46 protein-coding genes and 1 pseudogene (1 of these 47 running past the window's edge) are annotated in these 57,530 nt (G+C 65.7%); 19 read left to right on the forward strand and 28 right to left on the reverse strand.

Annotated features, from left to right (window positions below):
• From boxB to ACVMDN_RS34250, 4 genes are all read right to left on the reverse strand, one after another.
• Window positions 1-1,204 carry the 5' portion of a benzoyl-CoA 2,3-epoxidase subunit BoxB gene (boxB, locus tag ACVMDN_RS34235; protein WP_200844636.1) on the reverse strand. The gene continues 233 nt to the left of window position 1, outside the view, so the window shows 1,204 of its 1,437 coding nt (coding positions 1-1,204); it begins with the start codon at window positions 1,202-1,204; its stop codon lies beyond the left edge, outside the window.
• Between the two features lie 21 nt (window positions 1,205-1,225).
• Entirely contained in the window at window positions 1,226-2,914 is a 1,689-nt protein-coding gene (gene boxC, locus ACVMDN_RS34240; protein ID WP_141339772.1) for a 2,3-epoxybenzoyl-CoA dihydrolase, read from the reverse strand.
• A 176-nt stretch (window positions 2,915-3,090) separates the two neighbouring features.
• On the reverse strand, window positions 3,091-3,900 hold the full coding sequence (locus ACVMDN_RS34245) for an alpha/beta fold hydrolase (protein WP_057019462.1): 810 nt from the start codon (window positions 3,898-3,900) through the stop codon (window positions 3,091-3,093).
• A 164-nt stretch (window positions 3,901-4,064) separates the two neighbouring features.
• On the reverse strand, window positions 4,065-5,597 hold the full coding sequence (locus tag ACVMDN_RS34250; protein WP_057019463.1) for a benzoate-CoA ligase family protein: 1,533 nt from the start codon (window positions 5,595-5,597) through the stop codon (window positions 4,065-4,067).
• A gap of 80 nt (window positions 5,598-5,677) precedes the next feature.
• On the opposite strand from ACVMDN_RS34250, the gene ACVMDN_RS34255 reads away from it, so the two are divergent.
• Window positions 5,678-6,670 (forward strand): helix-turn-helix transcriptional regulator, encoded by a 993-nt coding sequence (locus ACVMDN_RS34255; protein ID WP_256521265.1) that lies wholly within the window; start codon window positions 5,678-5,680, stop codon window positions 6,668-6,670.
• A gap of 142 nt (window positions 6,671-6,812) precedes the next feature.
• On the opposite strand, the gene ACVMDN_RS34260 is transcribed toward ACVMDN_RS34255, so the two are convergent.
• The gene (locus ACVMDN_RS34260) at window positions 6,813-7,598 is read right to left on the reverse strand and encodes an IclR family transcriptional regulator domain-containing protein (RefSeq protein ID WP_141339773.1); all 786 of its coding nucleotides are present in this window, start codon (window positions 7,596-7,598) and stop codon (window positions 6,813-6,815) included.
• A gap of 125 nt (window positions 7,599-7,723) precedes the next feature.
• Here ACVMDN_RS34260 and ACVMDN_RS34265 point away from each other — a divergent pair.
• Window positions 7,724-9,083 (forward strand): annotated as a pseudogene (locus tag ACVMDN_RS34265) (aromatic ring-hydroxylating dioxygenase subunit alpha).
• A 187-nt stretch (window positions 9,084-9,270) separates the two neighbouring features.
• Entirely contained in the window at window positions 9,271-10,707 is a 1,437-nt protein-coding gene (locus ACVMDN_RS34270; RefSeq protein ID WP_141339775.1) for a glutamine synthetase family protein, read from the forward strand.
• Window positions 10,708-10,838: 131 nt separating this feature from the next.
• On the opposite strand, the gene ACVMDN_RS34275 is transcribed toward ACVMDN_RS34270, so the two are convergent.
• Entirely contained in the window at window positions 10,839-11,936 is a 1,098-nt protein-coding gene (locus tag ACVMDN_RS34275; RefSeq protein WP_057019466.1) for an enolase C-terminal domain-like protein, read from the reverse strand.
• Between the two features lie 121 nt (window positions 11,937-12,057).
• On the opposite strand from ACVMDN_RS34275, the gene ACVMDN_RS34280 reads away from it, so the two are divergent.
• Window positions 12,058-12,633, forward strand: a complete 576-nt coding sequence (locus ACVMDN_RS34280; RefSeq protein ID WP_057019467.1) for a TetR/AcrR family transcriptional regulator — start codon at window positions 12,058-12,060, stop codon at window positions 12,631-12,633.
• Between the two features lie 149 nt (window positions 12,634-12,782).
• Here ACVMDN_RS34280 and ACVMDN_RS34285 read toward each other — a convergent pair whose 3' ends face one another.
• The 5 genes from ACVMDN_RS34285 to ACVMDN_RS34305 all read right to left on the reverse strand — a co-directional run bounded on the left by ACVMDN_RS34285 (window position 12,783) and on the right by ACVMDN_RS34305 (window position 17,549).
• Window positions 12,783-13,511, reverse strand: coding sequence for an ABC transporter ATP-binding protein (locus ACVMDN_RS34285; RefSeq protein WP_076831018.1), 729 nt, complete (start codon window positions 13,509-13,511; stop codon window positions 12,783-12,785).
• Window positions 13,504-14,271 carry an ABC transporter ATP-binding protein gene (locus ACVMDN_RS34290; RefSeq protein ID WP_456835850.1) on the reverse strand — a complete coding sequence of 256 codons (768 nt, stop codon included), beginning with the start codon at window positions 14,269-14,271 and terminating at the stop codon, window positions 13,504-13,506. The genes ACVMDN_RS34285 and ACVMDN_RS34290 overlap by 8 nt, the downstream gene beginning before the upstream one ends.
• Window positions 14,272-14,275: 4 nt before the next feature.
• A complete protein-coding gene (locus ACVMDN_RS34295) occupies window positions 14,276-15,223 on the reverse strand; it encodes a branched-chain amino acid ABC transporter permease (protein ID WP_375166544.1) in 948 nt (315 codons plus the stop codon).
• Window positions 15,220-16,137 carry a branched-chain amino acid ABC transporter permease gene (locus ACVMDN_RS34300; protein ID WP_018269575.1) on the reverse strand — a complete coding sequence of 306 codons (918 nt, stop codon included), beginning with the start codon at window positions 16,135-16,137 and terminating at the stop codon, window positions 15,220-15,222. Before ACVMDN_RS34300 ends, ACVMDN_RS34295 begins: the two co-directional genes overlap by 4 nt.
• Window positions 16,138-16,376: 239 nt before the next feature.
• Entirely contained in the window at window positions 16,377-17,549 is a 1,173-nt protein-coding gene (locus ACVMDN_RS34305; RefSeq protein WP_076831021.1) for an ABC transporter substrate-binding protein, read from the reverse strand.
• Between the two features lie 393 nt (window positions 17,550-17,942).
• Between ACVMDN_RS34305 and ACVMDN_RS34310 the strand changes: the two genes are divergently transcribed.
• Window positions 17,943-18,491 carry a hypothetical protein gene (locus ACVMDN_RS34310; protein ID WP_076831024.1) on the forward strand — a complete coding sequence of 183 codons (549 nt, stop codon included), beginning with the start codon at window positions 17,943-17,945 and terminating at the stop codon, window positions 18,489-18,491.
• A gap of 252 nt (window positions 18,492-18,743) precedes the next feature.
• Here the strand turns inward: ACVMDN_RS34310 and ACVMDN_RS34315 are convergent, their stop codons facing one another.
• Both ACVMDN_RS34315 and ACVMDN_RS34320 read right to left on the reverse strand, forming a co-directional pair.
• Window positions 18,744-19,640: a sigma-70 family RNA polymerase sigma factor gene (locus ACVMDN_RS34315; protein ID WP_371852167.1), complete on the reverse strand. Its 897-nt coding sequence runs from the start codon at window positions 19,638-19,640 to the stop codon at window positions 18,744-18,746.
• Between the two features lie 35 nt (window positions 19,641-19,675).
• Window positions 19,676-19,984, reverse strand: a complete 309-nt coding sequence (locus ACVMDN_RS34320) for a hypothetical protein (protein ID WP_076831026.1) — start codon at window positions 19,982-19,984, stop codon at window positions 19,676-19,678.
• Window positions 19,985-20,177: 193 nt separating this feature from the next.
• Here ACVMDN_RS34320 and ACVMDN_RS34325 point away from each other — a divergent pair, with 193 nt between their 5' ends.
• Both ACVMDN_RS34325 and ACVMDN_RS34330 read left to right on the forward strand, forming a co-directional pair.
• Entirely contained in the window at window positions 20,178-21,584 is a 1,407-nt protein-coding gene (locus tag ACVMDN_RS34325) for an MFS transporter (RefSeq protein WP_076831029.1), read from the forward strand.
• A gap of 115 nt (window positions 21,585-21,699) precedes the next feature.
• Window positions 21,700-22,974: an NAD(P)/FAD-dependent oxidoreductase gene (locus tag ACVMDN_RS34330; RefSeq protein ID WP_076831032.1), complete on the forward strand. Its 1,275-nt coding sequence runs from the start codon at window positions 21,700-21,702 to the stop codon at window positions 22,972-22,974.
• A 219-nt stretch (window positions 22,975-23,193) separates the two neighbouring features.
• On the opposite strand, the gene ACVMDN_RS34335 is transcribed toward ACVMDN_RS34330, so the two are convergent.
• A complete protein-coding gene (locus ACVMDN_RS34335) occupies window positions 23,194-24,144 on the reverse strand; it encodes an AraC-like ligand-binding domain-containing protein (RefSeq protein ID WP_141339776.1) in 951 nt (316 codons plus the stop codon).
• Window positions 24,145-24,292: 148 nt separating this feature from the next.
• Here ACVMDN_RS34335 and ACVMDN_RS34340 point away from each other — a divergent pair, with 148 nt between their 5' ends.
• Complete coding sequence (locus tag ACVMDN_RS34340; RefSeq protein ID WP_141339777.1) at window positions 24,293-24,952, forward strand: isochorismatase family protein; 660 nt, start codon at window positions 24,293-24,295, stop codon at window positions 24,950-24,952.
• Window positions 24,953-25,151: 199 nt separating this feature from the next.
• Here ACVMDN_RS34340 and ACVMDN_RS34345 read toward each other — a convergent pair whose 3' ends face one another.
• Together ACVMDN_RS34345 and ACVMDN_RS34350 are read right to left on the reverse strand one after the other, a co-directional pair.
• On the reverse strand, window positions 25,152-26,378 hold the full coding sequence (locus tag ACVMDN_RS34345; protein WP_141339778.1) for an ABC transporter substrate-binding protein: 1,227 nt from the start codon (window positions 26,376-26,378) through the stop codon (window positions 25,152-25,154).
• A gap of 53 nt (window positions 26,379-26,431) precedes the next feature.
• Complete coding sequence (locus tag ACVMDN_RS34350; protein ID WP_141339779.1) at window positions 26,432-27,634, reverse strand: cytochrome P450; 1,203 nt, start codon at window positions 27,632-27,634, stop codon at window positions 26,432-26,434.
• An 82-nt stretch (window positions 27,635-27,716) separates the two neighbouring features.
• Here ACVMDN_RS34350 and ACVMDN_RS34355 point away from each other — a divergent pair, with 82 nt between their 5' ends.
• Window positions 27,717-28,241, forward strand: coding sequence for a MarR family winged helix-turn-helix transcriptional regulator (locus ACVMDN_RS34355; protein ID WP_076831045.1), 525 nt, complete (start codon window positions 27,717-27,719; stop codon window positions 28,239-28,241).
• 438 nt (window positions 28,242-28,679) lie between these two features.
• On the opposite strand, the gene ACVMDN_RS34360 is transcribed toward ACVMDN_RS34355, so the two are convergent.
• A complete protein-coding gene (locus tag ACVMDN_RS34360; protein ID WP_375166543.1) occupies window positions 28,680-30,545 on the reverse strand; it encodes a feruloyl-CoA synthase in 1,866 nt (621 codons plus the stop codon).
• Between the two features lie 170 nt (window positions 30,546-30,715).
• Here ACVMDN_RS34360 and ACVMDN_RS34365 point away from each other — a divergent pair, with 170 nt between their 5' ends.
• Together ACVMDN_RS34365 and atzF are read left to right on the forward strand one after the other, a co-directional pair.
• Window positions 30,716-31,246 carry a MarR family winged helix-turn-helix transcriptional regulator gene (locus tag ACVMDN_RS34365; RefSeq protein ID WP_141339780.1) on the forward strand — a complete coding sequence of 177 codons (531 nt, stop codon included), beginning with the start codon at window positions 30,716-30,718 and terminating at the stop codon, window positions 31,244-31,246.
• Between the two features lie 195 nt (window positions 31,247-31,441).
• A complete protein-coding gene (gene atzF / locus ACVMDN_RS34370; RefSeq protein WP_076831050.1) occupies window positions 31,442-33,271 on the forward strand; it encodes an allophanate hydrolase in 1,830 nt (609 codons plus the stop codon).
• Window positions 33,272-33,436: 165 nt separating this feature from the next.
• Here the strand turns inward: atzF and ACVMDN_RS34375 are convergent, their stop codons facing one another.
• From ACVMDN_RS34375 to ugpB, 10 genes are all read right to left on the reverse strand, one after another.
• A complete protein-coding gene (locus tag ACVMDN_RS34375; RefSeq protein WP_057019483.1) occupies window positions 33,437-34,156 on the reverse strand; it encodes a GntR family transcriptional regulator in 720 nt (239 codons plus the stop codon).
• Between the two features lie 13 nt (window positions 34,157-34,169).
• Complete coding sequence (hpxZ, locus tag ACVMDN_RS34380; RefSeq protein WP_076831053.1) at window positions 34,170-34,562, reverse strand: oxalurate catabolism protein HpxZ; 393 nt, start codon at window positions 34,560-34,562, stop codon at window positions 34,170-34,172.
• 1 nt (window position 34,563) lies between these two features.
• On the reverse strand, window positions 34,564-35,961 hold the full coding sequence (locus tag ACVMDN_RS34385; RefSeq protein WP_076831056.1) for an AtzE family amidohydrolase: 1,398 nt from the start codon (window positions 35,959-35,961) through the stop codon (window positions 34,564-34,566).
• A 7-nt stretch (window positions 35,962-35,968) separates the two neighbouring features.
• Window positions 35,969-36,148, reverse strand: coding sequence for a DUF4089 domain-containing protein (locus ACVMDN_RS34390; RefSeq protein ID WP_018269566.1), 180 nt, complete (start codon window positions 36,146-36,148; stop codon window positions 35,969-35,971).
• 95 nt (window positions 36,149-36,243) lie between these two features.
• Window positions 36,244-38,070 (reverse strand): dipeptide ABC transporter ATP-binding protein, encoded by a 1,827-nt coding sequence (locus tag ACVMDN_RS34395; protein ID WP_076831059.1) that lies wholly within the window; start codon window positions 38,068-38,070, stop codon window positions 36,244-36,246.
• Between the two features lie 300 nt (window positions 38,071-38,370).
• The gene (locus tag ACVMDN_RS34400) at window positions 38,371-39,270 is read right to left on the reverse strand and encodes an ABC transporter permease (protein ID WP_057019486.1); all 900 of its coding nucleotides are present in this window, start codon (window positions 39,268-39,270) and stop codon (window positions 38,371-38,373) included.
• A gap of 3 nt (window positions 39,271-39,273) precedes the next feature.
• The gene (locus ACVMDN_RS34405) at window positions 39,274-40,287 is read right to left on the reverse strand and encodes an ABC transporter permease (protein ID WP_057019487.1); all 1,014 of its coding nucleotides are present in this window, start codon (window positions 40,285-40,287) and stop codon (window positions 39,274-39,276) included.
• A gap of 7 nt (window positions 40,288-40,294) precedes the next feature.
• On the reverse strand, window positions 40,295-41,917 hold the full coding sequence (locus ACVMDN_RS34410; protein ID WP_057019531.1) for an ABC transporter substrate-binding protein: 1,623 nt from the start codon (window positions 41,915-41,917) through the stop codon (window positions 40,295-40,297).
• A 247-nt stretch (window positions 41,918-42,164) separates the two neighbouring features.
• On the reverse strand, window positions 42,165-43,133 hold the full coding sequence (locus tag ACVMDN_RS34415) for an aminoglycoside phosphotransferase family protein (RefSeq protein ID WP_244558913.1): 969 nt from the start codon (window positions 43,131-43,133) through the stop codon (window positions 42,165-42,167).
• 361 nt (window positions 43,134-43,494) lie between these two features.
• The gene (gene ugpB, locus ACVMDN_RS34420; RefSeq protein ID WP_083715136.1) at window positions 43,495-44,814 is read right to left on the reverse strand and encodes a sn-glycerol-3-phosphate ABC transporter substrate-binding protein UgpB; all 1,320 of its coding nucleotides are present in this window, start codon (window positions 44,812-44,814) and stop codon (window positions 43,495-43,497) included.
• Between the two features lie 228 nt (window positions 44,815-45,042).
• Here ugpB and ACVMDN_RS34425 point away from each other — a divergent pair, with 228 nt between their 5' ends.
• The 6 genes from ACVMDN_RS34425 to ACVMDN_RS34450 all read left to right on the forward strand — a co-directional run bounded on the left by ACVMDN_RS34425 (window position 45,043) and on the right by ACVMDN_RS34450 (window position 54,787).
• Window positions 45,043-45,999 (forward strand): TRAP transporter substrate-binding protein, encoded by a 957-nt coding sequence (locus tag ACVMDN_RS34425; RefSeq protein ID WP_076831094.1) that lies wholly within the window; start codon window positions 45,043-45,045, stop codon window positions 45,997-45,999.
• 103 nt (window positions 46,000-46,102) lie between these two features.
• Window positions 46,103-48,100: a sensor histidine kinase gene (locus ACVMDN_RS34430; RefSeq protein WP_168859052.1), complete on the forward strand. Its 1,998-nt coding sequence runs from the start codon at window positions 46,103-46,105 to the stop codon at window positions 48,098-48,100.
• A complete protein-coding gene (locus ACVMDN_RS34435) occupies window positions 48,070-49,818 on the forward strand; it encodes an ATP-binding response regulator (protein WP_057019490.1) in 1,749 nt (582 codons plus the stop codon). The genes ACVMDN_RS34430 and ACVMDN_RS34435 overlap by 31 nt, the downstream gene beginning before the upstream one ends.
• Window positions 49,815-50,552: a response regulator gene (locus ACVMDN_RS34440; protein WP_076831064.1), complete on the forward strand. Its 738-nt coding sequence runs from the start codon at window positions 49,815-49,817 to the stop codon at window positions 50,550-50,552. Before ACVMDN_RS34435 ends, ACVMDN_RS34440 begins: the two co-directional genes overlap by 4 nt.
• A 256-nt stretch (window positions 50,553-50,808) precedes the next feature.
• A complete protein-coding gene (gene polA / locus ACVMDN_RS34445) occupies window positions 50,809-53,847 on the forward strand; it encodes a DNA polymerase I (protein WP_076831067.1) in 3,039 nt (1,012 codons plus the stop codon).
• 304 nt (window positions 53,848-54,151) lie between these two features.
• Complete coding sequence (locus ACVMDN_RS34450; RefSeq protein ID WP_076831097.1) at window positions 54,152-54,787, forward strand: LysE family translocator; 636 nt, start codon at window positions 54,152-54,154, stop codon at window positions 54,785-54,787.
• A 147-nt stretch (window positions 54,788-54,934) separates the two neighbouring features.
• Here ACVMDN_RS34450 and ACVMDN_RS34455 read toward each other — a convergent pair whose 3' ends face one another.
• A complete protein-coding gene (locus ACVMDN_RS34455) occupies window positions 54,935-55,561 on the reverse strand; it encodes a glutathione S-transferase family protein (RefSeq protein ID WP_076831100.1) in 627 nt (208 codons plus the stop codon).
• A 214-nt stretch (window positions 55,562-55,775) separates the two neighbouring features.
• Here ACVMDN_RS34455 and pyrE point away from each other — a divergent pair, with 214 nt between their 5' ends.
• Together pyrE and ACVMDN_RS34465 are read left to right on the forward strand one after the other, a co-directional pair.
• Window positions 55,776-56,339: an orotate phosphoribosyltransferase gene (pyrE, locus tag ACVMDN_RS34460; RefSeq protein ID WP_076831103.1), complete on the forward strand. Its 564-nt coding sequence runs from the start codon at window positions 55,776-55,778 to the stop codon at window positions 56,337-56,339.
• Window positions 56,340-56,728: 389 nt separating this feature from the next.
• Window positions 56,729-57,526, forward strand: a complete 798-nt coding sequence (locus tag ACVMDN_RS34465; protein WP_076831105.1) for a DUF2865 domain-containing protein — start codon at window positions 56,729-56,731, stop codon at window positions 57,524-57,526.
• Window positions 57,527-57,530 lie beyond the last annotated feature (4 nt).

A 57,530-nucleotide genomic window follows, 5' to 3' on the forward strand; every position in this document is an offset into this window, starting at 1 on the left:
GGCGGTGGAAGGCAGTGTTCGGCACCGCGAGCTTGTAGTCGATGCCGGCGGTCGAGATCACCTTGTTCCAGCGCAGCATGCCCTTGACGCAATCCTGCGTGTAGTCGTCGCGCAGCCGCATGTTGAGCGCGGTCAGCGCCGGCTCGTCGACCATCTTAATCTGGCCGTCCACCATCTTCATGACCGGATAGGTCGAGCTCTTGAGCTGGTGGTCGTCGTCGATCGTGGTCTCCTTGTAGCGGCCTTTGATGCCGGCGTTGAAGGCATTGGCCGCGTTGGTCGACACTTCCGAGCCGAACAAATCGAGCGACAGCGAATAATGCAGGTTCAGCTTCTTCTGGATGGTCGGCAGGTCGATCACGCCAAGCGCGCGGATCTTGGCGATGTCGTTCGGATCGATGATGCCGGCTTCCTTCATCGCATCGCAGGTGCGCTGCACGACGCGGGTGATGCCGGTCTCGCCGACGAACATGTGGTGGGCTTCCTCGGTCAGCATGAAGCGGCAGGTGCGCGACAGCGGATCGAAGCCCGACTGCGCCAGCGAGTGCAGCTGCATCTTGCCGTCGCGGTCGGTGAAGTAGGTGAACATGAAGAACGACAGCCAGTCCGGCGTCGCCTCGTTGAAGGCCCCTAGCATGCGCGGAGAATCCGCGTCGCCCGAGCGGCGGCGCAACAAATCATCGGCCTCCTCGCGGCCGTCGCGGCCGAAATACTTCTGCAGCAGATAAACCATCGCCCAGAGATGGCGGCCTTCCTCGACATTGACCTGGAACAGGTTGCGCATGTCGTAGAGCGAGGGCGCGGTCTTGCCGAGATGGCGCTGCTGCTCGACCGAGGCCGGCTCGGTGTCGCCCTGGATCACGATCAGGCGGCGCAGCATGGCGCGGTGCTCACCGGGGACTTCCTGCCAGGCCGGCTTGCCATAGTCCTCGCCGAACGGAATGACGCGGTTCTCTTCCTGCGGCGCGAGCAAGATGCCCCAGCGATATTCGGGCATCCGCACGTAGTCGAACTTGGCCCAGCCGCGCGGATCGACCGAATAGGCGGTGCGCAGATAGACCAGCGATTCCTGGAAGCCGTCCGGACCCATGTCGCTCCACCAGTCCATGTAGCCGGGGTGCCAGCCTTCCAGCGCCTTGAGCACCTGGCGGTCCTCGGCGAGATTCACATTGTTCGGAATCTTGGTCGAGTAATCGACGTTCATGATGTTCATGGCCGTGCTCCCTTAAACTCGCGTCATGTCGAATTGCGCCTTCTGGCCGGTGCCGTAGCGGCGCAGTGCGCCGTCCTCACCGACCGCGTTCGGCCGCTGGAATATCCAGTTCTGCCACGCCGTGAGGCGGGAGAAGATCTTCGATTCCATGGTCTCCGGGCCGACGAAGCGCAGATTGGCTTCCATGCCGGTGAGACCGTCGGGCGAGAACGAGGTGCGCTCCTCGAAGAACACGCGGACCTCGTCGTCCCAGTCGATGTCGTCGAGCGCGAAGGTGACGAGACCGACCTCCTCGGCCTCCTCCGCGTCGAGCGCCTTGCCGATCGAGCCTTGCGCGCGCTCCAGATCCGACGGATCGGCCTGGAAGCGCGATTGCAGCCGGGTCAGGCCGTGGCTCATCGGATAGGGCCCGAAATTCATCGCCGTCAGCTCGATCGCCGGCGGCGGACGGTTGTCGCCCTGCTTCTGGCCGATCAGCATGTAGGAGCGGTCGGCGGCGAACACGAGCTCGGCCAGCGTGCCGACGAAGCAGGAGCCGGGCTCGACCAGCGTCACCAGCGTGCGCGAGGTGACGTCGATGCGCTTGAGCACGCGCTTCCAGTAATGCCTGACCTCGTTGACCAGCCAGTGCGCCTTGTTGGCCTCCAGGAACGCATCATAGGACACGACATTGGCGCGGTCGCCATGGCTCTTGAACACCAGCATCGCGATCTCGAGCTCGTTGATGCGCAGATGCAGGATCGCGTCATCGAGCTCGCGGGCGACCTGCAGCGGCCAGAACGCAGCGCCCTGCGCGATCATGCCGTCGATGTCGGCGGGCGCCGTGGTTTCCGGCGCCTTGATCGAGATGGTGGCGATGCGCGCCGCGCGATCGATGTCGACGCTGACGAAGCCATAGCGGATGGCGCTGTCGTCGATGGTGCGCGTCAGCGGCGCCAGCGCGATGCCTTTGCCGGCGCCGTTGCGCTTCGACTTCGCGGCGAATTCCTTGACGCGCTCGGCCAGCTTGCCCTCGAGCTTGGAGTTCGGCGCGATCTCGTCGACCAGGCGCCAGGAAACGGCGCGCTTGCCCTTGATGCCTTCCTCGATGGTGCAGAAGAAATCGGCATGGTCGCGGCGCACCTTGCGCTTGTCGACGACGCGCGTGAGCCCGCCGGTGCCCGGCAGCACCGCGAGCAGCGGCACTTCCGGCAGCGCGACGGCGGCAGCGCCGTCGTCGGCCATCATGATGTGGTCGGTCGCGAGCGCCAGTTCATAGCCGCCGCCGGCCGCGGTACCGTTGACGACGGTGATGAAGCTCTGCCCGGAATTCTCGCTGGAGTCTTCCAGGCCGTTGCGGGTCTCGTTGGTGAATTTGCAGAAGTTGACCTTGTGGGCATGGGTCGAGCCCGCCAGCATGCGGATGTTGGCGCCGGCGCAGAACACCCGGTTCTTGCCCGAGCGCATCACCACCACCTTGACCTCGGGATGCTCGAAGCGCAGCCGCTGCACGGCGTCGGCAAGCTCGATGTCGACGCCGAGGTCATAGGAATTGAGCTTGAGCTGGTAGCCTTCGAACAGGCCGGCGTTCTCGTCGACGTCCATGGTCAGCGTCGCGACGTCGCCCGCAGCGTCGAGCTTCCAGTGTCGGTAGCGCGACGGGTCGGTCTGGAAGTCGATGTACTTCGCCCCGCCTGCAAGGACGCGCTCGTCACCAGCCATGGGCCACCCTTATCTGTTGTCTTGCTGTTGTTCGTTTGAAGGTTCGTCGTCGAGGTCTTCATGCACAATAATGCATGTTTTTGATCTGGTCTAGTTCAAAACGCAAAAACATGCATTTTGTTTCATGTTCACGAAATTCACTCGCTCGGCCAATGACCTGGCATCGGCACCAAAGGTCAGGCCGCCAGTGCCGGGTCGTCGCGCAGCGCCGCTTTGGCGAATTCGGCGACCGCCTCGAGCGTCACCGCGGGCGCCTCGCGATGCGGCGAATGGCCGGCACCATCGATGGCCGTGACATCGACCGGGCAGTAGCACTCCTCCTGGGCGATCTCGACCTGGCGCATGGTGCCGTACTGGTCGGCCGCGCCCTGCACGATCAGCACGGGCACGCGGATATAGGCGAGATAGTCGGAGATATCCCAGTCGCGGAATGCCGGATCGAGCCAGGCGCCGTTCCAGCCATAAAAGGCGTTGTCGACATCCTTGTGCCAGCGCGCCAGCTTCTCCTTCAGATTGGTGGTCTCGTATGCGGTCTTGATCTCGGCGATCGACTTCACCGAAATGTCCTCGACGATGAAGTGCGGCGCCAGCAGCGCCAGGCCGTGCAGGCGATGATCCTGTTGCGCGCCGGCATAGATCGCGGCAATCGACGCGCCGTCGGAATGACCGAGCAGCAAGCCGCGGCGGAACCCGATCCGATCGAGCAGCTTCGGCAGCACGTCGAGCGCCTCGCGGTGCATGTAGTCGACCGGACGCGGCAGCTTCGCCGGCGACGAGGCGCCATAACCCGCGCGCGAATAGGCGAACACGCCGGCGCCGGTCGCCGCCTGCAGCTTCTCGGGGAAGTCGCCCCACAGCCCGACCGAGCCGAGGCCTTCATGGAGCATCACGATGGTCGGCGCCGCGTCCGGCGAGGGACCGATCATGCGGTATTCGAGCTCGGCGCCGTCGATGCTGAGGAAGCCGGAGGGTTTCAAGTTTGTCATGGTAGGCCTTCCTCATCGTCGTCCCGGCGAAAGCCGGGACCCATAACCACAGGCGTTAGTTGTTGCGCAAAGCTGTTGAACAGCGTCTCTCGAAACGAAGGCCGCGGCGTATGGGTCCCGGCTCCCGTGCGCAATTGCGCACTAGGCCGGGACGACGCGGGGAGCTAGTGCTCGTGTTCCCGCAATTTGAACCGCTGGATCTTTCCGGTCGCCGTCTTCGGCAGATTGTCGACCACATCGATCCAGCGCGGATATTTCCACGGGCCGATCTTCTGCTTGACGTGCTCCTTCAGCGCCTCGTGCAGGCCGGCGACTGAACTGTCGGGCCGCAGCACGACATACGCCTTCGGCTTGAGCAGCCCTTCCGGATCGGCCTCCGGCACGACCGCCGCCTCCAGCACCGCGGGATGGGTGATCAGCGCGCTCTCGACCTCGAACGGTGACACCCAGATGCCGGAGACCTTGAACATGTCGTCGGCGCGGCCGCAGAAGGTGTAGCGGCCGTCGGCATCGCGCGTGTATTTGTCGCCGGTGCGGGTCCAGGCGCCCTCGAAGGTGGCGCGGCTCTTGGCCCGTTGATTCCAGTAGCTCTCGCCGGCCGAGGGCGCATCGACCAAGAGTTCGCCGACCTCGCCGTCCGCGACGTCGGCGCCGGCCTCATTGACCAGCCTCACCTTGTAGCCGGGCACCGGACGGCCGGACGAGCCGTATTTGATGTCGCCGGGCGCGTTCGACAGGAAGATGTGCAACAGCTCGGTCGAGCCGACGCCGTCGAGGATGTCGACGCCGAACCGCGTCTTCCAGGCATTGCCGACCGACTCCGGCAGCGCCTCGCCGGCCGAGGTGCAGACGCGCAGGCGATTGCCGCCGGACTGCGCCTTGGTCGCCTCGTCGTTCAGCATCGCCGCGAACAGGGTCGGCACGCCGAAGAAGATGCTGGGATGATATTTGTTCATCAGCGCGAACATCACCGCCGGCGTCGGCCGCTCGGAGTTCAACACCGTGGTGGCGCCGACCGACATCGGGAAGGTCAGCGCATTGCCGAGCCCGTAGGCGAAGAACAGCTTGGCCGCCGACAGGCCGACATCATCCTCGCGGATCCCGAGCACCTGCTTGGCGTAGGTCTCCGCGGTCGCCGCGAGATTGGAATGCAGATGGCGCACGCCCTTCGGCATGCCGGTGGAGCCCGACGAATAGAGCCAGAATGCCGGCTCGTCGGCATGGGTCGGCGCGGTGGCGAACACGTCGCTCTCGCGCGCGATCTCATCGGACAGCTTCTTATGGCCATGCGCATCCTTGCCGGAGACCACGACATGCTCGAGGTCGGGCATGCGCGCGATGATGTCCTTCACGACCGGCAGCAGCGCTTCCGACACGAACAGCACGCGGGCGCGGCAATCACCGAGGATGTAGGCGTATTGCTCCGCAGTCAGCAGCGTGTTGAGCGGCACCGGCACCACGCCGGCGCGGATCGCGCCGAGGAACACGATCGGGAAATCGACCGTGTCCAGCATGATCATGGCGACCCGCTCTTCGCGGCGGACGCCGAGCTGGCGCAGCATGTTGCCGACGCGGCGGGTCTGCTGCTGCAACTGGCCATAGGTGATTTGCGACACCGTATCGTCGAACACGACCTTGTCGCCGCGGCCTTCATCGACGTTGCGGTCGAGCAGCCAGGAGACCGCGTTGTAAGTCATGCTCCGCTCCTCGGACCCGGACGTGCCACGCTTCCCTCTCCTGTGAATTTAAGAATTATAATTCATACAAAGCCACCACGTTGGCTTGCTGTCAATCCTTATCGGCACTATGTTTCCTAGAACCTCGGTCTGATTCAGTCAGGACCGCGCGTCGCACAGGGATCATGACCGCAGCCAACGACCCGGAAACCGACTTCCTTGAACAGCTCGGCCAGCGCGTGCGCACGATGCGCGCCCTGCGCGGCATGTCGCGCAAGGTGCTCGCCAAGGTTTCCGGCATTTCCGAACGCTACATCGCCCAGCTCGAGAGCGGCAAAGGCAATGTCTCGATCGTGCTGCTGCGCCGTGTCGCAGGCGCAATGGGCGCGCATCTCGAGGACCTGATCCCGTCCAGCGAGCCCGTGCCGGACTGGGCCGTGATCCGCGATCTCTTGCGCAAGGCGTCGCCCAACCAGATCGCGCAGGCCAAGGACATGCTCGCCGGCAGCAGCCCGTTGGCGCCGCGGCGCGCCTCGTTCTCCGGCATTGCGCTGATCGGCCTGCGCGGCGCCGGCAAGACCACGCTCGGCCGGATGCTGGCGAAGAAGATCGGCTGGAGCTTTGTCGAGCTCAACAAGGAGATCGAGGCGCAGAACGGCCTCTCGGTCGCCGAGATCATCGCGCTGTACGGCCAGGAAGGCTTCCGCCGCATGGAGCAGGCCGCGCTGACGCAGCTGTTGGCGCGCAAGGAATTGATGGTGCTGGCGACCGGCGGCGGCATCGTCTCCGAGGCGCTGACCTTCGATTTGATCCTGTCGTCGTTCTACACGATCTGGCTGAAGGCCGAGCCGGAGGAGCACATGGCGCGCGTGCGCCGCCAAGGCGATCTGCGCCCGATGGCCGACGACCGCTCGGCGATGGCGGAATTGCGCAACATCCTGGTCAGCCGCGAGCCGCTCTACGCCCGCGCATCGGCGGTGGTCGACACCGCCGGCCTCTCGGTCGACGCCGCCGCCGCGCGGCTGATCGATTCCGTGCGGCCGGTACTGCAGAACGAGGCGCGCTCGTTCGGTCTGCGCAGCGTGGCGCTGTAATCTCACAGCACAAAAAGAAACACTACCCCCGTCATTGCGAGCGAAGCGAAGCAATCCATCTCTCCGCGCGCGTGGATGCATGGATTGCTTCGTCGCTATCGCTCCTCGCAATGACGAAAATCGTCAGCGAAGTTGGACTACCTTAGAGCAGCCGGCTCTTCACATCATCAGCACCATCCCGCAGCAGCGGCAGGAAGCGGTCAATCAATTCCTGCATCGGTACGCGATCGACATGCGCGCCCATGTTGATTGCGGCGACGATGGTGCCGTCGTAGCGGCGCACCGGCACCGAGATGGAGCGGAAATGCGGCTCGGCCTCGCGGTCGACGAGGGAATAGCCCTGCGCGCGGTCGGTGACGATGGTGGCGAGCAGCTTCTTCGGATCGGTCGTGGTCTGCGGCGTCACCGGATCGCGGCGCATCGCCTTCAGCCGCGTCGCGAGCTCGGCATCAGTGAGGCGGCCGAGCATGGTGCGGCCGACCGAGGTGCAGAACGCTGGCAGCCGGTAGCCGATGTCGAGACCGGCGGAGAACACGCGCGTCGGGCTCGAGCGCGCCACGAACACGACGTCGTCGCCGTCGAGCAAGGCGAGCGAGGCGATCTCCTGTGCCGCGCTCGCGATGCGATCGAGCACCGGCTGCAGCACCGTCACCACCTGGTTGGATTGCAGGAACGAGCCCGCGAGCGTCAGCACATGCGGCGTCAGCGTGAACAGCTTGCCGTCGGTGGCAACGAAGCCGCCATGCGCCAGCGTGAACACGATGCGGCGCGCGGTGGCGCGCGGCAGATCGGCGGCGCGCGCGAGGTCGCTCAGCGTCGCCGGACCCGACACGGTGCCGAACACCTGCAACAGGCGCAGGCCGCGATCGAGCGCCTCGACGAAGTCGGTGGCGCGCTCGTCCTGGTCGGTCCGCTTCAGCTTGGGCATGGCGTTTTCAGGTTGGGCTTTGGCTTTGAACGGTTCAAAAATTGCGCTTGCTGTCCAAAACAGACATGGCATAATTCGCACATTCGTTCAATAGACGAACAAATCCAAATCCGGGAGACGCCGCCATGATGAGCCAGGAAGCGAACGATCTGATCACCCGCACCGGGCGCAAGGACCCGTGCGGCAAGCTGATGCGGAGCTACTGGCAGCCGGCGGCGCTGGTGGACGAATTGGACGGGCCGCGCCCGGTACGACCGGTGCGGCTGCTCGGCGAGAACCTGGTGCTGTTCCGCGGCGAGGACGGAAGCTACGGGCTGATCGATCGCCACTGCGCGCATCGCGGCGCCGATCTCGCCTTCGGCCGGCTCGAGCATGGCGGGCTGCGCTGCGCCTTCCACGGCTGGCTATTCGACACGTCAGGCCAGTGCATCGAGACGCCGGCGGAGCCGGCCGGTTCGCAGCTGTGCAAGGGCATCAGGCAGCGTTCCTATCCCGTGGTCGAGAAGAGCGGCATCCTGTGGGCCTGGCTCGGCGAAGGCGCCCCGCCCGCCTTTCCGGAGCTCGACTGCTTCGTTGCGCCCGGAAGCCATACGTTTGCGTTCAAGGGCCACATGAACTGCAACTGGCTGCAGGCGCTCGAGGTCGGCATCGATCCGGCGCACGCCTCCTTTCTGCATCGCTTCTTCGAGGACGAGGACACCTCGGCGGCTTACGGCAAGCAGTTCCGCGGCGCCTCGGCCGGCAGCGACATGCCGATGACCAAGATCCTGCGCGAATATGACCGGCCGATCATCAATGTCGAGCACACCGAATATGGCCTGCGCCTGATTGCGCTGCGCGAGCTCGACGCGGAGCGCACCCATGTGCGCGTCACCAACCAGCTGTTCCCGCACGGCTTCGTCATCCCGATGTCGACCGAGATGACGATCACGCAGTGGCACGTGCCGGTCGACGACGAGAACTGCTACTGGTACGCGATCTTCACCAGCTATGCGGCGCCGGTCGACAAGCAGAAGATGCGCGACCAGCGGCTCGAGCTCTATACGCTGCCGGACTACAAGTCGCGCAAGAACAAGAGCAACGATTACGGCTTCGATCCGCACGAGCAGGCGACCGAGACCTATACCGGCATGGGCACCGACATCAATGTCCACGACCAGTGGGCAGTGGAGTCGATGGGGGCGATTCAGGACCGCACCAACGAGCATCTCGGCCAGAGCGACAAGGCGATCGTGCAGTACCGCCCGCCTGCTGCGGCAGGAGATCGAGAAGGTCTCCGGCGGCGAGAAGCCGATGCTGTTCCTCGACGACGCCTCCGCGCGCAGTATCCAGGGCCCGGCCACGATGGACGGCATCGGCCCGACCCAGGGCTGGGAGCTCTACTGGATGGAAGTCGACGTCAAGCGCCGCCGCGGCGCACCATGGGCAGCTCCCGTGCCGCGCGAGATCGCCGGCAAGGTGCATCATCTGACGGCGGCGGAGTGAAGATGGTATCAATGGCTCCGCATTGTATCCTTCACCTCGCCCCGCTTGCGGGGAGAGGTCGGATCGCGTTAGCGATCCGGGTGAGGGGGTACAGGTCTATCGGCATATCGAGTCGGCGGAGAGAGCCCCTCACCCCGACCCTCTCCCCGCGAAGAGCGGGGCGAGGGAGAAGTGAAGGAGTGACGCGGTGAGCTTCGTCGAGCGTCACGGCCTGTGGTCGGATGAGCAGAAGGAGGCCGCACAACGCCTCCGCCGCATCGTCGAGGAGAAGAACCTCGAAGTCATCCGCCTGTCGTTCCCCGACCAGCACGGCATCCTGCGCGGCAAGACGCTGATCGCCGGCGAAGCGGTGCGCTCGCTGGAAAGCGGCTGCTCCATCACCACGACGATGCTCGCCAAGGACACCTCGCACAAGACGGTGTTTCCGGTGTTCACATCAGGCGGCGGCTTCGGCATGAAGGAGATGGAAGGCGCGGCCGACGTGCTGATGGTCGCCGACCCCACCACCTTCCGCGTGCTGCCTTGGGCGCAAAACACCGGCTGGCTGCTCTGCGACCTCTATTTCAGCGACGGCCGGCCGGTGCCGTTCGCGACCCGCAACCTCTATCGCAAGGTGCTCGATCAGCTCGCCGGCCGCGGCTACGATTTCGTCGCCGGCCTCGAGGTCGAATTCCACCTGTTCAAGCTCGACGACGCCCACATGGCGCCGGAGGATGCCGGCCAGCCCGGACGGCCGCCGTCGGTCAGCCTGCTATCGCACGGCTATCAATACCTCACCGAGCAGCGCTACGACCTGATGGAGCCGGCGCTCGAGATCATCCGCCGCGACATCATCGCGCTCGACCTGCCGTTGCGCTCGGTCGAGGTCGAATTCGGTCCGAGCCAGTGCGAATTCACTTTCGCACCGACTGTCGGTCTTGCGCCGGCCGACACCATGGTACTGTTTCGTTCGGCAGTGAAGCAGATCGCGCGCCGCCACGGCTATCACGCGACCTTCATGTGCCGGCCGAAACTGCCGAACGTGTTCGCGAGCGGCTGGCACCTGCACCAGTCGCTGGTGTCGCGCGCCAATGGCGAGAACGCCTTCATGGCCAAGGAGACCGGCGAGCCGCTCAGTGCGCTCGGCCGCGGCTGGCTCGCCGGCCTGATCGAGCACGCCCGGGCCTCGACCGTGTTCACGACGCCGACCATCAACGGCTACAAGCGCTACCGCTCCTATTCGCTGGCGCCGGACCGCGCGATCTGGGGCCGCGACAACCGCGGCGTGATGATCCGCGTGCTCGGCGGCGCCGGCGATCCGGCGACCCGGCTGGAGAACCGGATCGGCGAACCCGCCGCCAATCCCTATCTCTACATGGCAAGCCAGATCCTCTCCGGCCTCGACGGCGTCGACCGCAAGCTCGACCCCGGCCCGTCGGCCGACACGCCCTACGAGGCCAAGGCCGCGCTGTTGCCAAAGTCGCTGCGCGAGGCCGTGTTCGCGCTCAACGACGATCCGTTCTTCCGCCAGGCGCTCGGGCCGGAATTCGTGGACTATTACGTCTTCATCAAGAACGCGGAGATCGAACGCTTCCAGGCCGAGGTGTCGGACTGGGAGCACCGCGAATATTTCGAGATGTTTTGACGGAAGCGTCGGCGTAGGCGCTCCGCCGCTCTAGAGCATGATCCGGAAAAGTGTGAAGCGATTTTCCGCAAAGATCATGCTCAAACAAAGAGCTAAAGCGCGATGACGATTCAACCCAATCTCATCGCGCTTTAGACGCTTGCAAGGTGAGCCGCGACGGCCGCTTCGTTCCATTCCAGACCGACACCAGGCGTGTCGGGAATATGCAAAAGACCATCCTTGATTTCATACGGCCGTTCGAGAATCGGATCGGCCCAGTCCTGCCATTCCAACCAGTGAGCGGTCTCGGTTGCGCGCATGACGTGAGCGGCGACTTCCGGATAAAGATGCGTTGAGATGGGGATACCCGCGGCGCCGGCGATCGCAGCCGCCCGCATCCAGCCCGTCACTCCGCCGATACGCATGAAATCCGGCATCACCAGGTCGCAGGCCTTTCTCGCGATCGCCTTATGCATCTCCCTCGGACCATAGAAGTTCTCACCGATCTGGATCGGCGTCTTCAGCTCCGCCGCCAGTCGGGCGTGCCCGTCAAGATTGTCATAGACGACGGGCTCCTCGATCCAGTCGAGGCCATAGTCATCGATCGTATGGCACCGCTCGATGGCTTCGGCGAGATTTAGCCCCTGGTTGTAGTCCACCATCAAATGCATCCGATCCCCGACTGCTTTTCGAACGGCGTCAAGGGTCGTCAGATCCTCGCGCGGATCGCTTCTGCCGAGGCGCAATTTCAGGGCTGAGAACCCTCCTTCGTCGCGCAATTCCAAAGCGTCGGCCGCGACGGCGGCCGGCTCCTTCAGCCAAAGGCCGTTGCTATTGTAGGATCTCACGGCGCCGACCGTCGCCCCCAACAGCACGCACAGCGGCTTGTTTGCGGCTTTCGCCAACGCGTCCCACGCGGCCATGTCGAGGCCCGACGCCGCGATCATCGACAATCCCTCATAGCCGACAAAGTGAAGCGATTTGCGCGCCGCCTCGAACAACTCGACAGGCGCCACGCTCCGACCTCTGAGCAATTCGCCGAGATCATGCAACACCGGAACCAGATATCGCAGCGATTTCACGATGTAAGGCTCGAGATAGCCGCGCCCGACAATGCCCTCCTCCGTCACCAGATCGATGAGGACGAGCGGCCACTCCGATATCGTGACAATGCGCGCGACCACGGGCCGCTTCAGCTTCAGCACCACCGGACGAGCTTTGATCTCTCTGAGCGTCAATGAATCGGGCATGGCAATGGCTTTCGCAGCGCGAGGAAGCTGACTGGCGCGGGCCGAAAAATCCCGGAAGCCATTCCAATTGGTTTTTCAACCGATGTAAATTCACTACTCGGTATATTTAAGAGGTGACTGCATGGCGCGATCTGCAGAACCGACACGGCGGCGCATCCTTGCTGCCGCATACGTCCTTTTTCGCCAGCGCGGATACAGCCGCGTGAGCATGGACGAAATCGCATCGGCGACGAGGGTGACGAAGCGCACGCTCTACAACCATTTTCAAAGCAAGGATCAGCTGCTCGCCTTCGTGCTCGAAGCCCAGAACGAACTGGCCTTGGCCGCGTTCGCGACGTTCGGCGACAAGCTGTCCGGCTCGCCGGCGGCGATCATCGACGGCCTGTTCCGCGACCTGGCGGTCTGGGCGGACAGGCCGCGATGGGCCGGCTCGGGATTCACCAGGCTGGTCATCGAGTTGGCCGATCTCCCTGGCCATCCCGCACGCGCAATTGCGCGCCGGCACAAGGCCTTGCTCGAAACCCATCTCGGCGCGCTGCTGAAGCGGGCCGGTGTCCGCGACGCTCACCGCCGTGCGCGCGAGATCTGGCTGCTGTCCGAGGGCGCGATCTCCCTGATGCTGGTGCATGGCGATCGCGCCTATGCCGCAGCAGCGGCCGACGCAGCGAAACGACTGCTGCGAGGCTCTTCACGGTAAGCCGCGGCAGCCCGCCTCTCTGATCCGTCATCCTGAGGAGCGCGTAGCGCGTCTCGAAGGATGCACGGCCACCAGCCGGGCCATCGATCCTTCGAGACGCCTGCAACGCAGGCTCCTCAGGATGACGGCGATACGGCAATGCTTGCTGCTCAAATCCCCAGATACTTGTGCTGCAGATCCGGCTCGGCGATCAGCTCCTCGCTGGTGCCGCTCCACACGGTGCGGCCGCGCTCGATGATGTAATGGCGGTCGGCGATGCGGGCGAGGTTTCCGACGTTCTTGTCGATCACCAGCACCGACTGCCCGCGCTCCTTCAGCATCGACAGGCAGCTCCAGATCTCGTCGCGGATCAGGGGCGCAAGACCCTCGGTCGCCTCGTCGAGGATCAGCAATTTCGGATTGGTCATCAGCGCGCGGCCGATCGCCAGCATCTGCTGCTCGCCGCCCGACAGCGTGACGCCCATATTATTCGTGCGTTCGGCGAGCCGAGGAAACAGCGCGTGGATCTTGTCGATGGTCCACGGATCGGAGGCACTGAAGCGATTGCCCGACGCGGCGACGAGATTTTCGCGCACCGTGAGGTTGGGGAAGATCTGGCGGCCTTCCGGCACCAGGCCGATGCCGAGCTTTGCGATCTTGTAGGACGGCAGGCCGCGCACCGCCTCGCCGGCGAAGCGGATGGCGCCTGACCGCGCCGGCGTCAGGCCCATGATCGAGCGGATCGTCGTGGTCTTGCCCATGCCATTGCGGCCCATCAGCGCGACCATCTCGCCCGACTTGATCTTGAGCGACAGGCCGAACAGCACCTGGCTCAGCCCGTAGCAGGTCTCGATGCCATCCACTGCAAGCAAGGTTTCAGTCATTTTGGTCTCAGCCATGGCGCGTCACCGCATGCTGTTCGCCGAGATAGGCGCGCTTGACCTCGTCGTGCTTGCGGATCGCGTCCGGCACGTCGCAGGCGATGACGCGGCCATAAACCAAGACCGTGATGCGGTCGGCCAGCGCGAACACCGCCTCCATGTCGTGCTCGACCAGCACGATGGTGACTTCCTTGCGCAGCTCCTTCAGCAGCGCAACCATCCGCGTCGATTCGGTGACGCCGAGCCCGGCCATCGGCTCGTCCAGCAGCAACAGTTGCGGCCTGGTGGCGAGCGCGACCGCGAGCTCGAGCTCGCGCTGCTCGCCATGGCTCAACTGCGACACCACGATATCGGCGCGCGTGCCGAGGCCGACGCGCTCGAGCGCCGCGCGCGCGGCCTCGCGCAGATGCCGTTCCTTGCGCGCACTGCCCCAGAAGCGGAACGAGTGGCCGTCATGCGCCTGCGCCGCCAGCGCGACATTGTCGATCGCGGAAAATTCCTTCAGCAGCGAGGTGATCTGGAACGAGCGCGCCAGCCCGAGGCGGCTGCGCTTGTAGGACGGCAGGTTCGTGACGTCGCGGCCGGCGAAGCGGATGGTGCCGGAGTTCGGCATCACCTGTCCGGTGAGCTGGCTGATCAGCGTGGTCTTGCCGGCGCCGTTGGGGCCGATGATGGCGTGCAATTCGCCTGGCACCACCTCCATCGAGAGGTTGTCGGTCGCGGTGATGCCGCCGAAGCGGCGGACCAGATTGTCGACGCGGAGCAAGGGATCAGGCAAGGAATCAGCCACGGCGCATCCTCCCGAGCAGGCCCATGATGCCGCCGCGCGCGAACAGCACGATCAGGAGCAGCACCGGACCGAGGATCAGCCCCGAATATTCGGTGAACTGCGACAGCAGCTCCTCGAGCAGGAGATAGACGATCGCGCCGATGACGGGACCGAACAGCGAGCCCATGCCGCCGAGGATCACCATCACCATGAGATCGCCGGAGCGGGTCCAGTACATCACGGCGGGGCTGACGAAATCGGTGTTGTTGGCAAGCAGCGCGCCGGCCAGGCCGCAGATCGTGCCTGATATCACGAAGCAGACCAGGCGGTAGCGATTGGCATGGAAGCCGATCGCCTGCATGCGCTGCTCGTTGGAGCGGACGCCCTGCACCACGAGGCCGAAGCGCGAATTGACGATGCGCCAGATCAGGTAGAGGCCGCCGAACAGGCAGGCCAGGCAGAGGTAATAGAACTGGTTGCGATCCGACAGGTTGATCAGGCCGGCGAAATCGCTGCGCTTGTAGACGGTGAGCCCGTCGTCGCCGCCGTAGCGCGACAGCGCGGAGGCGATGTAGTAGGCCATCTGCGCAAAGGCCAGCGTGATCATGATGAAGTAGACGCCGCGGGTGCGCAAACTGAGCGCGCCGATCAGCAGCGCAAACAGCGCCGAGACGGCGAGCGCCACCGGCCACTGGATGAAGCCGGAGCCGATGCCCTCGGCGGCGAGGATGCCGACGGCATAGCCGCCGATGCCGAGATAGGCGGCGTGGCCAAAGCTCATCATGCCGCCATAGCCCATGATCAGATTGAGGCTCGCGGCGGCGAGCGCGAAGATCACGATCCGGGTGAACAGCGTGAGGATGAAGATATTGCCCGTGACCGCCGAATAGAGCGGCAGCAGCATCAGGGCGGCGCACATCAGCGCCGCGACCGCATTGGAGACGTTGAGCTTTCGCATCATCGTTTGGCCGCCGGGAACAGCCCCTCGGGCCGCAGCACAAGGATGATGGCCATCAGGAGGTAGATCAGCATCGAGGACAGCGCCGGCGCCGCGGTGGACGCCGCCGCCCCGCTCAGCACCTTGCGCAGCAGGTCCGGCAGGAAGGCGCGGCCCATCGTGTCGATGATGCCGACGAAGATCGCGGCCATGAACGCGCCGCGGATCGAGCCGATGCCGCCGATCACGATGATGACGAAGGCCAGGATCAGGATGTTCTCGCCCATGCCGATCTGCACGGTGAGGATCGGTGCCTGCATCAGCCCGGCGAGGCCGGCGAGCGCCGCGCCAAGGCCGAACACCAGCGTGAACAGCAGCTTGATGTTGATGCCGAGCGCCCCGATCATCTCGCGGTTGGAGGCCCCGGCGCGGATCAGCATGCCGATGCGGGTACGCATCACGACGAGATAGAGCATTGCTGCGACCGCCAGCGCGACCACGATGATCATGAGGCGGTAGGCCGGATAGTAAACGCCGGGGATGATCTGCACCGGCACGGTGAGCCAGGCCGGCAGCGGCAGCGCGAGGCCCGCCGGGCCCCAGATCAGCCGGACGGCGTCGTTGAAGAACAGGATCAGACCGAACGTCGCCAGCACCTGGTCGAGATGGTCGCGGCCATAGAGATGCCTGAGCGCGACATATTCCAGCACGATGCCGAGCAGCAGCGTGGCGCCCAGCGCCATCAGCGCGCCGAGCACGAAGCTGCCGGTCCAGGCCACGAAGGTCGCCGCGAAATAGGCGCCCATCATGTAGAGCGAGCCGTGCGCCAGATTGACGAAGTCCATGATGCCGAACACCAGCGTCAGCCCGGCCGCCAGCAGGAACAGCAGGAGGCCGAATTGCAGGCCGTTCAGCAGTTGTTCGACGACGAGATACATGGATCCTTCATACCGGGCTGAAACAAAACAGCGGCAGCGCAAGCACGCCGCCGCATTGCACATTGCGGGTTCTCCCTCGCCCCGCTCTTGCGGGGAGAGGGGTTGGGGTGAGGGGCTCTTTCCGCAAACCGAATGCCGGTAAAGAGCCCCTCACCCAATCGCTTCGCGATTGACCTCTCCCCGCAAGAGCGGGGCGAGGTAAAGAGAAGCAAGCCGCGCGCCAAAAAGACGCCCGACAATCACTTCATCGGACACTTGTCGTGGAAGCGGTCCTGGTCGTCCTTGACGATGGTCGCGACCGTCTTCAGCGAGAGCTGGCCCTCGGCGTCCTTGACCACGTCCTGCAGATAGAAGTTCTGGATCGGAATGTGGTTGTTGCCGTACTTGAACGGACCGCGCACCGATTTGAAGTTCACCTTCTCCATCTCGGCCTTCATCGCGTCCTTCTTCGTCAGGTCGCCCTTCACCGCGACCACGGCGCTGTTGATGAGGTTGGCAGCGTCGTAGGACTGGGCGCCGTAGAAGGTCGGCCGCAGGCCGGGATACTTCTTGCGGTAGTCGGCGACGAACTTCTTGTTCTCCTCGTTGGGCAGGTCGTTGACCCATTGCTGCGCGCCGGGAACGCCGAGCGCATTGTCCTTCTGCAACGGCAGCGACAATTCGTCGATGGTGAAGGCGGTGTAGAGCGGAATCTGCTGCTTGATACCGGCCTGCGCATACTGGTTCAGGAACTGCACGCCGGCCGCGCCCGGATAGAACACGAAGATCGACTCGGCCTTGGAGTTCTTCGCCTTGGTGAGCTCGGCGGAGAAGTCGAGCTGGCTCGGCCACACCGTATATTCCTCGCCGACGACCTGGCCCTTGAACGTGCTCTTGACGCCGGCCAGCATGTCCTTGCCCGCGGCGTAGTTCGGGCCGATCAGGAACACCGACTTGACGCCCTTCTGGTTCATGTAGGTGCCTACCGCTTGCGGGGTCTGGTCGTTCTGCCAGGAGGTCGAGAACACGTAAGGCGAGCACAGTTCGCCGGCGAGCTGCGACGGACCGGCATTGGCCGAGATCAGGAAGGTCTTGGAATCGACCGCGGTCTTCAGCGACGCCAGCAGCACGTTCGACCAGATGTAGCCGACGATGAAGTCGACCTTGTCGGACTGCACCAGCTTCTCGGTCTTCTGCTTGCCGACATCCGGCTTCTGCTGGTCGTCCTCGTAGATCACCTCGACCGGCTTGCCGTCGATCTTGCGGCCGAGATGGTCGAGCGCGAGCTCGAAGGAATTGCGCATGTCGTTGCCGATCACGGCGGTCGGACCGCTGAAGGTCGAGACGAAGCCGATCTTGACGCTGTCAGCCGCCATCGCGGGCTGCGCCAGCGCCACAGCCATGGCGCCTGCCAGCCAAAATGCCTTTTTCATATTCACTCCCCTCCTCAACCAAAGATCCCACCAGGCTCGATCACGAGGGCCCGGGGGGTCACGCTTTGCGCGCGTCGTTCTGTGACGTATTTTGTGCGCGATATCGCAAGTCTGCAGCAAGCATGAACCGACGGCGCTGACTTAGAACCTTCGGCGCATACCCCAGCACCTTGCATCATAATTCGTCTAAATCGACCATGGCAAGAAATATAATGCCGGTTGCGTGGGCAACGATTGTCGCAGGCACCGGCCTTCCGCAACGACCCACGCCCGCACTGCAGCAGGCTTTAACGATCCGGTAAAGCACCCGGAAACCACAGGCCGGCAAGCGCCTGCGGGCTTCATGGTCCGGAAAGCATCCCTGGCCGACGCTGCCGCAAAGGGGTGCGTCACATGCTGAATTACATCTTCGGCTTCAATGCCCGGATGGGCCGACTGGCTTTCTTCTTCTGCACCTTCGTGGTGGGCCTCGGCTTTATGATGCTGGTCTACGGCGTCACCGGCAACGCACCGGCGAGCGGCAGTATGGACGTGCTGCTGGCACAGGCATCGAGCAACCCCGTGCTGGTCATTGCCTTCTACGGCATGCTCGTCATCTGCTTCATGCTGCAATCGATGCGGGTGCGCGACATGGGCTGGGATCCGGTCTGCGTGATGGCGGCATGGATCGCCCTCCTCGTGCTCGACAGGGCGATTGCCGGACGATTTCCCGAATATGCGCTGACCTATCAGCACACCGAAACGGTGGTCGGCGCCGCCGTCAATGGCGCAATGAACATCGTCCTGCTGGTCTGGCGGAGCGGCGGCTATTACGAAGAAGCCCCGCCATCGCCGCGCGAGACCGGCGGCGATGGCCCGTTCGAAAGACGCAGTACGCCGGCCACAGGCGGCAGCCGCGTCGCGCGGATCGCCAACGGCGAATTCGGCGGAAAGACGCGGTAGCGGCTCCCTCCCTATTGTCGTCCCTGCCTAGTGCGCAATTGCGCACGGGAGCAGGGACCCATAACCACAGGCTTAGATTGTTGAAGAGGGTTGGGGCCTCAGCGATCCAAGACGATTCCCATTGGTGGTTATGGGTCCCGGATCGCGCGGAGCCTGTCATCGGGCGGCGCTTCGCGCCGACCCGTTGGCTTGTCCGGGACGACGCGGAGTTTGCCGCGCGATCACTGAGCCAAAGGCTGGGGCGAAAGCCGATCACCCCTTGTCCACCGCCCATTCGGCGCCGTCGATCGCATAGGACGCGTGGCGGAAATCCCTGATCGTCGCAACCTTGTCGGCCGACCAGTCGAGCAGCATGAACGATCGCGGCGGCGCGTCCAGAGCGGTCGGATCGAACACCAAGATCGCGGGGCGTCCCTCGACCTGTCCGGTCACCAGGTGCCAGTCGTCGATCTTCGAATAATTGCCGAAGTAGCGCGACACCTCGGCCTTGCCGTTCAGCCGCGTGCGGTTGACGAGCTCGAGCCTGATGTCATCGGCGATCATGGCGCGGATGGCGTCGAAGTCGCGGGCGTTGAAATGGCTGACATAGGCGTTGAGCCTGACGCGATCGGCCGGCGACAGGCCGGGCCGCGGCGCGTCGTCCGGCTCGCTGGCAAACTCGCGCAGCTGCGTGCGTCCACGGTGCAGCGCGGCCTTCACCGCGGGCAGGCTGAAATCCATGATGCCGCAGATCTCCTGCAGCGAGCAGCCGAGCACGTCCATCAGGATCACGCTGGAACGCTGCGCCACCGGCAAGCGCATGAAGGTGCGCAGGCTGGTCGCGGCGATCTCGCGGCGGCCCAAATCATCGAGCTCTCCGGCCATCATGTCCACCTCCTCCGGCGCGTGGAGCGCTTCCTGGCGGTTGCGCCGCCTGAGGAAATCGAGCGCGGTGTTGTGCGCGATCCGGAACAGCCAGGCTTGCGGATTCTGGATCGGCGCGGCGGACCCGAAGGCTTCCACCGCCTTGATCAGCGCGTCCTGCAGCACATCCTCGCCGTCGATGACGGATCCGACCATGCGGGCGCAGTAGCGATGCAGCCTCGGCCGCATCGCCGCCAACAGCGTGTCGACGTCGGTCGCGGCCGGCGCTTGGTGTGGTGACATCATGATGGCTCCGCCAGATCGGTGCACTGCCCGCCGGTTCACGGCTCATCCAGCATACGATAATTCCCGACAATCACCGCACAGCGAACCAGCGGCGGCTCGGCGCAACGATCGCGGATGCCGTCCTGGAACGCCTGGAACGCGGCCAGTTTCGGGATCGGGCTCGAACCGTCCTCGGCCGTGGTCTCGACCATGTGGATGAAGGTATCGTCCTCCAGCCGCAGGGTCAGATAGCGCACGCCGTCGGGCCTCGCCGCCTTCAGCTCGGCGAACACGGCCGACACCAGCGCGGCATTCTTCTCCGCCATCTCCGGCTTCGCCTTGTACCTGATCAGGGTCCGTCTCATCGCGGCCTCCTTGGCCTGGTTCTGCGGCCCGAACCGGCCGCGTCAGACCCAAGGACGTTTGCGAACCGCCAAAGGATGCGGTCCGGCAAAAATAAATTCAAAAATAGTTCTTCGCCGCATCCTTTGCCCGTTCCGGTTCGTCCTTGCCGGCGAAGCGCGCCGCAACCTCGCGGCGCAGCAACGGAGAACGACCATGCAGACCCCTCGAGAGCGCGCCGAACAGCGCTGGGTGCTCGGCCTCACCGCGCTGGCATCCTTCATGATGGCGCTCGACGCCATGATCATGACCACGGCCTTCGCCACCATCCGCGCCGATTTCGGAAGCGCCGTGGAGACGCTGCAATGGACCGTCAATGCCTTCAACCTGACCTTCGCGGTGCTGCTCCTGACCGGCGCGGCGCTCGGCGACCGTTTCGGGCGGCGCAGGATGTTCGCGGCCGGGATCGGCCTGTTCGTCGTGGCGTCCGCGGCCTGCGCGCTGGCCGGCAACGCCGCGGCCCTGATCGCCGCCCGCGCCTTACAGGGCGCGGGCGCGGCACTGGTGATGCCGCTGGCGATGGCGATCCTGAGCGGCGCGTTCGGCCGGGAGGAGCGCGCCCGCGCGCTCGGCATTTTCAGCGGCATCACCGGATGCGCGCTGATCATAGGTCCCGCGATCGGCGGCTTCATCACCGAGCATCTCGGCTGGCGCTGGATTTTCTGGATCAACTTACCGGTCGGCCTGATCGCGATCGCCCTTGTGATCACGCGCCTGCGCGAAAGTTTTGGGCCGACGGCGCCGCTCGACATCACCGGCCTCACGCTGGTCGCGCTCGCGGCGCTGGCGCTGGTCTGGGGCCTGCTGCGCGGCAACGGCGTCGGCTGGGCCAGCGCGGAAGTGACGGGCGCGCTGATCGCCGGCGTCGCGCTGGCGGCGCTGTTCGTGCTGTGGGAGCTGCGTGCCACAAGCCCGATGGTGCCGATGCGGCTGTTCGCGGCACGGCCGTTTGCGTCAGGCATGGCCGCAAGCGTGCTGTTCTACGCCGCGATGTATGGCGTGCTGTTCCTGCTGCCGCAGTTCCTGCAGATCGCGCTCGGCTTCGACGCCTTCGGCGCCGGGCTGCGCTTGCTGCCGTGGACGGCGACGCTGTTCGTCACCGCGCCGATCGCCGGCGCCGCGGTCAACCGGTTCGGCGAGCGCACGCTGGTCGTCACCGGCCTCCTGATGCAGGCGATCGGGCTCGGATGGATCAGCGAGATCGTGAGCCCCACAGTGCATTATTCGGCGCTGGTCGCGCCGCTGGTGCTCGCCGGCGTCGGCGTGTCGATGGCGATGCCGGCCGCGCAGAACGCGGTGCTGGGTGCGGTCGCCGTCAGCGAGATGGGCAAGGCGTCGGGCGTCTTCAACATGGGCCGCTTCCTCGGCGGCATGTTCGGTATCGCGGCGTTGGTGGCGAGCTTCTCCGCCAATGGCGCAGACGATTCATCCGGTCATTTCGCAAACGGATTCGCGTCGGCGATGAGCCTTGCCGCAACGCTGTCATTCGCCGGCGCGGTCGCGGGACTGTTCCTGCCGATGCGGCGGCGGGCCGTGGCCGCGGCCGCGCCGCAGGACGCGTGAAGCTTGCGGCGATTGGGTTTTGCTATCGGGCGATCAGGCATTTCGTGTTGGAATGGGGCTGCGAATGAATACATAATCAAACGACGAAGCCGTTCGAAACCGGGAGCGACATCAGATGACGCAAGCGCCGGCCAAACCTCATCGCGTGGTGATCGTCGGCGCCGGCTTCGGCGGCCTGGAAGCCGCTTTCGGTCTCAGAGGGGCGCCGGTCGAGATCACGCTGATCGACCGTCGCAACCACCATTTGTTCCAGCCGCTGCTCTATCAGGTCGCGACCGCTTCGCTTGCCACCAGCGAGATCGCCTGGCCGATCCGCTATCTCTTGCGCGACCGGCCCGAGGTGACGACGCTGTTCGCCAATGTCTGCGGCATCGACGCCGCGGCGAAGCGGGTAGCGCTCGACGACGGCGGCAGCATTCCCTACGACACGCTGGTCCTCGCCACCGGCGCCCGCCACGCCTATTTCGGCCATGACGAATGGGAGCCGTTCGCGCCCGGCCTGAAGACGCTGGAGGACGCGACGACGCTGCGGCGGCGCATCCTGGTCGCCTTCGAGCGCGCCGAGCGCGAGACCGATCCGGACAAGCGCGCGGCGCTGCTGACCTTCGTCATCATCGGCGCCGGCCCGACCGGCGTCGAGATGGCCGGCACCATCGCCGACCTCGCCAAGGACACGCTGCCGCAAGACTTCCGTCACATCGACACGCGCAAGGCGCGCGTGGTGCTGATCGAGGCCGGCCCGCGCGTGCTGGCCGGCTTCCCCGACGATCTCTCGGCTTACGCGCAGGCGTCGCTGGAAAAACTCGGCGTCGAGGTGATGCTGGGCGAGCCGGTCACCGAATGCTCGGCCGACGGCGTGGTGTTCGGCGGCAAGAGGCTGGAGGCGCGCACCATCGTCTGGGCCGCCGGCGTGCGCGCCTCGCGCGCCGCCGAATGGCTGAACGCGCCGGCCGATCGCGCCCATCGGCTGCAGGTCGAGCCGGATCTCACCGTGCCCGGCCATCCCGATGTCTTCGCCGTCGGCGACACCGTCACGATCAAGGATCCCGACGGCAATCCGGTGCCCGGCATCGCGCCGGCCGCCAAGCAGGAGGGACGCTATGTCGCCGCGCAGATCAAGGCCCGGCTCGACGGCAAGACGCTGCCGCCGTTCCGCTACAAGCATGCCGGCAGCCTCGCCCAGATCGGCAAGAAGAAAGCGGTGATCGATTTCGGCTGGCTCAAGCTGCGCGGCTCGCTGGCATGGTGGATTTGGGGCCTCGCCCACATCTACTTCCTGATCGGCGTGCGGCATCGGATTGCGGTGGCGATGAACTGGCTCTGGATCCACACCCGCGACCAGCGCGCCGCGCGGCTGATCACGCAAGGCAGCAGCAAGGTCGCGCAGTAGGTGGCTCGGCACTGCGCTATCCTGTTATCCATCATCCCCGCGCAAAGGCTCCGCCTTTGTCGCTGGAGGAGCGCGGCACGCGCGTCTCGAACGATCGACGGCCCCGCTAGTGGCCGTACATCCTTCGAAGCTCGCCCAGCGCCGCAATTGCGCCGCAAGGCTCGCACCTCAGGATGACGGATAACAATCTGTCTTAGCCTCTCAGCGCTGTACGCATTCTCACCCCATCACCTGGTGCGGCGAGCGGCCGAACGCGGCCTTGAAGGCGCGGCTGAAATGCGAGACGTCGCTGAAGCCGAAGCTCAGCGCGACATCGGTGACATGGCTGAAGCGCCGCTCCGCCAGCGCCTGATAGGCGGCGGCGAGGCGCTGCTGCCACAGCCATCGGATCGGGGTCGTGCCTTCGCGCGCAAACAGGCGATTGAGCGTGCGCGGCGCCATGTTCTGCGCGGTGGCGATCGCATCGAGATCGAGCCCGGGATCGTCGAGATTGGCCAGCATGTAGGCCTTGACCCGCGCCAGCCTTTCGTCGCCGCGCTGCGGCCCTTCGTCCGTCAGCTCGGTCTGCAGCGTGGTTGCGAAAATATCGAGCGCCGCCGCGCCAAGCCGTGTCGCCGCAGGTCCGGCCGCGTCGTCGAGCCGCGTCAGCCGGCGGATCAGCGATCCCGCCAGCGCTCCCACTTTCGACGCGTTGCCGACCCGCCGCGCCGTCAGGCGCTGCGCATCCGGCAGGCGTGCGAGCAGCAGCGGCCGCGGAATCGACACCATGATCGCGCGCGCGCTCGGGGCGAATTCGAGCGTGAACGGCTGCGCCTGGTCATGCAGCATCAGATCGCCCCGGCGCATGCGCACGTCGCGGCCGCCCTGGGCAAAGCTGACCTCGCCGCGCAGCGTGAGCCACAGCATGAAATAGTCGCGCGGATCCCTGCGGACGTCGCTCGCACTGCGCATCACCCGGATGCGGTCGGCGGCCGGCGTCGACGACCAGATGTCGTTGATGGCCAGCGGGCCGAGATGGCGGATCGAGATCGATGCCTGGAACGCCTCGTCGGCGACGCGGCGGCATTCGGTCAGCGAGAATTCGCGGCAGGTGACGTGATGCCAGCGGTCGAAACTGTCACCCGGCGCGACAAGCGTTTGCGCGACGACTGTGTGATCTGGGGTCTGCATCGGACCTTGCTCCCGCCCAACCCGGCAGCGGGACATTCTGCGTCCAGCCCTCCCTTCTGGCAAGCAGAGACCAGCGACTGGCCGGCGCAGCCAAGAACGATCGCGGGAACCGGCGTAGAAATTGTCTCTCACCAGGAGGAGACACCACATGGGCTACCAATGCGAAACCATCGATCCGGCGCGAACCGTCATGATCGTCGTCGACATGCAGAACGATTTCGTGGCCGAGGGCGCCAAGCTGCGTTCGGCGCAGGCCGCCGCCATGGTGCCGCGGCTGGCGCAGACCCTGAAGGCCTGCCGGGACAAGGGCATCCGCGTCATCTACACCGCGCATGTGCATCGCCGCGACGGCAGCGACATGGGGCTCTATGACGATCTCTATTCGCCGATCGCCGACCGGTCGTCGCTGGTCGACGGCAGCGAGGGCGTCGAGATCTTCAACGACCTCGCCCCCGCCCCCGGCGAGCACGTCATCAAGAAGCACCGCTACAGCGCGTTCTTCGCCACCGATCTCGATCTCATCCTGCGTGAATGGGGCATCACCACGGTGATCATCTCGGGGACCACGACCGAGAACTGCTGCCACGCCACCGCGCGCGACGCCATGTTCCACAATTACAAGGTCGTCTTCCTGTCGGACGCGACCGGCACGTTCGACTATCCCGATGTCGGCCAGGGCGCGCTGTCCGCCGACGAAGTACACCGCGCCACGCTGACGATCCTCGCATTCTCAACGGCACATGTGATGACGGCGGCCGAGATGCTGGCGCGGGTGAAGGCTGGTGACGGAGCGGCGAAGGCTGCGTAGTGAGTCGCCAACAGCGCGCCACAAACTTAGTCTGCCTCTCCCCTTGTGGGAGAGGCCGGATCGCATGAAGCGAAGCGCAATGCGATCCGGGTGAGGGGTTGCGGTCTCTCCGGCCCGTGCGCCGTGTGCAGAGATACCCCTCACCCCAGCCCTCTCCCACAAGGGGAGAGGGAGCGCAGCAGCATTCGCGGCGAAGAGCTCACTTCACCAGTGAGCAGCCGCCATCGGCCAGCGGGCGGAACGCCTGGTCGGCCGGGATGGTCGCGATCAGCTTGTAATAGTCGTAGGGGTACTTCGACTCCTCGGGCTTCTTCACCTCGAACAGATACATCGGGTGGATGACGCGGCCGTCCTGGCGGATCGTGGTGTCGCCGAACAGTTTGTCCTTGCCCTTGAAGGTCTTCATCTGCGGCACCACCGCCTTGGCGTCGTCGCTGCCGGTGGCGGCAACCGCGTTGAGGTAGGCGAGCGTCGAGGCGTAGACGCCGGCTTGGTTGCCGCTCGGCATCTTGCCGTTCATGCCGGGACGGGCGGCGAAGCGCTTTGCGAACGCGCGGGTGTCGTCGTTCATGTCCCAGTAGAAGGCTTCCAGCAACTGCAGGCCCTGCGCGACCTTCAGGCCCATGCCGTGGATGTCGTTCACGAACAGCAGGAACGCCACCATGGTCTGGCCGCCCTGCTGGATGCCGAACTCGGCCGCCTGCTTCACCGCATTGATGGTGTCGCCGCCGGCATTGGCGAGCCCGATCACTTTTGCTTTCGAGCTCTGCGCCTGCAGCAGGAAAGACGCGAAGTCCGACGTGCCGAGCGGATGCTTGCTCGAGCCCAAAACCTTGCCGCCGTGCTTCTCGATGTAGTTCGTCGCCTCGGCCTCAATGCCTTTGCCGAGCGCATAATCGACGGTCACGAAATACCAGTCCTTGCCGCCGCGCTGCATCATCGCGGCCGCGGTGGTGTTGCCGGTGGCCCAGGCGTCGTTGACCCATTGAATGGTGTTCGGCGAGCAGGCCTTGCCGGTGAGATCGGAGCTTGCGGTCGACGACGCCAGGAACGTCATCCGGCTATCGCGCAGGATGGTGTTGATGGCGAGCCCGACCGCCGAGTTCGGCACGTCGACGATGGCGTCGACGCCTTCGACATCGAGCCATTTGCGCGCGATCGCAGAGCCCACGTCGGCCTTGTTCTGGTGATCGGCATAGACGATCTCGACCTTGATGCCCTTGCCGCCGCCGCCAAAATCTTCCGCGGCCATGCGCGCGGCTTCCACCGAACCCATGCCGTTGGTGTCCTGGAAGATGCCCGAAATGTCATTGAGCACGCCGACGCGGACCACGTCGCCGGAAATCTCCGCGCGTGCGCTGCCCGCGGCGCAGGCCAGTGCCAGCGCAAGTCCAATCCTAAATCGCCCAACCCCGAAGCCCCTCATCGTCTCCCTCCCATGTTTCCTCAATCGACCTTTTGCTGGTCTTGAGCGTCTCGTCAGGCCGGCGTGATCTCGACCGGCAGGCTGCTGAGCCCGCGCAGCGTGTTGTTGAAAAGGCGCTTCGGCTCGCCGGTGATGTCGATCCTGGCGACACGACGCGCCAGCGCCGCCAGCATCACCTCCCCTTCGAGGCGAGCGACGAGCTGGCCGACACACATATGGATGCCCGAACCGTAGCCGACGTGGCCCGACGTACGACGGGTGATGTCATAGCTATCGGGCGCTTCCCAGCGGCGCGGATCACGATTGGCCGCTGCCAGGAACATCAGCACTTTCTCGCCTTCAGGAATGCTGGCTCCACTGAGCTCGACGTCGCGCGTCGTGGTGCGGAAGAAAGTCTGGACCGGACTTTCGAACCGCACGGCTTCCTCGAAGGCGTTGCGCGCCAGCGTCGGATCGGCGCGCAGCTTCTGGAACTGGTCGGGGAAGCGGGCGAGGCAGTAAACGGCGGCGCCGATGCCGTTGACGGTGGTGTCGAGACCGGCCGACAGCAACGAGCGCACCAGCAGCGGCGCCTCGGTCGCGGTAATGGCGCCGCTATCGACATGGGCGTGAATGCAGGCGCCGATGCCGCCCGGGGTGAGATTGTCGCGCTGGCATTGCTCGGCAACATAGGCCTGATGCGGCGCCGAGCGCTCGATCGCCTCCTTGCGGAGCTCGTTCGGCGGGCCGAAGGCATTGAACACCAGACTGGCGTAGGGCAGCAGATGCTCGCGGCCCTCCGGCCTCAGGCCGAGTGCATCCGGGAAGATCGACAACGGATAGGCTTCCGCAAGGTCCGCGATCGCGTCGAACCTGCGCTTCTCCAGCAGCGCATCGAGGCGGGCCTCCGCGGCGGCGGCAAATTGCCCGCGAAGCTGCTTCATCACGGTCGCCGACAACACCGTGCTCAGCACGGCTCGGGTCCGGGTATGGGCGGGCGGGTCGGCCTCCAGGATCAGGCTCGCCGGCCGCCACGGCTTCTCCTTGGAAAAGTCGCTGAGGCCGACGCCGCGGCTGGAGCAGAAGGTCGCGGGGTCGTTCAGCACCGCATGGACCTCGGCGTAGCGCGCCACGCCATAGACATTCCACTTGTCGAGATAGACCACCGGCCCGGCCTCGCGCAGCCGCTCATGGGTCGGGAATGGATCGGCGAAGAACTCGAGCGCGAACGGATCGACGTCGAGATGCGGGACGGACGCAGCTTCTGTTGCAGTCATCGGGACCTCCCGAGGTTTGATCTTGTCAACACGGGCCGCATATCTATTGCTCCCGGACAGTTTCGCAGCGATGATTTGAGAGATGAGCAGCCAGCCCCTCCCCCGAAAGCCCCGCCGGCCGAGACCGGCCGATCCCGCAGACGCCAGTGACGGCCCGCTGCTGGACCTTGATCGCTATGTGCCGGCGTTCATCACCTTCATCGGCAACAAGCTGTCGAACAGCGCCACCGCGTTTTACCAGAAGAATTTCGGCGTCAACGTCACTGAGTGGCGGATCATCTCGCAGCTGGCGATCGAGCCGGGGATTCCCGCTTCCCGGATCTGCCAAGTGATCGGCTTCGACAAGGGGCCGGTCAGCCGCAACCTCGCGGCATTGCAGAAGCGCGGCCTGCTGACCATCCGCACCGCTCCGGACGACGGCCGCACCCATTCGATCACGCTGACCGCGCGCGGCCGCGCCGTCCATGACAAGGTCATCGTCGCGGCGCTGGAGCGCGAGCGGCGGCTGCTGGCGTGCCTGAAGAAGGACGAGCGCGAGGTGCTGATCGAGCTGCTGCGCCGGCTGCACGAGAATCTCGGCGCCGTCACCGGGCAAAGCACGACCTGACGGCACAGCCGGGCCATGGGCGGCGCCCGGCACCCCCGCGGTCTTCGCCCGATCTTCCATGCGTGCCGTTGGCGCCGTGCTGCGCAACATTCTCCTCCCAAACGCGTGGCCGTTGACCGGCCCTGTCCCTATGGGTTCGGAAACTCGCACAGCTTAGTTGCTATGGCAACTAAAAAGGCAACCGCGTGCAGCGCGGCAAGTGGAAGCAGCGGGGACTTGGCGGGTTGGACAGCTGAAACTTGGATGATCCGTGCCACAAACGCGGTGTCGTCCCGGCCTCCGAGCCGTGACCCATAACCACAAAATGCTGATTATCGCATGTCGGCGGAACGACGAACTTTGTTCACAATTTCGGCCGCGGAGTATGGGTGCCTGCTTCCGCAGGGACGACGGCAGTGTACGCGGCGCGCTGCTGGCGCGTCAGATGCACAAATCGCCTCACACGCCCGCGCAGGCGATCGCCTCACCCGACCCGTCGTCCTCCAATACCGCCACTGCTGCGGCGCGGCGCGTCAGCACGGCGCGCTGATTGATGTAGCCCTTGTCGGTGATCTCCCCGCCGTCGACCGAGGCGGACTCGGCCAGCAGCAGCGCGCGGGTGGCATGGCCGGAGGAATGGCCGCCTTGCGCCTTCAGCGTCGCCAGCCCCCGCCCAACCGCAGCACGGACCGCCGGATGACCGATCACCTCCCGCGCATCGGCGCTCTCGGGCAGCCCTGCCAGCGAACGGCAGGCGGCGAGGTTCGGAAACACCAGGAAGCGCACCTCGTCGCGGCCATGGCCTGTGACGACGATGTCCTGCGCGAGCGGCGCCAGCGCCGCGATGCCGGCGACGCGCAAGGTGCCGACGCTGACCCAGGTGCCGGAATTGAGCTTGAAATCCTCCGCCACGCGGCCGTCGAAGAACAGGCCGAGATCGGGCCGTGCGGGATCGGCGAAGGTGACGGCGTCGCCGATCTTGTAAAAACCCTCGGCATCGAAGGCCTCAGCGGTGAGCTCGGGCGCCTTCCAGTAGCCCGGCGTGACGTTGGGCCCGCGCACGCGCACCTCGAGCTTGTCGCCCGACGGCACCAGCTTGAGCTCGGTGCCGGGGATCGGCACGCCGATATTGCCGGAGCGTTTGGCCAGGAAGTGGCAATCGGTCGCCAGCGGCGAGGTCTCGGTCGAACCCCAGGCCGACACCATCGGCAGCCGGCGACCGACCGTCCGCAGCGACAAGTCCTCCAGCGCGTCCCACAGATTCTGCGGCAGCGCCGCGCCGGCATAGAAGGCGAATTTGGTGCCCTCGAAGAATTTTCTGCGCAGTTCGTCGTCGGTGCGCAGCGCCGCGATCAGCATGTCGAAGCCGCGCGGCACGTTGAAATAGACCGTCGGCACCACGCTGCGCAGGTTGGCCAGCGAGGTCGCGAACAGCCCGGGCGCCGGCTTGCCGCCGTCGATATAGAGCGTGCCGCCGTTGCGCAGCACCAGGTTGAAGTTGTGGTTGGCGCCGAAGGTGTGGCTCCACGGCAGCCAGTCCAGGATCACCAGTTCCTCGCCCGCTTGCTCCAGGAACGTCCAGGTCTGCGCCTTGGCTTGCTGGCTCGAGGTCAGCATGCGCTGGGTGTTGATCACGGCCTTCGGCGTGCCCGTCGAGCCCGAGGTGAACAGGAATTTTGCGATCGTGTCAGCCGTCACCGCCGCGAACGCCTTGGCGACCCCGGGCGCTTCCGGCGTGGCAGCGACGGTACGGAACGACAATGCGTCGGCGTCGTCCGGATTGCCGCTGACGATGGTTGCGCGATGCAGCGGCTTGATTGCGGCAAGCGCCGCCGCGAACGGCCTTGTGCTTGCGACGTAGATCGCGCCGGGGTCGAGCAGCTCGATCATGCTCTTCAGCTTGTCGAAGTCTTTCGACATCAAGGAATAGGCCGGCGAGATCGCGGCCGAGGGCACGCCGACATGCTGCGCAGCGAGCGCGAACAACGCGTGATCGATGCCGTTGTCGGAGAGGATGACGAGCGGACGTTCCGTGCTCAGCCCTTGCGCTAGCACCCACGATGCGGCCCGCCGCACGATGCCGAGCGCGTCGCGATAGCTGACGGTGCTCCAGGGCGCATCGGCATTGGCGCGCTCGCCGAGAAAGATGCGATCCGGCGCCTGCTGCGCCCAATGCTCCAGCCAGTCGCCGACGCAGCGGGCGCCTTGCTTCAGCGGCGTGGTGGAGCGGACCAGGATGCTGCCGTCGTCGCGGCGATCCGCAACGATCGCGGGCGTCGCGAACAGGCTGCTCGGATTGTCTCCGCTGGCGGCGGCCATCGTCATGGTTTCCTCCTCGCCCAAGTCTTGTCACCCGTGTCTTATCGGGATCGCGCCGCAACATGGTGCGGCGCCGCGGTCCCGGCCGGGCTCTTTGGTCATAATGTTGCGGACATCAATTGTTGTCGTCAACAACAATCTTTCCATCCCAGCTTGGGCGCGCTAGCCTTGCGGTCATGGCGAGCCAGCAAAAGACATCGCGCAAGGCGGCAGGAACGGCAGCGGCAATCCGCCGCCCCCGATCGCACGGAGCAAATGGCGCGGCGCCCAACGGCGAGGCCGGCGACGACATCGGCCTCGACGCGCTGGTCGGTCACGCCGGCTATGCGGTGCGCCGCTTCCAGCTCTGGATCTTTCAGGACTTCATCAAGACGCTGGCGACGGTCGATATCCGCCCAACCCAGTATTCGGTGATGACCGTGATCGGGGCCAATCCAGGCCTCAGTCAGATGGCGGTGGCAAAGCGGCTCGGGATCGAGCGCGCGCGGCTGGTGCATCTGCTCGACAGCCTGGAAGACCGCGACTTCGTCAGCCGCGTCCCCTCCGCGACAGACCGCCGCTCCCATGCGCTGCATCTGACCGCGCGCGGCAAGACCGCGCTGGCGCAGTTCAAGCGGCTCGCCGCCGAGCATGAGCGGCATGTGGCCGAGAAGATCGGCAAGGAAAACCGCGAGCATTTGTTGCGCATCCTCGCCTCCTTCACCTGACCTTTCGACCGAGATTTCGGCTTGACCGGATTTGCCTTTAAATTGGGCAGATACTCTCTCATACCGGCCTACGTCCGTTCCCGACGAGCATTTCAAGCAACTGATATTGTGCAATAATCCGCCGCGCGACGGACGCGGGCGAATTGTACACAATGGCACATTGCTTGCTTCGACCAGGCTGCAATTCCCTTGCGGATGGCATCCGACGCCTCCCGCTCACGAGATGAGGCCAAGCACGTGACTGAAACTGTCGCCGCGATCGTCGCCGCGCACCGCGCCGGGACCATGACGCCGGCCCAAACCGTGGCGCGCAGCTACCAGCGCATCCGCGAGCACAACGATCCCGCCATCTTCATCAGCCTGCGCGACGAGAAGGATGCGCTTGCCGAGGCCGAGCGGCTCGCCGATCCGACGTTGCCGCTTTACGGCGTGCCGGTCGCGGTGAAGGACAATATCGACGTCGCGGGCCTGCCGACCACCGCCGCCTGCCCGGCGTTCTCCTATCTGCCTGAGCAGGATTCCACCGTGGTCGCGAAACTGCGCGCGGCCGGCGCCGTCATCATCGGCAAGACCAATCTCGACCAGTTCGCCACCGGCCTGGTCGGCGTGCGCTCGCCGTACGGCATTCCCAGGAACCCGGTGCGCGGCGATCTGGTGCCGGGCGGGTCGAGTTCGGGCTCCGCGGTCGCGGTCTCCGCGGGCCTGGTGCCGCTGTCGCTCGGCACCGACACCGCGGGCAGCGGCCGCGTGCCGGCGATGCTCAACAACATCGTCGGGCTCAAGCCGAGCCTCGGGCTGATCTCGACCACCGGCGTCGTGCCGGCCTGCCGCACGCTCGACTGCGTCTCGATCTTCTCGCTCACCGCCGACGACGCGCTGGCCGCGCTCGCCGTCATGTCCGGGCCCGATCAGTCCGATCCGTATTCGCGCGACCGGGCGCTGGCCCCGCTGGCGAGCTTTCCGGCCAAGCTGAAGCTCGGCATTCCCCAAACCGGCCAGTTGAAATTCTTCGGCGATCGCGAGGCCGAGGAGGCCTATGGCGAGGCGTGCAAGCGCTGGCAGGCGCTTGGCGCCAACCTCGTCGAGTTCGACCTCGCGCCGTTCTACGAGACCGCGCGGCTGCTCTATGAGGGCCCGTGGGTGGCGGAACGCTATCTCGTGATCCGCGACCTGCTGGCGTCGTCGCCCGAGGCGGTCCATCCGGTGACGCGCGAGATCACCGTCGGCGGATCGCGTCCAACTGCCGCCGATACTTTTTCTGCGCTGTACCGCCTCGAGGCGCTGCGCCGCGTCGCCGAGCGCAGCCTTGCGCAACTCGATGCGATCGTGCTGCCGACCGCCCCGACCGTCTATTCCACCGCCGATGTGCTCGCCAATCCGATCGAGCTGAACTCGCGGCTCGGCACCTACACCAATTTCGTCAACCTGCTCGATATGTGCGGCCTGGCGCTGCCGGCAGCGATGCGGCCCGACGGCGCGCCGTTCGGCATCACGCTGCTCGCGCGCGCCGGCCGCGACGCCGAGCTTGCCGGCATCGGCCGCGTGTTTCACGCCGACACCGGACTTACACTCGGCGCCAATTCACTTCCGCAGCCGCCGCTCACCGCCGCGCCGACGCAGGCCGGCTCCGACGACATCACCATCGCGGTGGTCGGTGCGCATCTCTCCGGCATGGCGCTGAACCACGAGCTGACGACGCTCGATGCGCGCCTGCTGGAAGAGGCGGTCACCGCACCGGACTACAGGCTCTACGCGCTCGACACCACGCCGCCGAAGCCCGGCATGCTGCGCATCGAGGCCGGTGCCGGCGCAGCGATCAAGCTCGAACTGTGGGCGATGTCACCGGCAGCATTCGGAACGTTCGTCGCCGCGATCCCGCCGCCGCTGTCGATCGGCACGATCAGGCTCGCCGACGGACGGCAGGCCAAGGGCTTCATCGTCGAGCCCGCCGCGATCCAGGGCGCGAAGGACATTTCCGCCTATGGCGGCTGGCGCGCATTCATGGCGGAGAGGGCGAAAGCCTAGCCGCAGCGGAAGTGCGCTCCCTCGCCCCGCTCTCGCGGGGAGAGGGTGGGGGTGAGGGGCATCTCTCCGCGCGGAGGACTATCGAGAGACCTGTACCCCCTCACCCGGATTGCGTCTGCGATGCAATCCGACCTCGCCCCGCAAGCGGGGCGAGGTAAGGAGAAGCTACACCGACACCGCGTAGGTCTCGTACTCCCCGCGCACCTGCTCGATATGGGCGCGCATCGCCGCGGCGGCGCCTGTCTTGTCGCCGCGCATGATGGCGACGACGACGCGGTCGTGCTCGGCGTGGGATTTTGCCAGACGGCCGAGGTTGCGGAACTGGGCGCGGCGGAACGGCTGCACGCGCACCCGCGTCGCCAAAGTGATCTCGGCGATGTAGGCGTTCTGCGACCCGGCATAGATCGCGTTGTGGAAGCGCTCATTGACCTCATGGAAGCGCTCGGGATTGCCGGTGTAGCTCAGCACCCGCAACTCCTCGTGGATCGCTTCCAGTGCGTGGCGCTCCGCCGCCGTCATCCGCTCGGCGGCGAGGCCGGCACAGATCGCCTCCAGCTCGGCCATCGCCTCGAACATGCCGGTGAGCCGTTCAAGCGAGGGCCGCGCCACCACGGCGCCGCGATGCGCTCGGGCATCGATCAGGCCGCTGGCGGCAAGCTGCCGCAGCGCTTCGCGCACCGGGGTGCGCGAGACGTTGAAGCGCCGCGCAAGGTCGGTTTCATCGAGCCCGGCCCCCGGCGGCAGCGTGCCACGCACGATCTCGTCGGCGAGTTGCAGCCGCAGCTCTTCGGCACGGGTGACCTTGTCGACCAGCGACGACGGCCGATCGATGCGGCGCACCGTCATCTCGGATTCTGCGCCCTGCGGCAGATCTTCCAGGCTCATCCTCAAGCGCCCTTCAAGCACCTTTGGGTTCGTCGATGACGCTGACATGGGCGGCGACGATTCTCCAGCCCTCGGGGAAGCGAATCCACGTCTGCATCTGCCGCCCCACTCTACCCGGCGCGCTGTCCCGGTAGAACAGCGTCGAGGCGATCGCGGTGTCGCGGCCATAGGTCGTGATCACGGTCCGCTCGAGCTTGCGCATCAGCCCGACCGGCGAGCGCCCGGCGCGAAACGCCATGATCTCGGCATAGCCATAAAGGTTCTCGCCGATACCGTAACGCAGCGTGCGGCGGTCGTCGCGGAACAGCTCGTCGAGCACCGCGACGTCGTTCGAGACCAGCGCCTTCTCATATCGCTGGAACTGCGCGGTGACCTCAGCGACGACGTCGGGAATATCGATTTCCATATCAGAGTCCTCTCGGCGCCGGCGCGGCCGCAACGCCCATCTGTTCCAGCGCATAGGCGACCCGTAGCGCGCCGTCCTCGCGCCAGGGCGCCGCGATGATCTGCACGCCGATCGGCAGCGGCTCAAGCGGCACCGGCACGGCGACCACCGGCAGACCGATGAAGGAGATCGGCTGGGTGTGGATGCCGATATTGGCGCGCACCGGAAGCTCGACGCCGTCGAGCGTGAAACTGGCCTGACCGATCTTCGGCGCGGTGCACGGCGTCGCCGGCGCCAGGATCACGTCGACCGACTGGAACAGCTCCATCACCTTCGCGCGATACCAGCGGCGGAATTTCTGCGCCTTGTCGACATAGACCGCCGGGATCATCGCGCCCGCAATGAGACGGTCGCGCACCGCCGGATCGAAATCGTTGGGACGCTTGCGCAGGCGATCGAGATGCAGCGCGGCACCCTCGGTCGTGGTGATGATGTAGGCCGCGGCGCGAGCGCGCGCAGCTTCGGGAAGCTCCACGATCCGCGCGGCACCGAGCGCCTTCGCGACACGCGCGACCGCCTCTGCCGCCTCCGGAAACAGATTCTGCTGGAAATAGCCGCCGGCGATCGCAACCCGCAGCCCGCCAATATCATTGGCAAGCAACGGCACGGTCGGCTCGACCGACTGCACAATGCAGGCCGGATCATCGGCATCAGGCCCCTGCATGGCGTCGTAGGCGAGCGCGAGGTCCTTCACGCTGCGCGCTAGCGGGCCGAGATGATCGAGGCTGGCGACGAACGGATAGGACCGCGCGCGCGACAGCCGGCCGTAGGTCGGCTTCAAACCGAACGTGCCGCAGAATGACGACGGCACGCGGATCGAGCCGTTGGTATCGGAGCCGAGCGCGATCGGCACCAGCGCGCCGCCGACGGCGCTGCCCGAGCCGCCGGAGGAGCCGCCGGTCATCCGCGCCGGATCATGCGGATTGCGCGACGGGCCGTCATGCACATTCTCGCCGGTGAAGTCGTAGGCGTATTCGCCCATGTTGAGCGCGCCGACCAGCACCGCACCGGCCGCCTCCATCCGCTCGATCAGCGTCGCATCGCGCGGCGACGGCGGCAGGTCGCGGTTGATCTTCGAGCCGGCGCGGGTCGGAAGGCCCTGCACATCGAACAGGTTCTTGACCGCGAACGGCACGCCGGCGAGCGGGCCGACCGGTTGACCGGCGGCGATCGCGGCATCGACCGCGCTGGCCCTGGCGCGCGCGCGATCGGCGGTGACGTCGGTGAAGGCATTGAGGACCTTGTCATGCGCGGCGATCCGCGCCAGCGCAGCCTCGGTCGCGGCAAGAGCCGTGATCTTGCGGTTTGAGACGGCCTGCGCGATCTCGGCGGCCGACATGGGAACGGGAGTTTCGGACATCGGGGTCTCAGGTCGAATAGACGGCGGCCGACACGACGTCGTCCGGCAGCGGGAAGTCATCGACCAGCCGCGCCAGTCGCAGCGAGACGTCGAGATTGGCGCGCACCGCCGGACGCCAGGCGTCCTCCAGCGGCAACGCCATCGCGCGGGCGACGGCGTTCATATAGTCGTCGAGATGATCGGTCATTTCGCTCCCAATAACGATTTTGCGCATGATCTCCGCGCAAACGCGTTCCGCGTTTGTCGCGAGGAAAACCGGTCCCCACTTTTCCGGATCATGCGTCAAGACACCGGCAGCGGCGGATGCGGGATCGCCGTCAGCAGCTCCCTTGTATAGGCATCCTGCGGATTGCCCAAGACGTGTTCGGATGTGCCCTGCTCCACGATGCGACCGGCGCGCATCACGATGACGCGATCGCACAGCAGGCGCACGACATTGAGGTCGTGCGACACGAACAAATAGCTCATGCCCATCGACTGCTTGAGGTCCTGCAGCAAATTGAGCACCACCGCCTGCACCGAGACATCAAGTGCCGCGGTCGGCTCGTCGAGGATGACGAGCTTCGGGTGCAGCGCGATGGCGCGTGCGATGCCGACGCGGGCCTTCTGGCCGCCGGAGAGCTGGTGCGGGAAGCGATCCAGCAGATTGACCGGCAGGCCGACCAGCCGCGCGAGCTCCTCGCAGCGGGTGCGGAGCGCGTCGCGCCCGCGGATGTCGCCGAGCTGCATGATCGGATCCGCGATGGCGCGCGCCGCGGTGAAGCGCGGGTTGAGGCTGTCGGTCGGATCCTGGAACACCATCTGGATCTGGCTGCGCCGCGGCAGCCGCGCGAACGACTGCGGCGTGATGCCGCCGATGTCCTCGCCGTCGAACATGATGCGGCCGGAGGTCTGGTCCAGCAGCCGCATCACCATCATCGACGTCGTCGACTTGCCGCAGCCGGATTCGCCGACCAGCCCGACGCTCTCGCCATGATCGATCGAGAAGCTGATACCGTCGACCGCACGGAAGGTCTCTTCCTCGACCGGCGGCTTGCGCCCGAACAACTTTGCCAGCATCCCGCCCGCGCCCTGGCGCGGGTATTCCTTGACGAGCCTTTCGACTGACAGGAGAGGCTCCATCCGCCCCCTCTCCCCGTTCTTTACGGCGAGAGGGTTGGGGTGAGGGGCCGCATCCGCAGGCACGGCCCGTGGAGGGTCCCCCTCACCCGCCACGCTCTGGCGCGCGAGTGCGCTGCCGAGCGTGTCGGCCTCTCCCCGCACGCGGGGAGAGGCAAGCGAATCCTCCTCCGGCAACAGATCCCGGAGCGACACCCCGAGCCGCGGCGTCGCGCGCATCAGCTTCCTGGTGTAGGCATGCCGGGGCGCGGCGAAGATGTCCGCCGACTTGGCGGTCTCGACCACACGGCCCTTCTCCATCACCACGACGCGGTCGCAATAGGCGGCGGCGAGGCCGAGGTCATGCGTGATCAGAATCGTCGACATCGCCCGGCGCCGGGTCAGCTCGACGATCAGGTCCATCACCGCCTTCTGGGTGGTGACGTCGAGCCCGGTGGTCGGCTCGTCGGCGATCAGAAGCTGCGGATTGCAGGCCAGCGCGAGCGCGATGACCACGCGCTGGCACATGCCGCCGGACAGCTCGAACGGATAGGCGTGGTAGCGCTCGCGTGCGCGCGCGATCTTGACCTGCTCCAGCGCCTCGATCGCCGTCTCGCCGCGATCGGTGACCTGCGCCTGCTGCACATGCTGGCGCAGCACGTCCTCGATCTGGTGACCGACCTTGCGGATCGGATTGAGCGCGGCGCGCGGGTTCTGGAAGATCATCGAGACCTCGCGGCCGCGCAGATCGCGCATCTGGCTCTCCGAGGCCGACTTGACGTCGATACCGGAGAACATCACCGAGCCCTCGGCGATCCGGCCGGCGCGGTCGAGGATGCGCATCACGGCATAGGAAGTCACCGACTTGCCGGAGCCGGACTCGCCGACGATGCCGACGGTCTCGCCCTTGCCGACGGATATGTTGACGTGCTGCACCGCCTTGACGATGCCGCGGCGGGTGGTGAACTCGACCGTGAGGTCGCTGACGTCGAGCAGCGGCTGGGCGGTCATGCGCGCCTCCCCTCATGGGGTGCGTCATCCAAAAATCCGCAAATCAACCCCATGCAAAGGAGCGGAGCGGTAGCACGGCACCGGACCGGGACAGGCATCATGTTCTCCGCCTGTCCAGTGCGCCCCCTCGCCCCGCTCTTGCGGGGAGAGGGTTGGGGTGAGGGGCATCTATCGGCACGTACAACTGGCTGAGGAGTGCGCGGAGCGCCCCCCTCACCCGGTCCGCTAACGCGGCCCGGCCTCTCCCCGCACGCGGGGAGAGGCGAAGAAAGCGCGCATGCGTTAGCCAGGTCCACATCATCACGTCCTCCGCTGCGGATCGACGATGTCGCGCAGGCCGTCGCCGAGCAGGTTGAAGCAGAACACCGCGATCATCAGCGCCAGGCCCGGGAACAGCGCGATCCACCACTCGCCCGACACCATAAAGCCCGCGCCCTCGGCGACCATGATGCCCCACTCCGCGGTCGGTGGCCGGACGCCGAGCCCGATGAAGGACAGGCCCGCGGCGTTGAGGATAGCATAGCCCATGGTCAGCGACATCTGCACGATCATGATCGGCATGATGTTGGGCAGGATGTGCCCGAGCAGAATGCGGTACTCGCCGTTGCCGGACAGCCGCGCCGCCTGCACGAAGCCGGCATTGCGGCGGACGTTTGCTTCTGCGCGTGCGACGCGGGCATAGAGCGGGAAGTTCACGATCGCGGTCGCGATGATGATGTTCTGCACGGTGTTGCCGAGCGCCGCGACGATGCCCATCGCCAGCACGAACAGCGGAAACGCCATGATGGTGTCGGCGATGCGGCCGACGATGCGGTCGGTCCAGCCGCCGAAATAGCCGGCGGCGATGCCGGCCAGCCCGCCCATCAGGAACACCAGCACGACGGAGGCGACCGCGATGAAGGTGTCGAGCCGCGTCGCGACGATGACGCGGCTGAAGATGTCGCGGCCGAGCTGATCGGTGCCGAACCAGTGCGCGGCGGACGGCGGCTTCAATGCAGCCGCGGTGTCGGAGGCGAGCGGGTCGTACGGCACCACGTAGGGCCCGAACAGCGCGGCAAACAGGATCAGGACCAGCAGCGCGAAGGCAAAGCCGGTGACCTTGTTTTCGCTCAAGACGTAGCGGGTCTGCTCCAACGCCGCGGCAAGCCCCGACGTGCGGGCGGGTCCTGCGGGTTCGACGGTTGGAGCTACGGTGCTCATGCTCTAGCCCTCCAGCCTGACGCGGGGATCGATCACGCCGTAGAGGATGTCGATCAGCAGATTGAGCAGCACGTACATGACCGCCATGGTCAGCACGAAGCCCTGCACCGGCGCGAAGTCGGATGCGATCAGCGCCTCGACCGCGTAGGAGCCGATGCCGGGCCAGGCGAACACCTTTTCCACCAGCACATTGGCGCCCAACAGGAACGAGAACACCATGCTGAGCGTGGTGATGACCGGCAGCATCGCGTTGCGGAAGGCGTAGGTGACGATCACCTTGCCGGGCGACAGGCCGCTGGCACGCGCGGTGCGGACGAAGTCGGACGCCAGCACCGCCAGCATCGAGGCCCGCGTCATCCGCGCGATCGGCGCCAGCGAGAAGATCGCGAGCGTCACCGCCGGCAGGATCAATTGGCTGAGCGCGGAACGAAACGCCTCGAAGTCCCGCGCGATCAGCGTGTCGACGAGATAGAAGCCGGTGACGGTCGGCGGTGCGCTAGCGAACACGTCGAGCCGGCCGAGCGGCGCCGGCGACCAGCCGAGCCGGAAGTAGAACAGATAGACCAGCACGAGCCCGGTGAAGAACACCGGCAGCGACACGCCGGCCGTGGTGGTGACGCGGCAGAGATGGTCGATCCAGGAGCCCGGCCGCGTCGCCGCCAGCACGCCGAGCGGGATCGCGATCACGATGGAGACGACGAGGCCGAGCAGAGTGAGCTCGGCCGACGCCGGCAGGCGGTTGCGCAGCTCGGCCGCCACCGGCTGGCCGGTGGTGAGCGATGTGCCGAGATCGCCATGGGCGAGATCGTTGGTGTAGCGGACGAACTGCTCGATCAGCGGCTTGTCGAAGCCGAGCTTCTTCCGGATCTGGTCGACCGCCTCCTTGGTGGCCGCGGGGCCAGCAAAATACGCCGCGGGATCGCCCGGCAGCGCACGCGTCAAAAGGAACGTCACGATCACGACCCCGATCAGCGACGGGATCGCGAACAGCAGCCGCTTGCCGATCATCGCAAGCATGAGCGCCTCACCCCTTCGCCATCGCGCGATAATCGAGGCGGCGGTGGAACCAGTATTGGTAGCCCGTCACGTTCTTCTGCATCGCGACGTTGACGAAGGGCTGATAGAGCGGGATGCGCGGGATGTCGGCGAAGGCGAGATCGACGAAACCCTTGACGTCGGCGTCGTAGGCCGCGGTGTCACCATTCGCGGCGGCAATGCGTGCGCCGTCGATGAGCTTGTCCATCTCGGGCGATTTGTAGCTCATCGTGTTGAAGATCGAATTGTTGCCGTGGTAGCACCAGTAGAAGAAGTACTCGGGGTAATCGAGCCAGCCCGAGAACACGTTGGTGAACAGCGGCATTTCCTTCTTGGTGAGCTCGGTGCGCCAATTGGCGCCGGGCACCTTGTTGATGGTGGTCTTGATGCCGAGCTGCGCCAGGCTCTCCTGCACCAGCACGCAGAGCGGCTCGTTGACCCCTGCGAAATTCAGGTCGAACGAGATCGTGGTCTCGAATCCGTTGGCGTAGCCGGCTTCAGTGAGCAGCGCCTTGGCCTTCTCCATGTCGGTGTAATATTTGGTCGGCTGCGGCCAGGCGACCTCGGTCGGCCTGTCCTTGGCCGCGCCGAACATCGGGTTGGCGAGACCGAACAGCACCGCATCCATGATCTTCTGATACGGCATCGCGTAGGCCATCGCCTGCCGTACCTTGGGATTGTCGAACGGCGGCTTGGTCACGTTCATGCCGATATACTGGATGCCGTTGGAGAACGGCAGCGAGACCACGTTGAGCTTGCCGCTCGCCTTCATCTCCTGGAAGTCCTTGAACGGCAGCTCATAGGAGATGTCGGCATCGCCGCGCTCGAGCAGCGCTCGGCGGTTGCCGGCCTGCGGCACCATGCGCCAGATCACGCGCTTGATCTTCGGCAGCGGACCGCAGACCCACTCGTCGTTGCGTTCCATGACGACTTCGGTGCCGGCGGTCCATTTGGTCACCTTGTAGGCGCCGGAGCCCGCGGTCTGCTGCTTGGTGAATTCGAGGCCCCACGGATCCTTCTCGCTGGCGTTCTTCTTCACGAGTTCGGAGTTGACGACGCAGGGCACGATCACAGCGAGGTCGGGGATCGTCAGCTTGTCCTTCCTGAGGAAGTCGACGCGCACCGTGGTGTCATCGACGATCACGAACTGCTCGGGCTTGGTCAGCGAGCCCGCGCTCATCTGGAAGGTCGGAAAGCCGCCGACAGAGACGGCACGGTCGAGCGACCATTTGACGTCCTTCGCCGTGACAGGCGTGCCGTCATGGAATTTGGCGTTCTTGCGCAGCTTGAAGGTGACCGACATGTCGCCGATGTTGATGTCCTCGGCGAGCTCAGGCTTGAACTTGTCGCGGTCGTAATAGGGCACGCCGCCCGGACCGCTCTTCATCTCGTGGCTGATCAGGCGGTCGTAGCAATTCCACGACACCTCGTAGCCCGGCACGTTGGTGCCGACGCCGTGGATATCGAGATTGTTGGGTCCGCCTTCGGAGACGATGAGCAGCGTCTCGGAGCGCGCGTCGGCCTTGGCCGGCGACCAGATCGCGGGCGCGGTCGGCGCCAGCGCCCCCGCAGCCAGCCCGGACACCGATTTGAGGAAATCGCGACGCTTCATGTGATGCTCCAACGCCTTGGGAAACGGCCTTGGAACTCAGATCGCAAGGATTGTGCCAACCCTTAACGAAATCTTATGTACTGCTAATGCCTTGCCGGAGCGAGGTAAAACGTCGGCCGGTATCCCGGTCGGGCAAAATCTTAGATCGCCAATTGCATACAAAGCCAGGCTATATGCTCAAAAAATGAGCATGAAGCGGCTTCTGCTTGCTTTGTGGCCGGCAATAGAGGCCGCGCGCTGAAGCGCGCTAATCCGGCCAAATCAGCTCCTGCAATTGCACGAAGTCGTCGACCCGGTCCGGCCAGCCGTCGATGCAGATGTGCCGGAGCGGATCGCTGGCAGAGTGCAGCATCAAGAGCGCCATCAGCCGCCGCTTCAGCGTGAACGTCACATCGCTGCGCGAGATGCCGAAGCCGTCGAACAGGCTGCGCACCCGGCGCGGATGCCCGGCGGCCATGAAGGCGCTGGGACCGAGCAGGTCGTACTCGCCCCATCCGGCCCGGACGTCGCCGAAGTCGAACAGGCCGGCGACGTGCCAGCCGTCGGCCCGGCGTCCGAGCAGAAAGTTCTCCGGGATGTATTCGCCGGTCAGGATCACCGGCGGCGCGTTCATTGGGATCAACTCAGCGGCGTCACGCAGGAGATCGTCGAGCGAGGTGAGGAATTTTTTGGGCAGGCCGAGCCGCTCATGGCGCGCCCGGCACTGCGCGATCTGCCCGCGCATGAAGGCCTCCCAGCGCGGCTCGATAGCGCGCAGGCTGCCGGGCGGCACGCGCTGCACCTCGGCAATCACGGCCCCGATCTCGGCGAGCACGCGCTCGCGCTCGGCTTCCGACAGCGATGGCCAGACCTCCGAGCCGACGGTGCCGGACAGGCGAGTGATGACGAGATACGGCCAGCCGTCGCGTTCGCCCTCCGCGACAAGGTCGGGAATCGGAATGCCGAGCCGTCCGCGCAACCCGGCAAGCGCGCCGCGCTCGGACACGAATTGCGGGCGCAGAAACGGCGGGAAGAGTTTGAGGATCAGGTTATCGTCCAGCCCGACAACCAGATTGGTGCCGGTCGAGAACACATGCGGCGCGACGCACGACAGCCCGTGGCCATCAGCAATATCGCGCGCGACCGGCAACCAGCGCGACGTGTCGCTGCGCCAGGCGCGGTAGCTGTCGTAGTTGGTGAGGAGTGGAAGGGAAGCGATCATCTCTCGGACCGTCATTGCGAGCCACCCGGTCGGCGCGAAGCGCCGCCGGATGAAGCAATCCATGGCACCGCTTGTACAGCGAATGGATTGCTTCGTCGCTTCGCTCCTCGCAATGACGGGAAGCTATTTCGTAGCCCGGATGAAGCGAAGCGTAATCCGGGATTCTGTGCCGCCTGAAAGACCGGCCCCGGATTTCGCTTCGCTTCATCCGGGCTACACAGCCGTCTTCTCCTTCCCCCTGAAAGGGGGAAGGTCGGGATGGGGGTCAGCTGCAAGCGACGCTGCAAGTGGTGAGAGAAGATCCCCGCCCGCTTTGCTCTGGCGAGCAAAGCGACCTCCCCTCTTCAAGGGGAGGTTAAGGCAACGCATAACCTCATCACCTATCCGGATTGGCGCGCTCGAACTGGCGCAAGAGGCGGTTGCCGCGCTCGACGGCGTTGTCCATCGCGGCCTGCGCCGATCGCTTGCCGGCAAACACCTGCTCGAGCTCCTCCTCGATCACGTCGCGGATCAGGACGAACGAGCCGAGGCGGATGCCCTTCGAATGGTCGGTCGGCGGCTTCAGCGTCACCTCCTCGATCGAGATCGAGGCGCCGGGATTGCGATCGTAGAAACCCTGCGCGCGGGTCAGATCGAATGCGGCGCGGGTGATCGGCAGGTAGCCCGTGTTCTGGTGCCAGGTGGCCTGCACCTCCGGCCGCGACAGATAGGCGAAGAACTTCGCCACGCCGGCGTATTCGGCGCGCGGCCGGTCGCGCAGCACCCACAGCGTCGCGCCGCCGATGATCGAGTTCTGCGGCGCGCCCTGCACGTCGGGTTCGTACGGCATCATGCCGTAGCCGACCTCGAATTTGGAATTGGCCTTGATGTCGGCGCGCGTGCCCGACGAGCCGATGAAGATGCCGCACTCCCCTTTCTGGAAGCGCGGCTCGGCCGCCTGTCCGCGGCCGCTATAGTCGAAGGTCTTGTCGGCCTGCCACTGCGCGAGCTGCGCGATGTGGCGCACCACCAGCGGATTGTTGAAGATCAGCTGGGCGTCCAGCCCGGAAAACCCGTTGGCCTTGGTCGCGATCGGCAGATTCTGGAAGGCGGAGAAGTTCTCGACATTGATCCAGGACGGCCACGACGTGGTCACGCCGCACATCGCGCCCGCCGCGCGCAGCCGCTTGGCCACGACGCCGAGCTCCGGCCAGGTCCTGGGCGGCACACTCGGATCGAGCCCGGCGGACCGGAACATATCCTTGTTGTAGTAGAGGATCGGCGTCGAGGCATTGAAGGGGAACGACAGCATGTTGCCGTCGACATCGGCATAGTAGCCGGCCACCGCGGGCAGATAGGCCGACGGCGCGAATGCCTCGGACTGATCGCGCATCAGCTCGAACACCGGATAGATCGCGCCGCGGGCCGCCATCATGGTTGCGGTCGCGATCTCGTTGACCTGAACGATCGCCGGCTGGCTGCGCGATCGGAAGGCGAAGATCGCCGCGGTGACGGTCTCGGTATAGTTGCCCTTGTAGGCGGGCACGATCCGGTAGTCGGATTGCGAGGCGTTGAAATCGGCGGCAAGCTTCTCGAGCTGCTTGCCGAGCTCGCCCGACATCGCGTGCCACCACATGATCTCGGTGGCCGCCCGCGCCGGCGACACAAGCAGAAGAGCCGCGACGACGAGGTACAAAAGCTTCAAGGCGAGCTTCAAAGCGAACTTCACGACGAGCCGTTCCCGGATGCCACCACGCCCTCATAAGGCGCCACAACCGCAGATTCAACCTACACCGCAGGTTGCACCGCGGATTTAACGTTTGGCCGATGGCGAACCAGCGCCATTCTGCTAAAAATGCGTTGAACCTTTTCTTCCCGCCCTGGACACAATTCACAAGGGGAATAGTAGCCTGTGTACCGCCGCGCCGGCCTTTCGCGGATAACGATGCTTGCCGTCGCGCTGTCATGGGCAGCGGTCCCGGCGAGCGTTTTTGCGCGCGAATTCCGGACCGCCGATACCCAGAATGAGGACTATCCGACCGTCCAGGCGCTGAATTACATGGACCGTCTGATCGCCGAACGCACCGCCGGCCGGCACCGCATCGTGGTCTTCCATTCCCGCCAGCTGGGTGAGGAGAAGGAGACGCTGGAGCAGACGCGGGCCGGCGCCATCGATTTGAACCGGACCAATGTCGCGCTGATCGGGACAATGGTGCCGTCGGTCAACGTGCTGGCAATGCCGTTCCTGTTTCGATCGCCCGAACACCTGCAAACCGTGCTGGATGGACCGATCGGCAGCGAGATCCTGAACAGTCTCGGGGATCACGGCTTCGTCGGGCTGGCCTTCTACGATTCCGGCGCCCGCTCGATCTATAACAGCGTGCGCCCGGTGCGTTCGCTCGACGACCTCAAGGGACTGCGGGTGCGCGTGCAGCAATCCGAACGGATGTCGGACATGGTGCGCGCGCTCGGCGCCCAGCCGGTCCAGATGCCCTACGGCCAGGTGCTGACCGGATTCGCCACCGGGCTGATCGACGGCGCCGAGAACAACTGGGCGTCCTTCGTCACCACCGGCCACTACAAATATGCCGGCTACTACACGCTGACCCGGCACACTTTCAGTCCGGACGTGCTGCTGATGTCGCAAAAGGCCTGGGCCAGCCTCTCGGCGGAGGAGCAGGCGATCTTCCGCGAGGCCGCGCAACGCTCCAGCGCCTACATGCGCGAGAGATGGCGCGACCTCGAGGAGCGCTCGCGCCAGCAGGCGGAGCTGGCCGGCGTCAAGATCGTGACCGACATCGACCGCAAGCCGTTCGAAGCCGCGATGGCCGGCATCTACGCCAGGGCCGAGCGCGATCCTGCGATATCAGCGCTGATCGAACGCATCCGCAACATGGAGTAACCGGATCTTGGACGCACCAGAGCAGGACGGGACGAAGCGACGGCGGGCGGCCTTCGGGCCGCAGGGCCGTTTCCGCATCGTCCAGTTGCTGCGTGCGGTCCCGATCCGCTGGCGCATCCTTTCGATCGCCCTGCTCAACTCCGCGGTCGTGATCGTGCTGGCGGTGCTGATCTGGAACGGCTCGAAGGTGCTCGGCTCGGCCTGGGAGGATGTCCGCCAGGTGCGGGAATCCGACAAGATCCTGGCCAAGCTCGAAAGCGAGACCAGCCGTCTGCAGAACCTGATCCATCGCTACATCAATCAGCCGAGCCCGGACCTGTTCGCTGAAATCCTGCTGCTCCGCGAGGCCGTGCTCGGCACGCTGACCAACCGGGCCTCGACCGACCCGATGCTGTCAGGCTCGGTCGAGCAGCTGGAGCGCGTCACCAGCCGTTTCCTCGACGGCTTCGGCGAACTGCGCACCGTGCAGACCAGGATCGCCAAGACCTATGACGAGCAGGTGCTGTCGCCGACCAAGGACATGGCCGGGCTCTATTCGATCATCGAGGGCGCGACCGGCCATCGCGATGCACTGATCTGGCCCGCGCTCGGCAAGTCGCGCGAGGCGTTCACCTCGCTGCTGGTCGCCGCCAACGCCTACTACCTCTCGCTTGCCTCCTCGTCGGCCGAGGAAGCCCGCCGCAACATCGATACGATCGAGCGGACGATTCCGGTCATGACCGATCTGGCCGAGAACGATCTGCAGCGCATGGCGCTGGCGCGGCTCAAGGTCAAGACCGCCGAGCTGCGCGACGGGCTCGGCAAGCTCAGCGAGCAGCTCACCAACCGCACCGATCTGCTGCGCAACTCGATCGACGCCAGCCAGGCGGATGCGATCGGCGCGATCGACGATCTCTCGGTGAAGATGCGCCAGCGCGAGCAGAAGGCGCAGGAGACGTTCGACAAGACGCTGACCTCGATCTCGCGCCGGGTGCTGTCGATTGCCGTGATCTTCCTCGGCGTCATCATGTCGGCCGGCGTCATGATCGCGCTGTCGATCCGGCTGCCGCTGGCGCAGATCATGGCCGCGATGCGCACCATCACCTCGGGGGACCTCGACCGGCCGGTGCAGGGCACGTCGGCCAAGGACGAGGTCGGCGCCATGGCGCGCGCGGTCGAAGTGTTCCGTGAAAACGCGATCGCCAAGCGCAAGACCGAGGACGAGCTGCGCACCGCCAAGGAGGAGGCCGAAAGCGCGCTGCTCGAGCTCAACACCGCGCAGCAGAACCTGATCGATGCCGAACGTCTCGCCGCGCTCGGCGGCCTCGTTGCCGGCGTCGCCCACGAGGTCAACAACCCGATCGGCATCAGCCTGACGGTGGCCTCGAGCTTTGCCCGCCGCAGCGAGATGTTCGAGAACGATTTGAAGACCGAGCCGCTGCGCCGCTCCAGGCTCGACGAGTTCGTCCGCGCCTCGCGTGACGCATCGCAGCAACTGGTCTCGAACCTGACGCGCGCCGGCGAGCTGATCCAGTCGTTCAAGCAGGTCGCCGTCGACCGATCGCATGCCGAGCGCCGCCAGTTTGCCTTGAGCGAATCCACCGACCAGATCGTGGCGAGCCTGCGGCCGGTGCTGAAGAAGGCCGCGATCGCGCTGTCGGTCGATGTGCCCGAGGGGCTCTTGATCGACGGCTATCCCGGCGCCTATGGGCAGATCTTAACCAATCTTTTCCTCAACGCCGTCAATCATGCCTTTGCCGATGGCCGCTCCGGCACCATCACCATCTCGGCGCGCGGGCGCGGCGCCGACGATGTGGAGATCATCTTCGCAGACGACGGGGCGGGCATGACGCCGGACGTGCAGCGGCAGGCGTTCGACCCGTTCTTTACGACGCGCCGCAACGAAGGTGGTACGGGCCTTGGCCTCCACATCGTCTATAACCTCGTCACCCAGCAGCTCGGTGGACGCATGATGCTGGAGTCAAGGGTAGGACAAGGCACCACTTTTCGCATTATCATGCCCAGGATCGCCAAGGGGGCTGCCAAGGGCGAGCCCACGATCGCTGACGCAGCAGCCGACGGAACCAGTCAATGGCCGAACAGGACGATGTCCTCCAACTGATCGACGATACCGAGAGCCCCCCGGAGGACTCGTCGGCCCGCAAATGGAAGATCGCCGTCATCGACGACGATCACGCCGTCCATGAAGGCACCCGTTTCGCGCTGAGCGATTACAACCTGAACGGTTCGACGCTGGAGATCCTCTCGGCCTACTCTGCGGCCGAAGGCCGCACGCTGATGCGGGACAACCCCGACATCGCGGCCGTGCTGCTCGACGTCATCATGGAGACCGACGTCGCCGGCCTCGAGCTCGTCGAGTTCATCCGCAACGAGATCAAGAACGAGACCGTGCGCATCATCCTGCGCACCGGCCAGCCCGGCCAGGCGCCGGAGCGGCGCGTCATCGTGCAATACGACATCAACGACTACAAGGCGAAGACCGAGCTCACCGCCGACAAGCTGTTCACGTCGCTGACCGCCGCGCTGCGCAGCTACCAGCAGCTCGAGCGCATGGTGCAGACGCGGCGCGGGCTCGAGATCATCATCGACGCGGCCTCGACGCTGTACGATTTCAAATCGATGCAGCGGCTGGCCGAGGGCGTGCTGACCCAGCTCGCCTCGCTGCTCAACGTCGACTGCGCCGGCATTCTGGTGCTGCGCGACGACGGCAATTCGGCGGCGGCCGATTTCTCGGTGCTGGCCTGCTCGGGCTGCTACAGCCGCTTCATCGGCACCACCTCGTCGAAGGCGCTCGATCCGGACCTGCGGCACATGGTGGAGGAAGCATTCCAGCGCCGCAAGAACGAGTTCGCCGACCACCGCAGCGTGCTCTATTCGCGCACCGGCAGCGGCCGCGAGGTCGTGGTGCTGCTGCAGGCCGAGCGCCAGCTCTCCGACACCGACCGTGCGCTGGTCGAGATATTCTCGAGCCGGCTGTCGATCGCGTTCGACAATGTGATCCTCTACCAGCAGCTGCACGAGGCCAACACCCAGCTCGAGGACCGCGTCGCGCAGCGCACCCGCGCGCTGATGCAGGCCAACCGGCGGCTCTCGGCGCAATGGCTGCGGCTGCAGCGCGCCAACGGCTTCAAGAACGAAATCCTCGGCACCGTCGCTCACGATCTGAAGAACCCACTCGGCGTGATCCTCGGACGCACCGAGATGCTGACCGAACTGATCGGCGCCGGCTCGCCGAAGGAAAACGTCACGTCGCAGGTCGAGCACATCAGGGACGCGACCAAGCGGCTGACCTCGATGGTCGACCATCTGATCTCGGACGCGATGGCCGATGCGTTCGACATCACCATCCGCCGCGAGCCGGTCGACGTCGCGGCCCTCGTCAACGAGGTCACCGAGGCCAATCTGCCCTCGGCGGTCAACAAGCAGCAGAGCATCTCGGTCTCGGGGCCGCAGCAATTCGTCACGATGTGCGACGCCGACCGGATCCGCGAGGCGATCGACAACCTCGTCAGCAACGCCATCAAGTACTCGCCGATCGGCGGCAAGATCACGGTCACAGTCAGCCATGAGGGCGACGACACCGTGATCCGGATCGCCGACCAGGGACCCGGCCTCAGCCCCGAGGATCTCGGCCGGCTGTTCGGCCGGTTCCAGCGGCTGTCGGCCAAGCCGACCGCGGGCGAAAGCTCGACCGGGCTCGGCCTTTCCATCGTCAAGCGCATCATCGACATGCATGGCGGCCATGTGACCGCGCAGAGCCCGGGCCCCGGACAGGGGTCGACCTTTACGGTTACACTGCCGGCAACAGAGACATCATGAGCCAGAACCCGCATATCTTCATCGTGGACGATGAGGCGCCGGCCCGCGAAATGGTCGGCGATTACCTCAAGATGCACGGCTTCGGCGTGACGCTGTGCGACGGCGGCAAGAGCCTGCGCAAGGAGATCGAGGGCTGCACGCCCGATCTCGTGGTGCTGGACCTCAACATGCCCGAGGAGGACGGGCTGTCGATCATTCGCGACCTCAAGAGCAAGATCAACGTCCCCGTCATCATGCTGACAGCTACTGCCAGCCCGATCGACCGGGTGGTCGGGCTGGAGCTCGGCGCCGACGACTACGTGGCCAAGCCCTGCGAATTGCGCGAGCTGATGGCACGCATCCGCTCGGTGCTGCGGCGGAGCGGGCCGGCGAAAGCGGCGGCGCCGGAACCGGCGAACGCGAAGGCCGAAAAGGAGCAGCTGGTTCGGTTCGGCACCAAATGGCTCGATCTCGAGGCCCAGGCGCTACGCGACGACGAGGGCAACGAGCATCCGCTGACGGCCTCCGAATTCGGCCTGCTGAAGGTGTTCGCGGCCAACCCGAAGCGGGTGCTGTCGCGCGAGCGGCTGCTGGAACTCGCCAATGCGCGCGACGCGGAGGCCTTCGACCGCGCCGTCGACCTGCGCATCATGCGCATCCGCCGCAAGATCGAATTCGACCCGACCAAGCCGTCCGTGATCCGCACCATCCGCGGCGGCGGCTACCTGTTCTCGCCGACCGGCGACAAGGCGTAGTCATTCCGGTGCCGTCCCCGTCATCCCCGCGCAAAGGCTTCGCCTTTGTCGCTGGAGGAGCCGCGCAGCGGAGTCTCGAAGGATGCACGGCCCCGGCTGGTGGCCGTCGATCCTTCGAGGCTCGCTGCGCTCGCACCTCAGGATGACGGGACTACGCCCTGCATCATCCTCGAATTTATCGATTTGGCTGTGCGACACACCCAGAATCCACACAGCAAAGGCTGTCAATCCGCGCAAAAATCCCTAAGTTTCGGCCATGCCGAAAACAGCCTCCAAAGCCCCCGCCAAGCCCGCATCGAAGACCGCCCCCAAGCCCGTTGCCGCCAAGGCCACGGCGAAGGGCGACCATGTCTTCCTGATCGACGGCTCGTCCTACATCTTCCGCGCCTACCACGCGCTGCCGCCGCTGAACCGCAAATCCGACGGGCTGCAGGTCAACGCCGTGCTCGGCTTCTGCAACATGCTGTGGAAGCTGCTCCGCGACATGCCCGAGGACAACCGGCCGACGCATCTGGCGATCGTGTTCGACAAGTCGGAGATCACGTTCCGCAACAAGCTCTATCCCGACTACAAGGCGCACCGGCCGCCGGCGCCCGACGATCTGATCCCGCAATTCGCGCTGATCCGCGAGGCGGTGCGCGCCTTCGAACTGCCCTGCCTCGAGCAGGTCGGCTTCGAGGCCGACGATCTGATCGCGACCTATGCGCGGCTCGCCAGCGAGCGCGGCGCGACCACGACGATCGTGTCATCGGACAAGGATCTGATGCAGCTCGTCAACGACAAGGTCGTGATGTACGACACGATGAAGGATCGCCGCATCGGCCGCGACGAGGTGATCGAGAAGTTCGGCGTGCCGCCGGAGAAGGTGGTCGAGGTGCAGGCGCTGGCCGGCGATTCCACCGACAACGTGCCCGGCGTGCCCGGCATCGGCATCAAGACCGCCGCGCAGCTGATCATCGAATATGGCGATCTCGATCAGCTGCTGTTCCGCGCCGGCGAAATCAAGCAGCCGAAGCGGCGCGAGGCGCTGCTCGAGAACGCCGAGAAGGCGCGCATCTCGCGCCAGCTGGTGCTGCTTGACGACAAGGTCGACCTCGAAGTGCCGCTCGACGACCTCGCCGTGAACGAGCCCGACTCGCGCCGGCTGATCGCCTTCCTCAAGGCGATGGAGTTCACCACCCTCACCCGCCGCGTCGCCGACTACGCGCAGATCGACCCGGCCAATGTCGATGCCGATCCCGGCAACAAGAGCGGCGCGAGCGTGTTCTCGCCGTTGCCGCCGTCGGATGTGACGCCGGCGCCCGGAGACGCTCCGGCATCGGCCGCGGCGCCGCTGCCGAAAGCCAAGCCGACCGGCGCGCGCGACGACAAGAATTCGAGCCGCAAGGGCACGCCGGCGACGCTGGCCGAGGCCCGTGGCGAGGCGATCCGGAAAATTGGCTTCGACCGCAAGGCGTATCAGGCGATCGGCAGTCTCGATCAGCTCAACGCCTTCATCGCCCGCGTGCCCGACACCGGTTATGTCGCGATCGAGGCGATGTCGGAATCGATCGACCCGATGCAGGGCGAGCTCGCCGGCCTTGCGCTGGCGCTGGCGCCAAACGTTGCGTGTTACGTCCCGCTCGGCCACCGGCAGGCCGGCGGTGGCGCGGGCCTGTTCGATGCCGGCCTCGCACCGGGCCAGATCAAGACCGCCGAGGCGCTGGCGGCGCTGAGGCCGCTGCTGGAGTCCGTTGGAATCCAGAAGGTCGGCTTTGACGTCAAGTTCACCTCGGTGATGCTGGCGCAGCACGGAATCACCCTGCGCAACATCGACGATGCGCAGCTCATGAGCTACGCGCTCGATGCCGGCCGCGGCTCGCATGCGCTGGAGGCGCTCGCCGAGCGCTGGTTCGGCCACGCCGTCGTCAATTACGGCGGCCTCGTCGGCAGCGGCAAGGGCAAGCTGACCTTCGATCAGGTCACGATCGACAAGGCCAGCGAATATGCGGCCGAAAGTGCCGACGTGATCCTGCGGCTGTGGCGGGTGCTGAAGCCGCGTCTCGTCGCCGAGCGGATGACGACGGTGTATGAGACGCTGGAGCGGCCGCTGGTCTCGGTGCTGGCGCGGATGGAACGGCGCGGCATCTCGATCGATCGCCAGGTGCTGTCGCGGCTGTCGGGCGATTTCGCCCAGACCGCGGCGCGCGTCGAGGCCGAGATCCAGGAGATCGCCGGCGAGCCGGTCAATGTCGGCAGCCCGAAGCAGATCGGCGACATCATCTTCGGCAAGATGGGATTGCCCGGCGGCAGCAAGACCAAGACCGGCGCGTGGTCGACCACCGCGCAGGTGCTCGACGAGCTCGCCGAGCAAGGCCACGAATTCCCGAAGAAGATCCTGGAGTGGCGCCAGGTCTCGAAGCTGAAATCGACCTACACCGACGCGCTGCCGACCTATGTCAATCCGCAGACCCATCGCGTCCACACCACCTACGCGCTGGCCGCGACCACCACGGGCCGGCTGTCGTCGAACGAGCCGAACCTGCAGAACATCCCTGTTCGTACCGAGGACGGCCGCAAGATCCGCCGCGCGTTCATCGCGACGCCGGGCCACAAGCTGGTGTCGGCCGACTATTCCCAGATCGAGTTGCGGCTGCTCGCCGAGATCGCCGACGTGCCGGTGCTGCGCCAGGCCTTCCGCGACGGGCTCGACATTCACGCCATGACCGCATCCGAAATGTTCGGCGTGCCGATCAAGGACATGCCGAGCGAGGTGCGCCGCCGCGCCAAGGCGATCAACTTCGGCATCATCTACGGCATCTCGGCGTTCGGCCTCGCCAACCAGCTCGGCATCGCCCGCGAGGAGGCCTCGGCCTACATCAAGAAATACTTCGAGCGCTTCCCGGGCATCCGCGCCTATATGGACGAGACCAAGGACTTCTGCCGCCGCAACGGCTATGTGACGACGTTGTTCGGGCGCAAGTGCTACTACCCCGACATCAAGGCGTCCAACGCCTCGGTGCGCGCCTTCAACGAACGCGCCGCCATCAATGCGCGGCTGCAGGGCACCGCGGCTGACATCATCCGCCGCGCCATGATCCGCGTCGAGGACGCGCTCACCGAGAAAAAACTCTCGGCGCAGATGCTTTTGCAGGTGCATGACGAACTGATCTTCGAGGTGCCCGACGACGAGGTCGCGGCGACGCTGCCGGTGGTGCAGAAGGTGATGCAGGACGCGCCGTTCCCGGCGGTGATCCTGTCGCTGCCGCTGCAGGTCGACGCCCGCGCCGCGAACAATTGGGACGAGGCGCATTAGCCGCTCCTTCGCCTCTCCCCGCTTGCGGGGAGAGGTCGGATCGCTCTTGCGATCCGGATGAGGGGGTACAGGTCTCACCTCGGTCCTTGCACGTTGAGAGAACCCCTCACCCCCAACCCTCTCAGAGCGAGCTTCGCTCGTCTCGACCCCGCATCCGCCTTCGCCCGAAGGCGGGCTTCGGCGGACAAGAGAGCGGGGCGAGGGAGCGCACCACCGCCCCGCCACATTGCTCCGAGAGCAATTCCGCGATGGCCGCGCGGCGGACGGCACGCTAGAAGCGTGCGCATCCCTCGCGAGACCCGTCATGCCCCACACATCCGCTTTGCTCGGCTTTGCGCTCATCTGCCTTGGCATGGTGCTGACGCCGGGGCCGAACATGATCTACCTGATCTCGCGCTCGATCACGCAGGGGCCCGCGGCCGGCATCGTCTCGCTCGGCGGCGTGGCGCTCGGCTTCGTGTTCTACATGCTGTGCGCGGCGTTCGGCATCACCGCATTGCTGTTTGCGATTCCCTACGCCTATGACGCGCTGCGCTTTGCCGGCGCGGGCTATTTGCTGTGGCTGGCATGGCAGGCCGTGAGGCCCGGCGGCCGCTCGCCGTTCCAGGTCAAGGCGCTGAAGGTCGACGGCCCGCGCAAGCTGTTCGCGATGGGCTTCGTCACCAATCTGCTCAACCCGAAGATCGCGATGCTTTATCTGGCGCTGCTGCCGCAGTTCATCGATCCCACCGGCGGCAGCGTGCTGACGCAGTCGCTCGCGCTCGGCTCGATCCAGATCGTGATCAGCGTCAGCGTCAACGCGATGATCGCGCTCGCCGCCGGTTCGATCGCGGTGTTTCTCGGCACTCGCCCGACCTGGCTCCTGGTGCAGCGCTGGCTGATGGGCACGGTGCTCGCAGGGCTGGCGATGAAGATGGCGCTCGAAGCGCGGCGGGCCTAGCTTTCTTCACCTCGCCCCGCTCTTGCGGGAGAGGTCGGCGCGTAGCGCCGGGTGAGGGGCGCATCCGCAAATTCAATTCCCACCGTTATCGGGGAGATAGCCCCTCACCCCACCCCTCTCCCCGCAAGGGCGGGGCGAGGGAGAAGATCAATCCAGCTTTGCCTCCATTCCCCGCTTCGTCGCCGGGCGGGCCATCAGCGTCTCGTACCAGCGCTTGACGTTGGGGAAGTCTGATAGCTCGACCTTGTGGCGCGGATGGCGCCAGGCCCAGCCGAGGATGGCGAAATCGGCGACCGAGAGATCGCCGGCGACGAATTCGCGCTCCTGAAGCCGGCGGTCGAGCACGCCGTAGAGCCGCCGCGTCTCGGCCATGTAGCGCTTCAGGCCATAGGCGCGGTCCTGCTCGTTCTCCAGCGCGATGAAATGGTGCACCTGGCCCGGCATCGGGCCGAAGCCGCCCATCTGCCACATCAGCCACTCATAGACCGGGATCCGCTCCGCCAGCGGCTTCGGCAGGAACTTGCCGGTCTTCTCGCCGAGATAGAGCAGGATCGCGCCGGACTCGAAAATGCTGACCGGCTTGTCGCCCGGCCCATCCGGATCGACGATCGCGGGGATCTTGTTGTTCGGACTGATCGCGAGGAAAGCGGGCGCCATCTGCTCGCCCTTGCTGATGTTCACCGGGATCACCTTGTAGGGCAACCCCATTTCCTCCAGCGCCACCGAGATCTTGCGGCCGTTGGGGGTGTTCCAGGTGTGCAGCTCGATGGTCATTTCCGCTTCCCGTGCAAGTGTTTGGGCAAGTGTTCGGCCGAGTGTTTGGCGCCTGCTTACGGGGAACGGAACGGCCGCACAACCGCGCTTTCCGGAAAGCACGCCCGCGGAAATCGCGGCTTGGGCACTGTTGACGGCCCGATTTCCACGCTGGAATGTGCCGGTAAGCGTGGATAGATTGCCGCCCGCCTCAAACCCTCAAGGGAAAAAGTCTTTGTCCAAATCAGCCTCCCGCGCCCGCCTCGCCGAGATCATCCGCAAGCGCTCGTTCGGCCGCGGCGAGATCACGCTGGCGTCGGGCCGCAAGAGCGACTTCTATTTCAACCTGAAGCCGACGATGCTCGATCCCGAGGGCGCGGCGCTGCTCGCCGAGCTCACCTATGAAGCGCTGAAGGACGACAAGCTCGATTTCGTCGGCGGGCTCGAGATGGGCGCGGTGCCGCTCGCCGGCGCCATCGCGCAACTGTCCTGGCTGAAGGGCCACCCGATCGCGGCGTTCTTCGTGCGCAAGAAGCCGAAGGAGCACGGCGCGAAGCTGTCCGTCGAAGGGCTGGCCAAGGGCGAAAGCCTTGCGGGCAAGCGGATCGTGATCGTCGAGGACGTCACCACGACAGGCGGCTCGGCGCTGAAGGCGGTGGAAGCCGTGCGCGAGGCCGGCGGCGAGATCGCCCTGGTCTTCACCATGGTCGACCGCGAGGAAGGCGCCACCGAGACGTTCGCCGAAGCCGGGCTCCAATTCCGCGCGCTGTACAAGGCCGGCGAGTTCAAGAAGGACTGACGGCTCTCTTCTCCCTCGCCCCGTTCTCTTGTCCGCCGAAGCCCGCCTTCGGGCGAAGGCGGATGCGGGGAGAGGGTTGGGGTGAGGGGCCTCTCTCCGCGCTTGCAATTGTCGAGAGACCTGTACCCCCTCACCCGGATCGCATCTTACGATGCGACATAGCCGAAGCCTTGCTTCGGCGTTCTTGAGGACGGCCGCCGAAGGCGGCCTATGCCTCTCCCCGCAAGCGGGGCGAGGTAAGCGAGATTCGCTTTCCTGTGACGCAGTCACGCTCAATCAATCGCTCGTTTACCATCACGCCTTAAGGTGAAGCCGCCGGGGCAGCTTGTCGCCGCGGCGTGGCGCGTCGGGTGGAGTTGGCGTTGCGTACAGAGTTGAGTGATCGGCGCATGCGGCGCCGCGTGATGCTTGCCGCCGCGGCCTTTGCGGGTTCCATCCTGGTGGTGCCCGCGCCTGTGTCGGCCGAAGGGCTGTTCGACTTCTTCTTCGGCGGTTCCCAGAAGCAGCAGAGCCGGCAGGCGCCGCCGCAAGCCAATTTCTTCGCCGACCCGTTCGGCCTCAACCAGCAGGCTGAACGGCAGCCGTCCGCCCCCATCTCCGCGCCGCGCGTGGCCGGTTCCGGACCGGCGTATTGCGTGCGCAGCTGCGACGGCAAATATTTTCCGCTGACGATGCGCGGCAACGCCACGCCGGCGCAGCTTTGCCAGGCGTTCTGTCCGGCGAGCGCGACCAAGGTCTATTACGGCAGCCATATCGACAGCGCCGCATCGACCGCTGGCGAACGCTACGCCGACAGCGAGAACGCCTTCGCCTATCGCAAGGCGTTGCGCGCCGACTGCACCTGCAACGGCCGCGACCCGGCGGGGCTCGCGCCGGTCGACCTCGCGCTCGATGCCTCGCTGCGTGCCGGCGACGTGATCGCGACCACCGACGGCCTCGTCGCCTATACCGGCATCCGTGTCGGCAACGAGCAGTCGTTCGACTTCACGCCGGTTGCCTCCTATCCCGGACTGACTTCGGCGGTCCGCGCGCGGCTCGGCGAAATGAAGGTCGCCCCGGTCAGCGCCGAGATCGCCGGCGACGCGCCGCTGCCGGAAACCAGAAGCGATGTCGCGCCGTCGCCGCCGTCGTCTGTTGCGCCGAAGGGCAACGCTGCAAAGCCGGCAAGGCGCGCCGAAGCGAACTGACGGG

Source organism: Bradyrhizobium sp. USDA 4510, from assembly GCF_054059095.1.

Excerpts from the sequence above, each read along its gene's own strand:
- boxC (WP_141339772.1), bottom strand. The coding sequence starts at position 2,914 with ATGGCTGGTGACGAGCGCGTCCTTGCAGGCGGGGCGAAGTACATCGAC.
- ACVMDN_RS34245 (WP_057019462.1), bottom strand. The coding sequence starts at position 3,900 with ATGACAAACTTGAAACCCTCCGGCTTCCTCAGCATCGACGGCGCCGAG.
- ACVMDN_RS34250 (WP_057019463.1), bottom strand. The coding sequence starts at position 5,597 with ATGACTTACAACGCGGTCTCCTGGCTGCTCGACCGCAACGTCGATGAA.
- ACVMDN_RS34260 (WP_141339773.1), bottom strand. The coding sequence starts at position 7,598 with ATGCCCAAGCTGAAGCGGACCGACCAGGACGAGCGCGCCACCGACTTC.
- ACVMDN_RS34275 (WP_057019466.1), bottom strand. The coding sequence starts at position 11,936 with ATGCCCGATTCATTGACGCTCAGAGAGATCAAAGCTCGTCCGGTGGTG.
- ACVMDN_RS34280 (WP_057019467.1), top strand. The coding sequence starts at position 12,058 with ATGGCGCGATCTGCAGAACCGACACGGCGGCGCATCCTTGCTGCCGCA.
- ACVMDN_RS34285 (WP_076831018.1), bottom strand. The coding sequence starts at position 13,511 with ATGGCTGAGACCAAAATGACTGAAACCTTGCTTGCAGTGGATGGCATC.
- ACVMDN_RS34295 (WP_375166544.1), bottom strand. The coding sequence starts at position 15,223 with ATGATGCGAAAGCTCAACGTCTCCAATGCGGTCGCGGCGCTGATGTGC.
- ACVMDN_RS34300 (WP_018269575.1), bottom strand. The coding sequence starts at position 16,137 with ATGTATCTCGTCGTCGAACAACTGCTGAACGGCCTGCAATTCGGCCTC.
- ACVMDN_RS34305 (WP_076831021.1), bottom strand. The coding sequence starts at position 17,549 with ATGAAAAAGGCATTTTGGCTGGCAGGCGCCATGGCTGTGGCGCTGGCG.
- ACVMDN_RS34310 (WP_076831024.1), top strand. The coding sequence starts at position 17,943 with ATGCTGAATTACATCTTCGGCTTCAATGCCCGGATGGGCCGACTGGCT.
- ACVMDN_RS34315 (WP_371852167.1), bottom strand. The coding sequence starts at position 19,640 with ATGATGTCACCACACCAAGCGCCGGCCGCGACCGACGTCGACACGCTG.
- ACVMDN_RS34320 (WP_076831026.1), bottom strand. The coding sequence starts at position 19,984 with ATGAGACGGACCCTGATCAGGTACAAGGCGAAGCCGGAGATGGCGGAG.
- ACVMDN_RS34325 (WP_076831029.1), top strand. The coding sequence starts at position 20,178 with ATGCAGACCCCTCGAGAGCGCGCCGAACAGCGCTGGGTGCTCGGCCTC.
- ACVMDN_RS34330 (WP_076831032.1), top strand. The coding sequence starts at position 21,700 with ATGACGCAAGCGCCGGCCAAACCTCATCGCGTGGTGATCGTCGGCGCC.
- ACVMDN_RS34335 (WP_141339776.1), bottom strand. The coding sequence starts at position 24,144 with ATGCAGACCCCAGATCACACAGTCGTCGCGCAAACGCTTGTCGCGCCG.
- ACVMDN_RS34340 (WP_141339777.1), top strand. The coding sequence starts at position 24,293 with ATGGGCTACCAATGCGAAACCATCGATCCGGCGCGAACCGTCATGATC.
- ACVMDN_RS34345 (WP_141339778.1), bottom strand. The coding sequence starts at position 26,378 with ATGAGGGGCTTCGGGGTTGGGCGATTTAGGATTGGACTTGCGCTGGCA.
- ACVMDN_RS34350 (WP_141339779.1), bottom strand. The coding sequence starts at position 27,634 with ATGACTGCAACAGAAGCTGCGTCCGTCCCGCATCTCGACGTCGATCCG.
- ACVMDN_RS34355 (WP_076831045.1), top strand. The coding sequence starts at position 27,717 with ATGAGCAGCCAGCCCCTCCCCCGAAAGCCCCGCCGGCCGAGACCGGCC.
- ACVMDN_RS34360 (WP_375166543.1), bottom strand. The coding sequence starts at position 30,545 with ATGACGATGGCCGCCGCCAGCGGAGACAATCCGAGCAGCCTGTTCGCG.
- ACVMDN_RS34365 (WP_141339780.1), top strand. The coding sequence starts at position 30,716 with ATGGCGAGCCAGCAAAAGACATCGCGCAAGGCGGCAGGAACGGCAGCG.
- atzF (WP_076831050.1), top strand. The coding sequence starts at position 31,442 with ATGGCATCCGACGCCTCCCGCTCACGAGATGAGGCCAAGCACGTGACT.
- ACVMDN_RS34375 (WP_057019483.1), bottom strand. The coding sequence starts at position 34,156 with ATGAGCCTGGAAGATCTGCCGCAGGGCGCAGAATCCGAGATGACGGTG.
- hpxZ (WP_076831053.1), bottom strand. The coding sequence starts at position 34,562 with ATGGAAATCGATATTCCCGACGTCGTCGCTGAGGTCACCGCGCAGTTC.
- ACVMDN_RS34385 (WP_076831056.1), bottom strand. The coding sequence starts at position 35,961 with ATGTCCGAAACTCCCGTTCCCATGTCGGCCGCCGAGATCGCGCAGGCC.
- ACVMDN_RS34390 (WP_018269566.1), bottom strand. The coding sequence starts at position 36,148 with ATGACCGATCATCTCGACGACTATATGAACGCCGTCGCCCGCGCGATG.
- ACVMDN_RS34395 (WP_076831059.1), bottom strand. The coding sequence starts at position 38,070 with ATGACCGCCCAGCCGCTGCTCGACGTCAGCGACCTCACGGTCGAGTTC.
- ACVMDN_RS34400 (WP_057019486.1), bottom strand. The coding sequence starts at position 39,270 with ATGAGCACCGTAGCTCCAACCGTCGAACCCGCAGGACCCGCCCGCACG.
- ACVMDN_RS34405 (WP_057019487.1), bottom strand. The coding sequence starts at position 40,287 with ATGCTTGCGATGATCGGCAAGCGGCTGCTGTTCGCGATCCCGTCGCTG.
- ACVMDN_RS34410 (WP_057019531.1), bottom strand. The coding sequence starts at position 41,917 with ATGAAGCGTCGCGATTTCCTCAAATCGGTGTCCGGGCTGGCTGCGGGG.
- ACVMDN_RS34415 (WP_244558913.1), bottom strand. The coding sequence starts at position 43,133 with ATGACGGTCCGAGAGATGATCGCTTCCCTTCCACTCCTCACCAACTAC.
- ACVMDN_RS34425 (WP_076831094.1), top strand. The coding sequence starts at position 45,043 with ATGCTTGCCGTCGCGCTGTCATGGGCAGCGGTCCCGGCGAGCGTTTTT.
- ACVMDN_RS34435 (WP_057019490.1), top strand. The coding sequence starts at position 48,070 with ATGGCCGAACAGGACGATGTCCTCCAACTGATCGACGATACCGAGAGC.
- ACVMDN_RS34440 (WP_076831064.1), top strand. The coding sequence starts at position 49,815 with ATGAGCCAGAACCCGCATATCTTCATCGTGGACGATGAGGCGCCGGCC.
- polA (WP_076831067.1), top strand. The coding sequence starts at position 50,809 with ATGCCGAAAACAGCCTCCAAAGCCCCCGCCAAGCCCGCATCGAAGACC.
- ACVMDN_RS34450 (WP_076831097.1), top strand. The coding sequence starts at position 54,152 with ATGCCCCACACATCCGCTTTGCTCGGCTTTGCGCTCATCTGCCTTGGC.
- ACVMDN_RS34455 (WP_076831100.1), bottom strand. The coding sequence starts at position 55,561 with ATGACCATCGAGCTGCACACCTGGAACACCCCCAACGGCCGCAAGATC.
- ACVMDN_RS34465 (WP_076831105.1), top strand. The coding sequence starts at position 56,729 with ATGCGGCGCCGCGTGATGCTTGCCGCCGCGGCCTTTGCGGGTTCCATC.